We start from the raw sequence: 57,671 nt of genomic DNA on the forward strand, positions 1-57,671 counted from the left end.
TTCCGCAGTAGCTCAGTGGTAGAGCTATCGGCTGTTAACCGATCGGTCGTAGGTTCGAGTCCTACCTGCGGAGCCATATTATAGAGAAGTACCCAAGTGGCTCAAGGGGCTCCCCTGCTAAGGGAGTAGATCGCGAACGCGGTGCGAGGGTTCGAATCCCTTCTTCTCTGCCAGAATTGGCCCGTTGGTCAAGTGGTTAAGACACCGCCCTTTCACGGCGGTAACACGGGTTCGAATCCCGTACGGGTCATACTAAAAGAGATAGCATAATCTGCTATCTCTTTTTTGTTTTGTAAAAGCGGACTTTGGATAGTCTGCTTTTTTTTATGGATTTTTTGTATACTTTTTTCTATTTGAATGTCTAACTAATAGATAGGAGAGAGCGATGGAGTATGAAAAGGTTATTATAGAAACATCAAAAAGTATTTATAGATATTTGCTCAAAATTGGAGTAACACCAGCAGAAGCAGAGGATATCGTTCAAGATACGATACATAAAGCGTTAGTATCTATACCGAATATGAAAATTACGTATATCAAAACATGGCTATTTCAAGTAGCGATTAATAGGCATCGTGATCTAGCAAGAAGGCAACAGCGCATTGAACAAATACCGATTGAATCTGTTCAATTAATTGGAGCAAAAGGATTAGATGAACCGCTTTTAAGGAAAGAGCTTCAAGTAGAAATACAAAGCATACTTGGAAAGATGAATCCAATATATAAACATATTCTTTTATTAAAGTATGACTATGAACTCTCATATAAGGAAATAGCAACTGTATTAGAGATGAAAGAAGATACCGTGCGTGTTTCTTTATATAGAGCTCGAAACGAGTTTAAAAAGCTGTATAGGAGGTTGGAAGATGAGCAGAGATGATTTCGATTTTGATATAGATTCAAGTAAAGTATCAAAAATGTTGAAGAAGGCGAAGCGAAGACAGTTATTAAAAATTACAGTAATTTCGATTTCACTTTTTATTGTTCTATTCTTCGGTTTTATAATAGTAATTTCGCAATTAAACAATAGAGCTTACTCAGAGATGGATCGTGACTTAAATATGATAAGACAAATTACAAGACCCAATACAGAAAGAGGCGTGGCAATTACTCCTAATGGTATATTTAAAAGCACAGTAGAGTATAAAACGTATAAAGTTATTGAAGGGAAACCTGTTAAGTGGGAGGATGAAGTGTATGAGTATAAAGTTTGGAATACATTTCGCCTAGTATCGAATGTAAATCCATTAACAATATCAGATAATGTTGTAATAGGAAATGAACATATTAATAAAACAAGTGAATTGTATAATAATCAAACGATGGAAAGAGAGATGCAATTTTATCTCCCATTTGCTTCATATAATAGTTATATAAATGATTTAGAGAAAATAAAAGATGAAAAGAAAGTAGCTGAATTGGCTATATCTTTTGATAAACCGTATAAGGTCTCCGAACTAAAAGACATGTTACCAGAAGGAGTTCATCCTGTTTGGTATTGGGTGGACACATATTATGATAAAAATTCGTATTATATTGATGATATGACTGAAAGTGCTTATAATGTGTACGGTTTTAAAGCAAAACCAGGTGATATTGAATTTGGAAATGGAACGGAAAAAGATTTCCTTTTAGCAATTCAAAATGGGCTGGAGCAAAAGGGAAAGTATTATGAGGAATATAAGCGTATATATGACTACCTAAAAGGAAAGAAAACAAAACCAAGTGAGCAGGATGTAAAAGTCATTGGAGTAGTTGTGACAGGAACGGCTGCGGATTTACAGAAGTTAAATGGTCAAAATTTCGTAAAAGCTGCTGTATTAGGAGCTACTGCGGAAAATAAAGAAAGAAGCTGTCTCTAATAGATGATCTATTGGAGACAGCTTCTTTATGTTGTCATTATTGTCGGGTTTTGTCGGTAAGTCGATATTCCTTGTCGAATCGTTGATATATTTTGAGTTACGGTCGATATATTCTAAAAATCGTTGATATATTTAAAGAATCGTCGATATAATTTCACTTACCGGTAAAAACGGAACAATTTCACGTTCACAATCTAAAGAAAACGCCTCCATTGAGATTGATTTCATACTTGATTTAATAACTTTACACTCTATGTGAAAAAGTTCACAAATAGGTCATAATTTGTGAAGTAATTCACAATAATACGTGCTACAATATGAATGTAAAGAAGTTAAACAACATTAAATTAGTATTTTAATTAATTACTTAAACAATCATAAAAAAATAGATGTGAACAATAGAGAGGGGAAATTACCATGAAAAAAGGTATCAATCGTGTAGTATTAGTAGGAACAGGAGCTGTAGGTTGTAGTTACGCTTACTCAATGATCAACCAAGGTGTAGCTGAAGAATTCGTATTAGTAGATGTTAATGAAGCAAAAGCAGAAGGGGAAGCAATGGATTTAAGCCATGCGGTACCATTCTCTCCATCACCAACAAAAGTTTGGAGCGGTAGCTATGCAGATTGTAAAGATGCAGATCTAGTTGTTATCACTGCTGGATTACCACAAAAGCCAGGTGAAACTCGTTTAGACTTAGTTGAGAAAAATACAAAGATCTTTAAACAAATCGTTCGCGGCATTATGGATAGCGGGTTCGATGGAATTTTCTTAATCGCTACAAACCCAGTTGATATTTTAACTTACGTAACTTGGAAAGAATCTGGTTTACCAAAAGAGCGTGTAATCGGTTCTGGTACTACTTTAGACTCTGCTCGTTTCCGTTACATGTTAGGTGACTACTTAGATGTAGATCCACGTAACGTTCATGCTTACATCGTTGGTGAGCACGGTGACACTGAACTTCCAGTATGGAGCCACGCTACTGTAGGTGTACAAAAGTTAGAAACAATCTTAGCTAACAACGAGCAGTACAAACAAGAAGACTTAGATAAAATCTTCGAAAATGTACGCGATGCAGCTTATCATATCATCGAACGTAAAGGTGCAACTTACTACGGAATCGGTATGTCACTACTTCGTGTAACTAAAGCAATCTTAAGCAACGAGAACAGCGTATTAACTGTATCGGCATACCTTGAAGGTCAATATGGTGAGAAAGATGCTTTCGTAGGTGTTCCAGCTGTTATTAACCGCGAAGGTGTACGTGAAATCGTAGAACTTGAGCTAAATGAAGAAGAAAAAGCGAAATTCGCTCATTCTGTAAAAGTATTAAAAGAAACAATGGCACCAGTACTATAATAATTGCTAAATAATTCAGAGGCGGGAAACTGCTTCCTACCTCTGAGTTTTTATATAATTTAATATAAATTCCTTTTCCGGTTTCCCTTGTATATCCCCAATATACCCCTTTTGCTGGATAAGGGTCGTTTATAGAAAAGAGCACTCTACTTTATATAGAGTGCTCTTTATTATCCCGCTATTTGCCGGGCAGTAAGATCCCCACCTCAAAATGCAGCGAAAGCAACGAAGTTAGTTTGGTGATCAACTGCTCGTAAAAGCCCGATTGGTGAGGGCTAATAATCAGTGGGGGATGAACACCCCCCACTGATTAAAGTTTCACTTTATCATTTTTTAGGTGTTAATCCTAATTTCTTTAAAATATCTGCCAGTGTACCGCTTTTTGATTTTTCAACAGGTATTTGTGATTTAGATGCATCCGGTCCTTTTTTCAAGAAGTTCTTTTCAACGAAACGAATATCTTTTTCGTCGACAATGCCATCTTTGTTAAGGTCGCCGTCTTTTACAGATAGTCCTTTTTTACCATAGTTGCTAGCGATAATTTCAGCATCTTTTATATCAATTACTTTATCTCCATTTACATCACCGGCAAGATTTTCATCAGGTCGTGCATAATAATATTGGCCAAGCAGCTTACCATCTTTTTCAGTACCTAATTTCGTTGTTAGTCGGCTTGTTAAATGCCCTGGAACCTCCACGTATAAGTTATAATCACGTTTATTAACAGGAAGTCCATTTAGTTTAAAGTAACCGTATTTATCAAGTGAGCCTTCAAACTTATGACGGTAAGAATCCGTTGCATATACTTTTACACCAAGCTTTGTATAATCGAATTTCTCATCTAAATATCCACGTTCATTTAAGAATGCACCAGGTTTAATATTTCCTTCTACTTTTGAGTTTAAAGACATAACTGAGAATGTTTGATCTTGAAGGACACGCATTCTATTTGGCTCTGATTCACCTTGTTTCCAGTAAGCAAACACTGCTAAATCTAATTGAGCATTTGCTTCATAAAATTCATCATTTTCTACTTTGAAAGTTACATCAATGAACGGGAAATCACCATCTAATCCGCCGAAGTTTTTATCATCGATAGCCCCGCCTACTGTAACAGAACCTTCTTCTAGTTTCGGTTCATTTACTTTTGCTGTTACCCCTTTTTCGGAAAGGAGCTTTTCAAAAGCAGGATTCAATTTCGCATTTGCAAATTTGAAGTTTTTCTCTAGGAATTCTACGTTAAATTCTCCAGACACAAATTGTTTTACATGTTTGGCGTTTAGCGTCACAGTGAATTCATCATCTTTATATAATTCCTTTTTATCGTAACTAGCTTTTGCATATTGAGCGCCTTGCGGGATAAACCAATAGTTATTTACACCGCTCGGGTAGTCAGGACCTGCAGTTGCATAATCGAAAATATATACGCCTGTATTCATTGGGCCTTCCACCTTAAAGGATTCAGGAGTAATGCCAACTTTAAAGTCACCATTTGCATTAATAGGCAAAAACTTATGCAAGTATGGAGAATAATCATAGTACATAACACCGTTCGCTTCTTGCGTAATGTTAAATCCTTTTCCTTTTAAGTAGTCAACGTTAGAATCATATACATTTCCTTTAATCCATAGTGCTTTTTTACCGTCTTCTACTGTATAGTTTTCTTCATTTAATTCATAAATACCAGGCTGTAATCCAGTTAATTTCACTTCTGGCGGTGTATTATCAATTACGACATAATCGCCTTTCACACGTGCTTTTCCGGCTTTATCATAGCCAACAAATTCAATTGTGTAATCACCTTCTGGTAAGTCGATTTTCTCATCACCAATTGGTTTTGCAGGATCATTTGTAAAAGGATACACTCTGCCGTTAAAGAATGAATCTAAGTAGTAATACACGTCCGTTTTTAGTCCACTCGTGTTTAACGTTCCGATGAAGCCGAGAGCCTTATTTGTTTTCGAATCTTTCACGATAAGATCTAACGTCTCCAGTTCGCTATTTAATTGGAATGCCCCGTGCAAATACGATTCACGGTATGGATTGAATGTAGATGTATCAGTTGAGATTGTTTTTCTTGATAACAGTGCATTTTCAATACCAGGCTCTGATACACGAATAGAGAACGGAATTTGATACGTTTCTTCTTTATTTTTCGTGTTTGTAATATGGATGTATCCTTCATATCGGCCTTGCTTTGCACCAGCTGGAATATTAATTTTTGCTTCAATTTCATCTGATTTGCCGGCATCAATCGTAATTGTTTCAGCAGTAGAAACTTTTACACCGTTTGCGGCAGCATCGTTAATAGCAGAAGATGCTGGTGTATAAGAAATTTCTGTTTTAAATTCTTTCTTCTCTTGTTTATTGCGATTTTTAACTTTAATTTTTCGTTTTTGTTCAAGAGATTCCCCGTCTTTTTGATAGTACTTACCGAATGCAATGGATCCAGTTTCTTCAGGTACTTCAATCACTTCATCATTTACAATTGTTTTTGTCGTATCTAACACTTTAAAACTTGTTTCCGTATGAACAGAGTTATAAGCATCTACTCGTCCAGCTCCCACTTCATATACGGAATACTTTTCTTTTAAATCATCAGCTGTGTTCATAAGAGATGCTTTTACATCGAATGGAGAGTATTCTGGATGTTCTTGTAAAATAAGAGCAGCAACGCCAGCGATATGAGGAGATGCCATGGATGTTCCTTGCATACGTTCATAGGAAACATCGTAGTTTTCGCCCTCTTGTGGGTCGTTAATATATTCAGGTACTGTTGAAAGTACCGCAACACCAGGTGCTGTAATATCCGGTTTAATATCATCATTTGATGTAACAGGGCCGCGTGAGCTAAAGTCTGCAAGATGATCGCCTTCTGTTTGAATGTAATTGATTTCATCGAAAGTAAAGGATGTATTACCTTGTTCGATTTGAGCTTTTAGTTTTTCACCATCTTCTTTCGTTAGGCGGAATGCTGGAATGTATTTTGTGCTTTCGCCAACGTAGAAAGGGATTTCTCCGTCCACATTGTTATAAATAATAACTGCTTTTGCACCAGCTTGTTTCGCATTCGCGATTTTTTCATCAAATGAGAGTGTACCACGTGCAACGAGAGCAATTTTTCCTTTTACATCTTTTTTACTAAATTCGTCAGGCGTACCGATTCCGACAGATTCAATAGGTAAGGATTGTCCTTTGAAATCTTCTATTTTATCAGTGAAGTTTTTGCCGAATAAAATTAGGTTAGGGAATTGTAATTGTCCAGCATGACTTGATAATTTCGGTAAGGAAATAGAGCTATCACTTGCTCCAACTGTAATAGCAAATGGAGAAGCACCTGGTGATCCGAGTGTCGCTGGATTTGGACCAGAGTTCCCAGCAGCAACGACTGTAACAACACCAGAAAGCATCGCATTATTAACAGCGATAGACGTTGGATCAAGCGGATTGTTGTTATCGTCACCTAACGATAAGTTAATGACGTTCATACCGTCAGAAATAGATTTATCAATTGCAGCGATAATACCAGAACTATCTCCACTTCCGTATGGACCGAGTACACGATAGTTATACAGTTCAATGTCAGGTGCAACACCTTTTACTGCGGAATCTGATTTGTTTTTCTTTTGAGCAGAAACGATACCTGCTACGTGAGTACCATGCGCGGTGTAGAAGGAAGAGCCACGATCATCAAATTCAGGAGCACCAGATTGTTGCCACTCTGCATACGTAGTCTCCATCGGATCTGCATCGTTATTAATAAAGTCCCAACCTTTTACAGAGTTTGGGTCTATTTTGCTAGAGTCCTCGCCATTTTTTGCACGGTATCCTTTATAAACATCTTTTAAGTCAGGATGATTGTAATCAATACCTGTATCTAATACACCAACTTTAATTCCTTTTCCAGTAATGCCCTCGCTATGTAACTTATCTACTCCAATTTGTGGAATGCTATCTGTTAGTTTTTGAGGTGCTTTCTGCTCTGCTTGTTTCGGTAAATTTAATTTCACTTCGTAATCTTTCCAAATACGCTTTACAACGCCAATTCGTAACAATTCTTCCACTGTATTTGCAGGTAACGTTAGAGCAACCCCATTTATAGCATGCTTATAAGAACGTTTAATTTGTACAGACTGGAAATTCCCTGATTTTACTGATGGGCTGAATTGATAAAGACGTTTGAGTCCTTTTTGAAATTCTTCATGTTCTTGATCAATACGTGCTTTTATATTTTCAGGAGCAGCTTGTAATCCTTTTTCTTTTTGTTTTAATTCATTAATCTTTACTGGAGCCGTTTGAAATTCTACAATGATATTTACTGGTTCGGAACTACTCGTATTAATATCTGGGGAAATAGTAAAACCAGGATTGGCATCTAACGTTTGTAATGCTTGGCGCTGTTCTTTAGAAAGTTTTGATAGTAAAGACTGGGCGTTTGAAGAGTCAATTTGGTTAATAGGGTTTTCAGCAAGTACATTGAACGGAAGGGTAGTTGAAAATAGAACACCAGCCGTTACAATTCCGGTAACAAAACGATTTTTCTTTTTCATATATAGGCCTCCGATAATTTATATTTTAAAAATTATTTCTCCACGCCTGGTGTTTGCTCTGCATGGAATGTCCAGTTTAGCTGCAGGGAATCACCTTGGAATTTATTTTGATCTTGGTCGTTGTCTTCAAAGGAGAAGAGAACGTGTAAATAATCTGTTTCACCAGATTTAATACCATCTATTAAGTTATGACGTTCTAGAGAAGTAGCTACATCCTCCGGTTTCATAGTTTTTAATTCTGATAGTTTTGTTTCCCACAAAATTTCATGATCATCGTTTGGATTAGATGGCTTTCCATCATTCACTAAAAATTTGACGGTGATGTGATCACCTAAATCTTCACCAGCATTATTTTGCTTTGCATCTGTAACCTCATAGGATGTTTCAAGTGCTACTTTTGCAATATCTAATGTTCCTTTGTTTTCAAGCTTGAAATTTCTTTCAATCAAATCACCTGGTTTTAAATCTTTCACATTAACAATTACGCTTGGATTAATAGAAAGATCTAGTGTACCAGCTTGAAATGAGTTACTGGATGTTTCAGAATCACTGAAATAGGCGAATACACCGCCGAATGTAAGGGATAAGCCAAGCGTTGCTGTGACAACTCCCATTCCAACTTTTTGTTTTAATGACATAAGAAAGCCCCCTAATATAATTTTTTATCGAACTTTCGCCTGGAGCATGGATAGAGTAAACATAGTGTTTCAGTATGAATTATAGTTGCGAAGGTTCGAGGTTCTTTATTGAGAACAAGTATATGCTTATGAATTTTCCATTTCAATAAAATTGTGACGAAAAATGTTGAGAAACATTTTTTTATGACAGATTATTTTGTTACGATTTTAAGTGATAACTAGCGAGTAAAATAGGATAAATCTAATGAAATAAAGGTTGAGAAATAAATAATAGGATGAAAGACTAGTAGAGAATGAAGCGTTTGCAATGAATATTCGTCAAAATTCGATATTTTACACAATAAATTTGAATGTTTTAAGCGGAATTAAAGAAAAAAACGAATGTTTTTAAAAAAATAACAAGGATATTTCAGTTTTCCGCAGAAATGATAAAGAGTAAAAAATTTCTGTCATCTTAGTGAGGTGAACATATTGGATGTAATAAATTGTGAAGAAGTGAAACGAGATGAGTTTCATACAGAAAAGTACTATGACAGTTATAACATCTTTGGGGCACATATTGTGACGGAAGATGGGATGCGAGGTGTACGATTCACAGTATGGGCTCCTCATGCGAAAGCAATGAGTGTTGTTGGAGATTTTAATGAATGGGATTATGAGCAACATAAGATGCTACAAGTGACAGAAGAGGGGATTTGGTCCTTGTTTGTACCGCATATTGAAGAGAATGAGATATATAAGTATGCGATTGAAACGATGGATGGTGACGTTATTTTAAAAGCAGATCCTTACGCAGTATATGCAGAAGTAAGACCAAATACGGCATCTGTAGTTTTTGATATAGAGGGATATGAATGGAATGATAAAAACTGGATTCGTAAGAGAAAGAAAAAATCGATTTATAAAGAAGCGATGACAGTTTATGAATTACATTTCGGTTCTTGGAAAAAGAAAGAAGATGGCGCTCTGTATTCTTATAGAGAAATGGCCGAGGAGCTCATTCCGTATGTGGTGGAACATCAATTTACACATATTGAAATTATGCCGCTTGTTGAGCATCCATATGATCGTTCTTGGGGATATCAAGGGACGGGATATTATGCAGCGACAAGTAGATTCGGCACGCCACATGATTTGATGTATTTTGTCGATGAATGTCATAAATATGGAATCGGTGTCATTTTAGATTGGGTGCCGGGGCATTTTTGTAAAGATGCTCACGGTTTATATTTGTTTGATGGGACACCGACTTATGAATATAAAGATATAGATGTACAAGAAAATCTAGTATGGGGAACTGTTAATTTTGATTTAGGGAAGAGGGAAGTACGTAATTTTTTAATTTCAAATGCGTTATTTTGGATGAAGTACTTCCATATTGATGGTTTCAGGGTGGATGCAGTTGCGAATATGCTGTACTGGAATAAAGAAGGACAAGAGCAAAGTAATGAGTACGCTGTTTCATTTTTACGAGAGTTAAATGAAGCGGTGTTTGCAGAAGATGAAGATTTTCTTATGACAGCAGAAGATTCAACAGCTTGGCCACTTGTAACAGCTCCAACGTATGAAGGTGGGCTTGGGTTCAATTACAAATGGAATATGGGCTGGATGAATGATGTGCTGAAATATATGGAGTGTGCGCCTGAGTATAGGAAGTATATTCATGAGAAAATGACGTTCTCTTTAATATATGCTTACTCTGAAAAATTCATATTACCGCTTTCTCATGATGAAGTCGTTCATGGGAAAAAGTCGTTATTAAATAAAATGCCAGGAGATTACTGGGATAAGTTTGCTCAACTTCGTTTATTATATGGATATTTCTTTACTCATCCAGGTAAGAAATTACTCTTTATGGGTGGAGAATTCGGGCAGTTTGATGAGTGGAAAGACCTTGAAGATTTAGATTGGAATTTACATGATTTTGAAATGCATCGTTATATGCATGATTACTTTAAAGAGCTCATAGCATTGTATAAGCGCTCCAAACCACTTTGGCAGCTTGATCATTCACCTGAAGGATTTCAGTGGATAGATGCTAATAATCATGAGCAAAGTATTTTCTCGTTTATCCGTCAAGGGGATAAACAAGAAGATGCGTTAGTTGTCGTATGTAATTTTACGAAAGCTACATATGAAAACTATAAAGTAGGCTTGCCAGATTTCGAGTATTATAACGAGATTTTAAACAGTGACGCTGAGCAATATGGCGGATCGGGGCAAGTGAATAAGAAACGTCTCAAGACGATTCAAGAACCGTATCATAATCAAGCGGCACATGTAGAAATTACAATTCCACCATTTGGCGTATCCATATTACGACCAGTGAAGACGAGAAAGGGGAGTAAAAAACAAGATGGCTCAAAAGCAAAAGTGCGTAGCAATGTTACTAGCAGGGGGAAAAGGTAGTCGATTAAGTGCATTAACAAAAAATTTAGCCAAGCCAGCTGTTCCATTTGGTGGTAAATATCGCATTATTGACTTTACGCTAAGTAACTGTGCGAATTCTGGTATTGAAACGGTTGGGATTTTGACGCAATATCAACCACTCGAACTTCATAATTATATCGGAATCGGCAATGCTTGGGATTTAGACCGAGTAAGCGGTGGAGTCACAGTGTTACCTCCTTATGCGGAGTCTTCAGGTGTGAAGTGGTACACAGGTACAGCAAGTGCCATTTATCAAAACTTAAACTATTTAAGTCAGTATGAACCAGAGTATGTTCTGATTTTATCAGGCGATCATATTTATAAAATGGATTACAGTAAAATGCTAGATTACCATATTGAGAAAGAAGCGGACGTTTCGATTTCTGTTATTGAAGTGCCGTGGGATGAAGCGAGTCGCTTCGGTATTATGAATACGAACGAAGAGATGGAGATTGTTGAATTTGAAGAGAAACCGCAATTTCCAAGAAGTAATCTTGCATCAATGGGAATTTATATTTTTAACTGGGCAATTTTGAAAGAGTATTTAGAGATGGATGCAAGAAATCCTGAATCTAGTAATGATTTCGGAAAAGATGTACTTCCGCTTTTATTAGATGAAGGGAAAAAGCTTATGGCGTATCCGTTTGAAGGATATTGGAAAGATGTTGGAACGGTGAAAAGCTTATGGGAAGCGAATATGGATTTACTTCGCGATGAAACATCGCTGAATTTAAACGATCGTAATTGGCGTATTTATTCTGTGAATCCAAATGAGCCACCTCAATATATTGCAGAAAAGGCAAAAGTAGAAGAATCACTTATTAACGAAGGATGCGTCATTGAAGGGGATGTGAAGCATTCTGTATTATTCCAAGGGGTGACGGTGGAAGAAGGTAGTATGGTTATTGATTCTGTCGTTATGCCAGGAGCGAAGATTGGTAAAAATGTTGTGATTGAAAGAGCGATTGTTGGATCGGAAATGGTTATTGAAGATGGAACAATTATTCGTCCAGAAAAAAATGTCGACGATGTAGTACTCATTGCTGAAGGGAAATAGAAAAGGGGGATGAAATGAATGGGAGAAAAAATGTTAGGAATTATTAATGCAACGGGAAGTTTTCCTTCCTTAAAGAAAGTAACAGGGCATCGTTCATTAGCGGCGTTACCATTTGGGGGCCGTTATCGACTCATTGATTTCATGCTTTCAAATATGGTGAATTCTAATATTCATAGTGTAGCGGTTTTTACAAGTCATAAAAACCGTTCACTAATGGACCATGTTGGTTCAGGAAAACAGTGGGATTTAGATAGAAAAAGAGACGGACTGTTTTTATTCCCGCCAAATTGCCAATGTGACCAAGATGAATTTGGGTCTTTTGCACATTTTAGAAGACATATTGATTATTTTTTAAGAGCTAGAGAAGAATACGTTGTTATTACGAATAGCCATCTCGTAACAGCATTAAATTTTCAAGCGGTGTTAGAGCGACATATACATACGGCAGCTGATATTACTGAAGTTTGCCATGAAGGGGTTTCGCTTCAAACATACGTGTTAAAGAAACAATTATTGTTAGATTTATTTGAGACATATAAAGATGTGGAGCAATACAGTTTATTTGATGTAGTGAGAGAAAAGCGCGGAAAATCACTGCATATTGCTACGTATGAGCATACAGGATATGTAGCTATTATTGATTCAATTGAAAGTTACTATAAACATAGCTTAGAAATTTTGCAACCTGCTATTTGGAAGCAATTATTTAAGAAAGAAGCACCGATCTTTACGAAAGTAAAAGATGAACCACCAACTCGTTACCTGAAGGGTGCAGCCGTGAAAAATACAATGATTGCAAACGGCAGTATTATTGAAGGAGAAGTAGAAAATAGTGTTATCTCCCGTTCTGTTAAAATTGGAAAAGGCTCAATTGTTCGTAATAGCATTATTATGCAAAAGAGCAAAATTGGAGATAATTGTATAATAGACGGTGTTATTATTGATAAAGACGTGAAAATTGGTGACGGTGTTGTACTAAAAGGAAACGCCGATGAGCCATATGTTGTAGAAAAAGGAAGTATTCAAAGCAGCACGATTAATAGTTATTCTTAAAAGAATCAGTGGGGGTTTTTCCTCCACTGATTAAAGCATTCATTCAAATGAAAACTCGAAGGGAGGAAGCTGCAAGGGAAGTCGTATAAGCTTTTCGTGCAGTGGGACAACAAGTGAATATTTTATTTGCAGTATCAGAATGTGTACCATTTGTTAAATCGGGAGGATTAGCTGATGTAGCAGGTGCGCTCCCAAAAGAGCTGAAAAAATTAGGTGTGGACGTTCGCATTATACTTCCAAATTATAGTCTTATTCCGCAAAAATTAAGGGATGGATGTACGTTACATAAAGTAATTAACGTCCCGCTTGGGTGGAGAAATCAATATTGCGGAATTTTAAAAGGTGAGCAAGACGGGATTACGTATTACTTAATAGATAATGAATATTATTTTAAGAGAGATTCTTTATATGGTCATTATGATGACGGAGAGCGTTTTTCTTATTTTTCGAAAGCAGTTTTAGAGTGTATTCCGCATCTTGATTTCGAAGTGGATGTTCTTCATAGCCACGATTGGCATACAGCTATGGTGAATTTCTTACTGCGTGAAAAGTATCAAGATAATCCATTATATGAGCATATTAAAACGGTGTATACGATTCATAATTTGCAGTTCCAAGGTGTATTTCCTCCTGAAGTGATGTATGACTTGTTAGAACTTGGTGATGAATATTTTCATAGTGAGCAGCTAGAGTTTTATGGAAATGTGAACTTTATGAAGGGCGGAATTATTGCTTCTGATCAAATTACAGCGGTTAGCCCGACATACAAAGAGGAAATTCAATATGAGTTTTTCGGTGAGAAGTTAGATGGGTTGTTACGAAAAAATAATGGTAAGCTTAGCGGCATCGTAAATGGAATTGATACGAGCGTATATAATCCAGAAACAGATTCGTATATTACTGCTCAGTATGATGCAGAGTCATTAGAGGAAAAGAATGAAAATAAACGCGCCTTGCAGCGTTATTTTGGTTTGCCAGAAAAAGAAGATACACCAATTATTTCGATGGTAACGAGATTAACGAAGCAAAAAGGTCTTGATTTAGTACGTACTGTATTCCGCGAAATAATGGAGGAAGATGTGCAATGTATTATTTTAGGATCAGGTGATTCTGAATATGAACAATTCTTTGAGTGGATGGCATACGAGTATCCTGAGAAGGTAAAAGTGTATATCGGATTTAATGAAGAACTAGCCCATCAAGTGTATGCAGGAAGTGATTTATTCTTAATGCCATCACTATTTGAACCGTGTGGACTTGGACAACTTATCGCATTAGCGTACGGTACAATTCCGATTGTAAGAGAGACAGGCGGATTAAATGATACTGTACAATCTTATGACGAAGAAACTGGAGAAGGAAATGGTTTCAGTTTCACGAACTTTAATGCGCATGACATGTTGCACACGGTTCTTCGTGCGATTGAATTTTATCATGATAAACCGGTATGGGAGCAGCTTGTAAAACAAGCGATGACTGAAGATTATAGCTGGGAGAAATCAGCTCTTGCCTATAAGAAATTGTATAAAAGTCTCATGGAATAACATGTAGGTGGTGAAGAAATGTTTACTCATGTTGAAAGTTTCAAATCAGCTTTTCTAGAAAAGTTAGAGACGATGTATGGTAAAAGTTTTAAAGACTCTACAACTCGTGATCAATACAATACGCTTGGGTACATGGTACGTGAGTATATGAATAGTCAATGGATTGCAACGAACGAAAGTTATCGGTCTGGAGAGCAAAAGCAAATGTATTACTTATCCATTGAGTTTTTACTTGGGCGTTTGCTTGGAAGTAACATATTAAATTTAGGCATCAGGGATGTATGTGAGCAAGGACTTTCTGAGCTTGGGATTTCTTTGCAACAGTTAGAAGAGGTGGAAGCAGATGCAGGTCTTGGAAATGGTGGACTTGGACGATTAGCAGCCTGTTTCCTTGATTCACTTGCATCTTTAAACTTACCAGGTCATGGCTGTGGAATTCGTTACAAGCACGGCTTATTTGATCAAAAAATTGTTGATGGTTATCAAGTTGAATTTCCAGAACAGTGGCTTCTTCATGAAAACGTATGGGAAGTAAGAAGGCATGATCAAGCTGTAGAGGTAAGTTATTTCGGCAATGTTGAACCGCTATACATTGACGGGCGTTTAGAGTTCAGGCATACGAATGCAGAAGTGATTATGGCAGTACCATATGACGTTCCAGTAGTAGGTTATGAGACGAGTACTGTAAATACACTCAGACTTTGGAATGCTGAACCAGTTCCTTTCCCGCAAAATTGCAAAGATATTTTGAAATATAAGCGTGAAACAGAGGCGGTATCGGAGTTTTTATATCCAGATGATACGCATGATGAGGGGAAAATACTTCGTTTGAAGCAACAGTATTTCCTCGTATCGGCAAGTTTGCAAAATATCGTTCGTATGCATAGAGAAAGATATGGTGATCTTCGTCAATTACATGAGAAAATTGCGATTCATATTAATGATACACATCCAGTTTTGGCGATTCCAGAACTAATGCGTATTTTATTAGATGAAGAAAAACTAGCATGGGAAGAAGCTTGGCACATAACAACGCAAACGATTTCTTATACGAATCATACGACGTTATCAGAAGCGCTTGAGAAGTGGCCAATTCACATTTTTAAACCGTTATTACCGAGAATTTATATGATTATTGAAGAGATTAATGAACGTTTCTGTCATGAACTTTGGGAACGTTATCCATATGAATGGCATCGTATTGAAGAGATGGCGATTATTGCGCATGATCTTGTGAAAATGGCTCATTTAGCAATTGTCGGTAGCCATAGCATAAATGGTGTAGCAAAAATTCATACGGGAATTTTAAAGCAACGTGAAATGCGATTGTTTTATGAGTTTTATCCAGATAAGTTTAATAATAAAACGAATGGAATCGCTCATAGACGTTGGCTAATGAAGGCGAATCCACAGCTGACGAACCTTATTTCAGAGGCGATTGGAACAGAGTGGAAGAAAGAACCGATTAAGCTTCAAGCGCTGCAAACAGTTCAATACGATGCGAGTTTCCAAGAGAAATTTGCAGAGGTAAAACAAGAGCGTAAAGAGATTTTAGCGGAGCGTATTCATAATAAAATGGGGATTACAATTGATCCTAATTCTATTTTTGATGTGCAAGTAAAAAGACTACATGCTTACAAACGACAATTATTAAATGTTCTTCATATTTTATATTTGTATAACCGTTTGAAAGAGGATGCTAGTTTTACATTTTATCCGCGTACTTTTATCTTTGGAGCGAAAGCATCACCTGGCTATTACTATGCGAAAAAAATTATTAAATTAATCAATGAACTCGCTAGGAAAGTGAATAATGATCCGTACGTAAGCCAATATATGAAAGTTATCTTTCTAGAAAACTATCGAGTGTCTTTAGCGGAAGATATATTCCCAGCCGCGGATGTGAGTGAGCAAATTTCAACCGCGAGTAAAGAAGCATCAGGAACAGGGAATATGAAATTTATGATGAATGGTGCGATCACACTCGGAACGTTAGACGGAGCTAATGTTGAAATAAAAGACCGAGTCGGTGATGATAACTGTTTCATTTTTGGCTTAACAGCGGAAGAGGTTCTTCATTACTATCAAAATGGTGGATATCGTGCAAGTGATTATTATCACCACAATATGCATATTAAAAAAGTAGTAGATCAGTTAACGAATGGCTTCTTTGCACATTCGGGAGCTGAATTTGAAGCAATTTATGATTCTCTCGTAATTCAAAATGATGAATACTTCGTTCTGCGAGATTTTGGTCCATATGCGGAAAGGCAAGAAGCTGTTGGTAGAGCGTATGAAAACCGAACGAAGTGGCTAGAGATGTCGATTTTAAATATTGCACAGTCTGGTCATTTTGCGAGTGATCGAACGATTTTACAGTATAGTAATGAGATTTGGAGTATTGGTAATGCCGTTACACAGTATTAAGTGAAAGTCCCTTTTGAAGGGACTTTTATTCATGGAGACAAAGTATATTCACTTTTAAAAGAGGAATATAATTGCTAAAAACCGAGCTTAATCTCATTAAGCTCGGTTTTCTTTTTTTGCTTAAGAAAGAAATGGGATAGCGGTATATATGATACCTGTTCCACCATATTCTCCCGTCGCAAAGTATGAAAATGTAAAGAAACCTGTAAACGTAAAAATTACAATGAGAAAAAGTGCAAAGATAAATTTTAGCATGTAAGGTCCCCTCATCCAAAAATAACTTCATATATTATTATAGTATAAGGATATAGGGTTTCCAATCATTACCTGGTTAAAAATGAGAAGTCAGACATGTTTTGTATGTTGTCATGGCATGATTATTTGTAATAGATTTTGTGTTTTTTGTAAAAGTCATGTTGTGATGAACGTGTGCATATTCCCAGTCTTGGTCATTAAAATGGACATTGCGCGGAGGGAGAAGAGGAACGACATCAAATAGATTAACGAAGCGAAAGCTACTAGCTACTTGTAGTTTATAATAATTACGAAATGCAATATCGCCCACTTTGGGAGAGGCAAATGTATAAAGACCGTACTGTGCGAAGGCGGTGTTGATACGCGCATCGAGTATATGTAGTGTGGCGAGCGCCCCGCCTAAGCTATGACCTGTTGCAAGGAGTTTTTTATGGGCTGGTAGTGATACGAGCATATCCATAATAGAATCTCGGCAAGATTCATAAATGGAAAGAAAGCCGTTATGGACATTTCCGCTGTTTAAAGCATATGGGTATGGTTTTTGGTTAACGAGTGAATCGATAATCCAGTCTGTATCTGTTTGTGTTCCGCGAAAAGCTACAATAATCGTATCCTCAGATTCTAGTATGAATCCGAACCATTCTGTCGTTTGAATGGTTTTTCCTTGAAAGCCTTGTACATATTGAAAACCATCCGGTATTTCGAAAATCCCATTTTGTTTATATTGTTCATACGTTAACTCACAACAAGAAGCTAACAATATGGCGGTATCTTTATCGAAGGATAAAGGAGTACGCATTAAGGAAGCCCTCCTTAAGAAAAGGTATAGTTCAATATATGCAGTGAGGGACTTGATTCATTCTTTTGGAGGGGGCAAATAGTTTGTATCGCGTATATAAATTAGTGGATGAAATTATAGCGACTTATGGACGAATCATGCCAAAATAAAACAGCACCCCATAAGGGCACTGTTTTACTCTTTTCCATCTAATAAACGTCCAAGTCCGCCTAAAACGCTGCCTTCACCGCTGTTTTGAGCTGCTGGGCTTGTAAGGCGTGCTGCTAAACGGCTAAGTGTTAAGGACTGAATCCAAACCGTTCCAGGACCTTCTAACGTTGCGAAGAATAAACCTTCGCCGCCAAATAGAGCTGTTTTTACTTTTCCAACGAACTCGATATCGTAGTTAACGTCTTTTGTCATGGCAACGAGACAACCTGTATCGATGCGAAGTCTTTCGCCAGGTTTTAATTCACGCTTATATACAGTTCCTCCTGCATGCATGAAAGCGAGTCCATCACCTTCAAGTTTCTGCATGATGAAACCTTCACCACCGAAGAAACCAGTTCCAATTTTTTTCGTAAACTCAATTCCGATAGAAACGCCCTTTGCTGCACAAAGAAACGCGTCTTTTTGACAAACGACTTTTCCTTGATATTGTGTTAAATCAACAGGGATGATTTTTCCTGGATAAGGAGCGGCGAATGATACGTGGCGCTTGCCATGACCTGTATTTGTAAAGACAGTCATAAACATACTTTCACCTGTAACAAGACGCTTACCAGCGCCCATTAATTTACCGAATAGACCACTAGATGGGCCAGAACCATCACCGAAAATGGTTTCCATTTCGATATGATCTTCCATCATCATCATTGCGCCAGCCTCTGCGATAACGCTTTCTTCTGGATCTAATTCAATTTCAACAAACTGCATATCATCGCCATATAATTTATACTCGATTTCATGTGCTTGCATTTTTTCACCTCATTATATGTAGTAATTATATTGTACAGAAATCAAAGGAATTAGAATACTGTAGATTTGTTAATTTTTGAATAAAAATAGAATGAAAATTTAAGGTTATACTAGGATTATAAAAAACGATGGGTTGAAAGTGTTCTCATTTGACGTTTTTGACATAGCATGATATAGTGAAAATACTATTGAGCTACATAATGTGGTACGGAAATAAAGCACGTTGTATTAAAGGCTGTAAGCTTGTTATACATTCATGTCCTTTATATCCACCTTTTCATGTGGATTCATAGTTTCATTTTTATTTAGGAGGTACATGACATGCAAACAGGTAAAGTTAAATGGTTTAACGGCGAAAAAGGTTTTGGCTTCATCGAAGTTGAAGGCGGAGAAGACGTATTCGTACATTTCTCAGCTATCCAAGGCGACGGCTTCAAAACTTTAGAAGAAGGTCAAGAAGTTTCTTTCGAAATCGTTGAAGGAAACCGCGGACCACAAGCAGCTAACGTTACAAAAAACTAATTAGCTAGCGAAAAAAAGCATTCCGAATTTCGGAATGCTTTTTTTATTCTTTGGAGCTAGATTCATTTGAAGATAACTCGCCTTTGAAAGTACGCTCTTCAAAGTCATCAAGCATTTGTTCATACTCTTCATGTTCTTCTGTGGCGAAAACTTGAGGATTTTTGCCATACATGTCTGTTCCTATAAAATTTTCGAAATCCTCTACATACCCAATATTTTCTTCACTATTTACGTACATGCCATTATAGTTTTTGGAATCCTGTCTTTCTAAATCGGACGGTGTTTCTGATGTCCCATAATTTGCGACATCTTGCCATGCATCTTCAGCATCGTATTCTACAGAATGATCTTCGTCGTGCTTGTGAAAAGAAGGAGCCAACACCTCTTCTTCAACTGGTCGCGTGTTCAAATTTAATTTATTTGTAGTGTGCTGAATACATGTTGTAGCGGTTGGCATTGCCTCTAATCTTTCAAACGGAATTTCTTCGCCAGATACTTCGCAAATTCCATACGTACCTTCTTCAATTTTTTGCAGGGCATGTTTTGTATCTTCTAGCTGCTTATGCCAAAATTCGATGAGCCCGAAATCTTTCTCACGTTCGTACAATTCTGTAGCCATATCACCTGGATGATTGTCATAGCTAGATAATTCTCCAACAGAATCGCGTTCAGAAGCACGATCTGTATTCTCATGAGTTTGTATTGTTTGTTCAACTTCTTGCTGTTGTTTTTCTAAAATAGATTTAAATTGATTTATTTGTTGTGGAGTTAACATAGTCGTCCACCTTCCTACAATTCAGTTTCTTTACATAGTATGAGCGTCGAGAGGAGGAATTATGAGCTGAAATTGGTATATGAAAAAGGAGCCACGTTAGCAGCTCCTTTTTATCCCGCATTAACGGGCAGTTGATTAAAGTTTCACTTTATAGGAAATATCCAAGCAATAATCCGATTCCCATGAGGAGACCGAAGATTGTATTTGTTTTTGCTGTGGCAATCATTGCAGGTACCATTTCCATTGGAATGCTTTTGCCGATAAAGCCTTTCGTCGCTTTCAATGCTTTCGGTGCACTTAAAAATACGATAAGCATCCATGGTGATACGATGTTAACGATAATTAGAGCGATTGTCCAAATATAAGAAACGATGAACATAGAAGCGAGTACACCAACGGCTCTTTCGCGTCCAACGAGAATTGCTAACGTTTTACGACCGTTTTCTTTATCGCCATCTAAGTCACGAATGTTATTAGCTAATAATATGGCACCAATTAAAATGGAGCTTGGAATAGATAGTAAAATGACTTCTGATGTTACAGTTCCAGTTTGAATAAAGAATGAAATCCCAATAATAATGACACCCATAAATAGTCCGGCTGTTAACTCTCCAAATGGTGTATATGCAATTGGAAGTGGACCGCCTGTATAAAGGTAAGCAACAGCCATACAGACAAGACCGATTGCCGCAAGCCACCAGCTAGAATTCATACAGATATAAACACCTAATAGTATTGCGATGCCGAAAAATCCAAATGCTAAGTTAAGCACCGTTTTTGGCTGAATGCCATCGCGAACGATAGCGCCGCCGATACCAACTGACCCTTCGTGATCAAGTCCTCTTTTATAATCAAAGTATTCATTAAACATGTTTGTTGCTGCTTGAATGAGAAGACAAGCGAGAAGCATCATAAGGAAAAGAGGGAGATGTATTTGATTTATGCCTCCGACCTGCATTGCATATGCTGTTCCGATGAAAACAGGAACGAAAGCTGCTGTTAATGTATGGGGACGTAGTAAACTCCACCAAATGCGCCAGCCTGTTTGCTTAATTGGCTTTGGCGCCGTAGGAGAGGAATTCGTTTCGACGTTCATTTCCATGTTGAATCCTCCTTTGGTCACATATTGTACACAACTAAGTGTAGAAAAAGCATCATTTAGTGTCAACGTTTATTTTCTAGGAAGAGAAGGTGAATTTCTCAGAAATGCTAAACGTTGACAGGCCTTTCGTTTGAGGTGTATCTTAAAATCAAGCGTAATTATGACTATTTTTCGCCCATAGGGGGGAGACAATTGTGATTCAAACGAAACAAATAGGCTTGCAAGAAGTTCTTAGTGCAGCCATTAAGCGTGCAACTGATGAAAAAATATTGGTGAGCTTCGTAAAACAAATAGACTGGATAGATCCGCTTCTGTTTTATGCAGCAGGAAAAAGGATCTCATTCGAAAATAGATGTTATTTTGCAGACCCAGCTCAGCATGTAATATTTGCTGGAATTGGCTCTGTTTTCACTATAGCAACTTCTTCTCACAAACGCTTTCAAACGGCTCGTGACGAGTGGGATAAAGTAAAAGAGAAAGCATTTGTACAAAGAGAAAGATACGAATTTGGAACAGGTCCTCTTTTATTTGGTGGATTTTCATTTGACCAAGAAAAAGAGAAAACCGACTTATGGAAAGAATTTGATGATACGACATTTTCACTACCAGCATTTTTATTAACTGTAAAAAATGAAAAAGCATGGTTAACAATGAATACATTCGTTTCAGCAACTGATTGTGCAGAAACTCTTTATAACGAAATTGTTTCTTTAGAAGAGAAAATTTTTGGGGAGAGTAAATGTGCACTTGAAGGATCGAAATTAACAGTTACTTCTAAAGTAGAAGTAGATCCGAAAGGCTGGATGAAGGCCATTGAAACAGTGCAAGATGAGATGAAGCAGGGGAACGTGCAGAAGGTTGTATTAGCGAGGGAGCTAAAAGTAGAAATGGATCATCATATTGATTCTGCTCTTGTTTTAGAAGCACTTCGCATTGGGCAACCAGATTGTTACGTATTTTCTTTTGATTATAAAGGAGCATGCTTCTTAGGAGCCACGCCAGAGAGATTAATTCGCAAAGAAGATGAGAAGTTTACTTCGATGTGTCTTGCTGGTTCAACTGGTCATGGTCAATCTATAGAAGAAAGTAAACGAAATAGTAATGCGCTTCTTCATGATGAAAAGAATTTAGCTGAACACGGTTATGTTGTGAACATGATTCGAGGAGTACTAAATGAGCACTGCGAATCTGTTAATATTCCGGAAAGTCCGGGCTTATTAACAACGAAAAACTTAATTCATTTATATACGCCTGTAGAGGCAAAAGGCGATGCAAGTCTTTTAACAATGGTAGAAGAATTACACCCAACACCAGCTCTTGGCGGGACACCTCGTTTGGAAGCGATGAAACTGATTCGTGATGTTGAATTGTTAGACAGAGGGTTATATGGTGCACCGATTGGCTGGATAGATGATGAAGGAAATGGTGAATTTGCGGTTGCACTTCGCTGCGGATTATTAAATGGCGCGAAAGCATCCTTATTTGCTGGGTGCGGGATTGTAATTGATTCAGTACCGCAACTTGAATATGAAGAAACAAGCTTGAAGTTTAGACCGATGCTTGGTGCTTTGGAGGAATTAATGAAATGAACAATCATATAGAAGCATTATCATATTATTTAGGCGCGTTCGTGGATGAACTGACGCGTCTAAATGTATGTGATGTTGTCATTAGTCCAGGCTCACGGTCAACACCGATTGCTCTACTAATGGAACAACATGAAGGAATGAACACATATTTACATGTAGATGAAAGATCAGCGGGATTTTTTGCGCTCGGTATCGCAAAAGCAAAAAAACGCCCTGTTGCGTTATTATGTACGTCAGGGACGGCAGCAGCAAACTATTATCCAGCTGTATGTGAAGCTTTTCATTCACGAGTGCCGCTTATCGTCTTAACAGCAGATAGACCGCATGAATTAAGAGATGTTGGTGCGCCACAAGCGATGAATCAATTCAATTTATACGGTACATTTGTGAAGCAATTTACAGAGATGGCACTTCCAGAAGCGAGTGAAGCGATGTATCATTATGCTCGCATGACGACGCAGCGCACGATAGCAAGCGCACTTCTAGCGCCGCAAGGACCTGTTCATCTTAATTTTCCAGTTCGCGAGCCGCTTATCCCAAATTTCTCATTAGAAAGTTTATGGGATAAAGGACGCGGGGAATATACAGGAGTAGTTCAGCAAGGGAACGTGATGATGCCGAGTGAATATGTAGATTCTCTTGTAGGGCGCCTTTCACATATGGAAAAGGGGCTTATTATTTGTGGAGATGATAGTCATTCAGAAATCGCAGCGTTTGCGGCAGAACTAGCTGAGAAAACGGGATATCCAATATTAGCGGATCCACTTTCTAACATTCGTAGCGGACATCACGATAAAACGATGGTAATCGACTGTTACGATACATTTTTACGAAATGAGCTGTTAAAAGAAACGTGGAAGCCAGAAGTTATGATTCGTTTTGGTGGGATGCCTGTTTCGAAAGCATTAACGCAGTTCATCAAAAAACAGACGAAAGCTGTTCATATCGTTGTTGACGAATCTGGACAATGGAGAGATCCAGCTCTCGTTGCGACAGAGGTTGTCCAAGCAAGTGATATTGCGTTTTGCGGTGCATTAATAGAAAAACTGCCAGTTATGAAAAAGAATGATTGGTTCGGAATGTGGCAACATATAAACGAAAAAACGAAGGAAACGCTTCGTGAAATGGAAACATATGAAACTGCATTTGAAGGGAAAGTTATTACGGATATCGTCCGCGTACTACCAGAAGGGGCAACGTTATTTGCGAGTAATAGTATGCCAATTCGTGATACAGATTCATTCTTTTTCACATCGGATAAAAATATTCAAGTGATGGCAAACCGTGGTGTAAACGGGATTGATGGAATCATTTCGACAGCTTTAGGAGCGAGTATTATTTGCGATCCGCTCGTATTAGTTATTGGTGATTTATCATTTTATCACGATTTAAACGGATTATTAGCCGCAAAATTACATGAATTAAATATAACGATTGTCGTTGTAAACAATGATGGTGGCGGTATTTTCTCATTCTTACCACAATATGAGAAAAAGGAACATTTCGAATCATTATTTGGAACGCCAATTGGACTTGATTATGAGCATGTTGTCAAAATGTACGGCGGTTCATTTAGCCGTGTAAATGGTTGGGAGCAATTCCGAGAAGAGGTACAAAAAGGAACGACGACGGAAGGTTTACACGTTGTAGAAATTTGTACGAACCGTGATGAAAACTTAACATTGCACCGTAAATTATGGGCAAAAACGCAGGACGTAATTACTACATCGTTGCAAGGTGAATCAAAATGAACGTAACGCTGCAAGGTGTATCGTATGAATATGAAGTAGTCGGAAGCGGGGAACCACTTCTACTTCTTCATGGTTTTACGGGAAGCATGGAAACGTGGCGTTCCTTCGTCCCTTCTTGGAGTGAGCAGTTTCAAGTCATTTTAGTAGACATTGTGGGGCACGGAAAAACGGAAAGTCCTGAAGATGTAACTCACTATGATATTCGAAATGTAGCATTGCAAATGAAAGAACTATTAGATTACCTTCATATTGAAAGAGCGCACATACTTGGCTATTCAATGGGCGGTAGACTGGCGATTACGATGGCATGTCTATATCCAGAATATGTACATTCTCTTTTATTAGAAAATTGTACAGCTGGGCTCAAAAGTGAAAATGAGAGAGAAGAACGTCGTGAAAAAGATGAGCGACTTGCCGATAAAATTGAGCGAGAAGGCATCAATAGTTTTGTAACGATGTGGGAAAATATTCCGCTGTTTGAAACGCAAAAACTTTTAGCACAAAACGTACAAGAAGCAGTGCGAAAAGAAAGACTTGCTAACAATCCAAAAGGAATTGCAAATAGCTTGCGCGGCATGGGAACAGGGGCTCAGCCTTCATGGTGGAACGAGCTGCAAAACTTAAAAATACCTGTTCTTTTAATGAACGGGGAGCATGATGAAAAGTTCTTTCGCATATTAAAAAACATCGAAAAATGCGTCTCTGACGCGAAATTTGTGAAAATTGATGGTGCTGGCCATGCAATTCATGTGGAACAACCGGAAAAGTTTGATACAATAGTAAAGGGATTTCTAAAAACTATGCAGTGATGCTTGTTCATCTAAGAAGGAAGCTACACTTATAGAGGAGATCAGAAATATACAAGGAGGTAGTTGTAATGGCTATTGAATGGGTAAAAGAAGGCAATTACGAAGATATTATTTATTCAACATACAATGGTATCGCAAAGATTTCGATTAACCGTCCTGAAGTACATAACGCATTCCGTCCTAAAACGGTAATGGAGTTAATCAACGCTTTTGCACACGCTCGTGATGATGCAAATGTTGGCGTTATCATTTTAACAGGTGAAGGTGGACGTGCATTCTGTTCTGGCGGCGACCAAAAAGTTCGCGGTCATGGTGGATATGTAGGTGACGACCAAATCCCTCGTTTAAACGTATTAGACTTACAACGTCTAATTCGCGCAATTCCTAAACCAGTTATCGCAATGGTAGCAGGTTATGCAATCGGTGGTGGACACGTACTTCATATCGTATGTGACTTAACAATCGCTGCAGACAACGCTGTATTCGGACAAACAGGTCCTAAAGTAGGAAGCTTTGACGGTGGATACGGAGCTGGTTACTTAGCTCGTATGGTAGGCCACAAGAAAGCTCGCGAAATTTGGTACCTATGCCGTCAATACAGCGCACAGGAAGCGCTTGATATGGGCTTAGTAAACACAGTAGTACCATTAGAAGAACTTGAAGCAGAAACAGTACAATGGGCACAAGAAATCTTAGCAAACAGCCCAATGGCACTTCGTTTCCTAAAAGCTGCATTCAACGCAGACACAGACGGTCTAGCTGGTATTCAACAACTAGCTGGAGATGCAACGTTATTGTACTACACAACTGACGAAGCAAAAGAAGGTCGTGACGCGTTCAAAGAAAAACGCAGTCCGGACTTCGGTCAATTCCCTCGTTTCCCTTGATCAAACCAAAAGCGGAAGCGGCTCGCTTAGAATGTGAGGGGGATGGAGCTTCTGACGAAGAGGCGCTTTTTGCCTCGTAGGAAGAAGTGAAGCCACCGAACATTCTAGCCGCTGTAGCTGGATGAAACCAAAAGCGGAGCCGACTGTTTAGCCTCGTAGGCTAAGGTTCTTTCGCACAGAAAGTGTTTTTTACTTTCTCGTGCGGAAGGTTCTTAGACGGAAGGGGCTAGGAGGCGCAGCTAGATGAAACCAAAAGCGGAAGCGGCTCGTTTACAACAAGAGGGCGTTGGAACTCCTGACGAAGAGGCGTTTTTTGCCTCGTAGGAAGGCGTGAAACGACCGACTGTTCTAGCCGCTGTAGCTAGATGAGATCAACCGGAAATAAAACAACTAAGAGACTTGATGTCATATCAAGTCTCTTTCTTTCATGAAAGGAGAATGTATGATGGAGACGATGCCAAATTGGTTAAAGCAACGTGCATTTTTAACACCAGATCGCACTGCAATTGAAATAGAGGAAGAGAAAGTTACTTTTATGCAGCTGCATGAAAAAGTAGTATCTGTTTGTGAACACCTCACGCATGTAGGAGTGAAGCGTGGGCAAAAGGTGGCTGTTCTGATGAAAAATGGTATGGAGATGATTACAGTTATTCACGCCCTATCTTACGTAGGTGCAGTAGCTGTGCTTTTAAATACGCGTCTTTCAAGAGAAGAGCTACTTTGGCAAATCGATGATGCTGAAGTTATATGCTTAGTGACGGATCAAGATTTCGAGGCTAAGGATGTTCTTGTATATTCGTTCGCCGAAGTGATGAATGGATCGAAGGCGGAAGCCTCTATACAAGAAGAATTCTCTTTAGAAGAAGCGATGACAATCATTTATACGTCAGGGACGACAGGAAAACCGAAAGGCGTTATTTTAACGTACGGCAATCACTGGGCAAGCGCAGTCGGTTCTTCGCTTAATTTAGGACTTCGTGATGATGATTGCTGGTTAGCTTGTATGCCAATGTTCCACGTTGGCGGGCTATCTCTTTTAATGAAAAATGTTATGTACGGAATGCGTATTTTACTCGTTCCGAAATATGATGCTGATTTTATTCATAAAGCACTTCAAACGAGAGGTGTTACGATCATTTCTGTCGTTTCTAAAATGTTAACTGATTTATTAGAGAGACTTGGAGAAGAGACATATCCATCTTCTTTACGATGTATGTTACTTGGCGGAGGACCAGCGCCGAAACCGTTATTAGAAACTTGTGTAGATAAAGGAATTCCTGTGTATCAAACGTACGGTATGACAGAAACGTCGTCGCAAATTTGTACGTTATCAGCAGATTATATGTTAACGAAAGTAGGATCAGCTGGGAAACCACTATTTCAGTGCCAACTTCGTATTGAAAAAGATGGCGTAGTAGTACCGCCGTTTGTGGAAGGCGAGATCGTAGTAAAAGGACCAAACGTAACAGGCGGTTACTTTAACCGTGAAGATGCGACACGCGAAACAATTCAAAACGGATGGCTTCATACTGGTGACCTCGGTTATTTAGACGAAGAAGGATTTTTATACGTACTAGATCGCCGCAGTGATTTAATTATTTCTGGCGGAGAGAATATATATCCGGCTCAAATTGAAGAAGTGTTACTCTCTCATCCGATGGTAGCAGAAGCTGGTGTTGTCGGTATGGCTGACGATAAATGGGGACAAGTACCTGCTGCTTTTGTTGTAAAAAGTGGAGAGGTAACAGAAGAAGAAATTCTGCATTTTTGCGAGGAGAAATTAGCAAAATATAAAGTGCCTAAGAAAGCGTGTTTCTTAGAGGAATTACCACGAAATGCTTCGAAAAAATTGTTAAGACGAGAGTTAAGAGAATTAGTGGGGGAGAAAGAAACAGTAAACAAAAACATAGACAAAAGTAGGCATATATAATAAAAAGTAATTATGAAACAATATAAACCAAAAGAATTTTCAGAAATGCTTAATGTCTCTGTTAAGACATTGCAAAGGTGGGACAATCAAGGTGTTTTACCTGCTTAGCGAAACCAAAAAGGAAGAAGATACTATACAGAAGAACAGTATAAGGTATATATGAGTATTCAAGAAGAAAATAAAGTAGGCGAAGTAGTTATTCAAATCCAGGTCAGAAAGATGATTTAGAAAATCAGGTTGAGTTTCGCAAATGCACGAGGGATAATTGTAGATAAAGTTATCAAAGGTATTGGTAGCGGATTAAACTACAAAAGAAAACAGTGGAATAAACCTGATTGACAGTTGTATGGAAAGAAATATTTCGACTATCATCATTGCACACAAAGATAGATTTGTACGTTTTGGATATGATTGGTTTGAAGAGTTTCTTCGTAAAATGGGAGTGGAAATTATGATTGTTAACAATGAAAAACTATCTCCTCAAGAAGAACTTGTTCAGGATTTAATATCTATCATTCATGTATTTAGCTGTAGAATATATGGGTTGAGAAAATACAAAAAGAAAATGTCGGAGGATGAAGACTTATGAAAAGAGCATATTTAATAGAAATCAAACCGACAACTGAACAAGTTAGTAAAATCCATCAAACTATTGGGGTATGTCGATATGTATATAACCTGTATATCTCTAAAAATAAAGAGGCATATGAGTCGGAGGGGAAATTTCTTAGTGGCTATGACTTTTCTAAATGGTTAAACAACATTCATACAAAAGAGTGTGACCAGTGGATTAAAGAAGTGTCGAGCAAAGCGGTAAAACAAGCGATTATGAATGGAGATAAAGCTTTTAAGCGATTTTTTAAAGGTTTATCTCAGTTTCCAAGATATAAAAAAAAGAGGAAGCAAGATGTGAAGTGCTACTTTCCGAAAAACAACAAAACAGATTGGACAGTAGAAAGACATAGAGTCAAAGTTCCTACAATTGGTTGGATAAGGTTAAAAGAGTATGGATATATTTCAAAAAATACAACTGTAAAAAGTGGTACAGTCTATCAAAGAGCAGGAAGATACTATGTGTCTATACTCTGTGAAGTGAAAGAGGTAAAACCAAATGCAACACTCAATGCAGTAGGTCTAGGAATTGATTTGGGAATTAAAGACTTCGCTGTACGTAGCGATGGAAAAACTCACAAAAATATAAATAAAACAGTACAAGTAAAAAAGATAGAAAAACGGTTAAAACGTGAACAACGCTCTTTATCACGCAAATTTGAAAATATAAGAAAGAGAGGTGAACAACCTGTTACTAATAAAAGAGCGAATATAAACAAAAATATTCTTAGGGTGCAACAACTACATGCTAGGCTAGCAAATATTCGATTAGCGTATGTAAAGTCTATTGTAAATGATGTGGTGAAAACCAAGCCAATGTTTATTACAGTAGAAGATTTGAATGTGAAAGGTATGATGAAGAACAAACATCTATCTAAAGCTGTAGCGCAACAATGTTTTTATGCTTTTAAAACATGGTTATCAACGAAATGTAGGGAATATGGAATTGAACTACGGCAAGTGGACAAATTCTATCCATCTTCTAAAATATGTTCATGTTGCGGTCAAAAAAAGTCGGATTTAAAGCTGTCTGACCGAGTATATACATGTGATTGTGGAAATGTAATGGATAGAGATTTAAATGCATCTATCAACCTTTTACAAGCAAAAAAATATACAATACTAACGTAAATAGATTGTATATATGTACGGTGGGCTACATCGGAATTTACGCCTGTGGAGTGTCACAGCAAACTGTAGTAGCGAGTGATTAGCGAGGCAGGGCACTTAGAAGCAGGAATACTCTAAGAATATACATTTGTCTATATTTTTAGTAGCAGATGTAAGTGGAAATAAAAAAAGCGACACTTCATATAACGGAAATGCCACTCGTCATTCCGTTTGCTGCAAGCTACGGAACGTATGAAAAGCGTGAAAGTATCGTCATTGAATTAGAAAATACGGACGGATACATTGGATTTGGCGAAGTTGTTGCGTTCTCTGAACCGTGGTATACGGAAGAAACGGTGAAGACAGCGCTACATGTACTTCAAGATTTTTTAATACCGGATTTATTGAAAGCTGAAATTTCTCATCCGAATGAAATACCAGAGTTGTTCAAGCGTATAAAGAGAAACAGAATGGCAAAGGCCGGAATTGAAGGGGCTGTTTGGGATTTATATGCAAAGCGTCAAAAGAAGTCATTAGCGACATTGCTTGGCGGAACTAGGACTGAAATTGAAGTAGGCGTTGTGATTGGTATCAATACAATTCCGGTTATGTTAAAACAAATTGAGAAGTATGCAGAAGAAGGATATGAGCGTTTTAAAGTGAAAATAAAGCCAGAGCACGACTACGAGTTATTGAAAGAAATTCGTAAAGAGTTTCCAAGCATCCCGTTAATGGCTGATGCAAATTCAGCGTATACATTAGCGGATACGGAGAAACTGAAACGATTAGATGAATTTCAATTGATGATGATTGAACAACCGCTAGCGGATTACGATTTTCTTGATCATGCACAACTGCAAAAGAAAATGGAAACGCCGATTTGTTTAGACGAAAGCATCCATAGTTTAGAAGACACGCGCGTTGCGATTACGCTTGGCAGTTGCCGAATCGTTAATATTAAACCAGGGCGAGTGGGTGGATTAACAGAATCCATTCAAATTCATGATTACTGCATGGAGCATAACATATCAGTTTGGTGCGGTGGTATGGTAGAGATGGGGATTTCACGAGCACAAAATGTTGCGCTTGCTTCACTGCCAAACTTTACGATTCCAGGTGATATATCTGCCTCTAGTAGGCACTGGGAGAAGGATATTATTTCGCCGGAAGTGATGCTTGAGGGCGGAAAGGTGATTGTACCGCAAAGTGTTGACACTGAGTATGAAGTAAATCGAGGAAGGCTGGCGGAAATCACGAAGCAGCGGATTGTGTTTGAGCGGTAGGTTGAGTCTTTAAAATAGCGGGCGAATTTCGTCGGTAATTGTCGGTAAGTCGATATCCCTTGTCGAAACGTCGATATATTAAAAAAATCGTTGATATATTTCAAGTTGTGTTCGATATATTTGAAAAATCGTCGATATAATTTCATTTACTAAGGTTACTCTCATGAGTAACCTTTTCGTATTGTACAAATTGGATAGACTAGTTTACAATCGAGCGTATAAAGGGGGAGTAAAATGAAGCGCATTTCAATTTTAATAGCGGATGATGAGGCAGAAATTGCTGATTTAATTGAGATACATTTAGAAAAAGAAGGTTACCACGTCGTGAAAGCAGCTGATGGAGAAGAGGCAATTCAGGTTATTGAAACGCAGCCAATCGACTTAGTGGTTCTAGATATTATGATGCCGAAAATGGATGGTTATGAAGTGACACGCCAAATTCGCGCGAAGCATCATATGCCAATCATTTTCTTAAGTGCGAAAACGTCTGATTTTGATAAGGTGACAGGTCTTGTATTAGGCGCAGATGATTATATGACGAAACCTTTTACACCGATTGAATTAGTTGCGCGTGTAAATGCACAATTACGCCGATTTCTGACGTTAAATCAGCCGAAAGTAGCAGAGAATAAATCTGCTTTAGAGGTAGGTGGAGTCGTTATTGATCCTGAGCGAAGAACTGTAAATGTGTACGGAGAGCAAGTTGAATTAACACCGAAAGAGTTTGATATTTTGTATTTATTAGCGAGCCATCCGAAGAAAGTGTACAATGTGGAAAATATTTTTCAGCAAGTATGGGCCGATGATTATTTTGAAGGCGGAAATACAGTTATGGTACATATCCGTACGTTGCGGAAAAAACTTGGGGAAGATAAAAGAAAGAATAAGTTAATAAGAACAGTGTGGGGAGTAGGTTATACTTTCAATGGCTAAAAAGATGAAAAGTTTTCGCTCGAAGATGGTTATGCTATTTGCGTTAAGTATGATATTTGCTGGTGGCGTAACCTATATCATTTATGAAGGATTACGGATTTATTATAAATTAGTCGTTCGTTTTGAGGATCCATTAGCTCAATTTCGTTCCATGGTAAGACAAATTGGGGATGTTAATTTCTTTTTAATTATTTTCATCCCTCTATCCATTATGTTTTTCTTCTTCCTTACTAGACCGTATGTAAAATATTTTGATGAGATTTCGAGCGGGATTCATCATTTGGCGAACGGAGATTTTACAAATGAAGTGCGCGTGTCCTCAAATGATGAGTTTGGATATATCGCACGTGAAATAAATGTAGCGAGTGAAAAATTAAAGGAAGCAGTAGAACGAGGAGACTTTGCAGAAAGTAGTAAAGACCAACTCATTGTTAACTTAGCTCACGATTTAAGAACGCCGTTAACATCTGTTTTAGGATATTTAGATTTAATTCTTAAAGATGAGAATTTGACGAAGGAACAAATTAAACACTTTTCCACAATTGCTTTTACGAAGTCCGAAAGGCTGGAAAGTTTAATTGATGAATTATTTGAAATCACAAGAATGAATTATGGGATGCTGAAGCTGGACAAAAGACCAATTGATGTAGGTGAATTGCTTATTCAGTTAGATGAAGAATTATATCCGTTATTAGAAAAGAAGGAATTAGAAGCGAGATTGAATATCACGCCGCAGTTACCTATTAACGGTGACGGGAAATTATTAGCGAGGGTATTTGAAAATCTTTTAACGAATGCGATTCGCTACGGGTATGATGGAAAGTTTGTTGATGTGAACGGGTATATTGAAGGTGAAGAGGTAGTCGTACAAATTATTAATTACGGAGATAGCATTCCAGAAGGAGATTTACCGTATCTTTTTGATATGTTTTATACAGGTGATAAGGCAAGATCAGAGCAACAAGGTGGTACAGGCCTTGGGCTATTTATTGCGAAAAATATTGTTGAGCAGCATGACGGGACGATTTCTGCTGAAAGTAATGTGATTAGAACGATATTTGAAGTGAGATTGCCAAAAGAAGAGATCGAAGCAGTTTAATAAAAATTTAAACTTTATCCCACTTTTTATTTTAATAGTTTTTTCTATTCTATACGTAAGTTACGTTAAGGAGGAACTAGAGATGAAAAAGTGGGTATTTATTTCTCTTTTTATAGCATGCACAATCTGCGTAGGCTTTTATATATCACCATTATTTCAAAAAGAGATCGATGTTAAAGTTGCAGAAAAAGATAATACGGTAAGAGCTGCGAATACGGAAAATATAGAGGTTACAAAAGAAGACATTTATAAAGGGGATCTGTTATTAGTTAATAAAGATTACCCAGTTAAAAAAGACAGTATTAGGTCTGATATTATAAATGTAAATCACAATAGTGAATTAGTAAGAGGTTATGTGATATTTGATAGAAATCTTCGTTTATCAAAGGATGTTGTGAGCAAGTTTTTGAACGTTGTCGATGCAGCTGGGAAAGATGGCGTACAGCATTTCTTAATGAATAGCGGATATCGAGATTTTAAAGAGCAAGAAAAGTTATATGAAAAAATGGGCTCTGACTATGCACTCCCGGCAGGGTATAGTGAACATAATTTAGGATTATCACTGGACGTTGGATCAACGCAAAAGAAAATGGAAAAAGCGCCTGAAGGAAAGTGGATTGAAGAGAACGTATGGAAGCACGGCTTTGTTTTACGTTATCCGAAAAATAAAAGTCATATTACAGGCATTCAATATGAGCCGTGGCATATACGTTATGTCGGCTTACCTCATAGTGCCATTATGCAAAAAGAGAAAATTACATTAGAGGAATACTTAGACTTCTTAAAAGAGAAAAAAGAAATTTCAACGAATGTAGAAGGTAAGAAATATACGGTTTCTTATTATAAAGTTTCCGGGGACATGAAAGTGAATGTTCCGGTAAATAAGCAGTATGAAATTTCGGGGAACAATGTGGACGGGGTTATTGTGACGGTTCAGGAATAGATCATTTTGATTCTCCCATGTGGGAGAATCAAAATAGAGGAACAGGTACAAATTTTTATATGACTAGGATTGTAATTAACATATTTTCAATGAAGTTTAGTCAGAGTAAAAAAAGTCGGAGCCTCATCAACATTCTTTAGCCATATATACTCCTGACTATGTAAGCTATCCTTCACCCAGACATCGCCTTTATATGCATTTGTTTTCTTGCGAAGCCAAGTAAGATAAGGGCCAATAACTTGAGGGTCTTCATCACGTTCATTCTGTTTTGGGAACGAGATTTGTCGCTGTTCTTCTGTTTTTATATTGATCATATAAAGTGTTGTAAACATTGTCGGAACAGGACCGTCTTTCCATACCTTGTTTTCTTTTGCGCGAGCTACAACTACTTTGTTTGGTGAAAGCCATTCTAAATCAAGGTCTACATAACCTACAGGTGTATATTCCTTTTGTTGTTTTGCTGTTACCATGTCTGCAATTGTGAGTTTTTTATTTTCTACAAAAAACCTTCCTTCTCCTGAAATATAAGCCAGTTGATTGGCTGATGGAGCCCACTTCATCCAGTCTTTGAACCATAGCATGTTACCGATCTTTCGAAAGTGTTTCCCTTTTGATGAGATAACACATAATGTATTGCTATCCATTGCCAAGGAGGCAGTAGGACCGGCCAAAAAACTAATCCACTTTCCATCAGAACTCCACTTGAAATAGTTAGCGTTAATCGCAAATAAATCAGTTTCATTTGTTTGAATCGTATAAAAAAGTTTTATTTTATCTTTAGCAAGATTTGCATCGACTGGAATTTTATAAAGCGGAACCTTGCCCCATCCAGTCGGACGCAAGCAGGATTGTGAGGAGACGATAAATTCCTTTCCGTTCGGGAACCATTCGAAATCACTAACCCCAAGTGATACATTTTCAAAATCTTGTGGGCGACCGTTTTTAATTTTTGTAACGTTTAATAAACCTTGATCAGTGTAAGCCAATTGACTTTTGTTTGGTGACCACTTAAAATCAGATGTTACGACTCTTACATAAGGCTGATAGTTTATTTTCTCTTCCGTATCATAAATGAATAAGTTAGATTCTTTACCCGCTTCATCACTATCAATATAGCCAATAAACCTACCGTCATAAGACCATTTTGGAGAATACACATATCGATTTTTTGTGATTTGTATTTCTTGATTTCCTGTCTTTATCCATAGCTGATGGTCCCGGATAAATGCAGCCGTGAGTGATGGAGGGGCTGCGCTAACCGTTGTTGATATAGACAAAGTGATTAAAATTATAAATAATAAAATTCGAAATCCCATGAATATCCCTCCTGCTTATAGATTGTCCGAATATGTAATGGAAACTCTCATTTTAATATAAAATCAAACATTATAACGTTATATTTACTTCTCCATTTTTTTGTGTTACGCTAAACGTGTGAAAGATATATATAAAATGAAACTTTAATGTAAGCGTATTCTTATGGCTTCTTATAGAAAAGGGTGGAAATACAATGACAGAACGATTCGTACTACGTAATGTGAAACGTGTGAACGGGGAAGAGATTGACATTGTAATTGAAAATAATAAAATCGCACAGGTGACGAAAGCTGGTGCTGGCGAGGGTGGAAAGGTTCTTGATTACTCAGGTACTTACGTATCGAGTGGCTGGATTGATTTACACGTTCATGCTTTTCCAGAGTTTGATCCGTATGGCGATGAGGTGGATGAAATTGGCGTTAAGCAAGGGGTAACGACAATTGTTGATGCGGGTAGCTGCGGAGCTGATCGCATTGCAGATTTAGTACAAAGTAGAGAACAGGCGAAAACGAATTTATTTGCCTTTTTAAATATTTCTCGCATCGGTTTGAAACGAATTGATGAATTATCCAATATGGAATGGATAGATAAAAAGAAAGTAATAGAAGCAGTAGAAAAGTATAAAGATGTAATCGTTGGGTTAAAGGCGAGAATGAGTAAAAGTGTCGTTTGTGATAGCGGAATTGAACCGCTTCATGTTGCACGCTCGTTATCTCGTGAAACATCATTACCGATTATGGTACATATCGGTTCAGCGCCTCCTCGCATTGAGGAAGTTGTACCTCTTTTAGAAAAAGATGATGTGATTACACATTACTTAAACGGGAAAGAAAATAATTTATTTGATGAAGAAGGCAAACCGCTACCTGTATTAATAGATGCAGTGAAGCGCGGTGTTCATTTAGATGTTGGTCACGGTAATGCTAGTTTTTCTTTTAAAGTAGCAGAAGCGGCGAAGCGTCACGATATTGCCTTTCATACAATTAGTACAGACATTTACCGGAAGAATCGCGTGCACGGTCCAGTGTATAGTATGGCTCACGTTCTTTCGAAATTCCTTTACTTAGGGTATCCGCTAGAAGCAGTAATAAATGCGGTGACGAAAAATGCGGCAGAGTGGCTGAAAAAACCAGAGCTTGGCCGTATTCAAGAAGGCGATATTGCAAACTTAACTTTATTTACGGTGAAAGATGAACCGATTACGTTAATTGATTCAGAAGGGGATCAGCGCATTGCTGAAAGAAGAATTGATACGAAAGGGGTTGTAATCAATGGGTCATTCATTGAATGCTAAGTACGGATTAAAAAGAGTGATTAATGCGAGCGGTAGAATGAGTATTTTAGGTGTATCCGCTCCTACAGATACAGTTATGGGTGCGATGAAACATGGTGGACAAAATTATGTAGAAATTGCTGATTTAGTAGATAAAGCGGGAGACCATATTGCGAGAATTCTAGATTCAGAGGCAGCGGTTGTTGTAAATTCAGCATCGAGCGGAATTGCGCTTTCTATCGCTGGTATCGTTACAGAAGGAAATCGCCGTAAAAGTGAAAGACTTCATCAAGAGGTCATCGCGAAAAACGAAGTGATTATGTTAAAAGGTCATAACGTTCAATACGGTGCTCCTGTTGAAACGATGATTTACTTAGGCGGGGGTAAACTTGTAGAAGTTGGCTATGCAAATGAAGGGAAAGCAGAGCATATTGAAGATGCGATTGGTGAAAATACAGCAGCAATTCTGTATGTGAAGTCACATCACGCCGTGCAAAAAAATATGATTTCTGTTGAAGAAGCATGGGAAGTTGCGCAGCGAAATAACATCCCACTTATCGTCGATGCGGCAGCTGAAGAAGATATTCAAAAGTATGTGAAGTATTCAGACCTTGCCATTTATAGCGGTTCAAAGGCAATTGAAGGACCGACTTCTGGTATTATCGGCGGGAAACGAAAATATATCGAGTGGCTGAAAGTGCAATTACATTGCATCGGAAGAAGTATGAAAGTTGGTAAAGAAACAACTTTCGGCTTACTTCAAGCACTTGATGAGTACGGAGTAAAAGAAGATAAGAGTGAGCAAGAAAAAGAATTATTACAAGTACTTATGCCGCTAAAAGAATTAAATGGTGTAAATGTAACAATCGTTCAAGATGAAGCAGGAAGAGCAATCTTTAGAGCACGTATTCATATTAACGAGAACGAGTTAAATAAATCAGCAAAAGACGTTGTAGCAGCATTACGCGAAGGGGAAATCGCAATTTATACACGTGATTACGGAGTAAGACAAGGATTCTTTGATATCGATCCACGTCCACTTCAAGGTGATGACATACATGTAATTGAAGAAAAAATGAGAGAAATTGTAGGGGGAAACTAAAATGACAAACATTCAAAAACGTTTTTATAAAGGCCACGTAGCATTAAATGTATTAGCGAACAATATCGAAAATGCGAAAGACATTTTTGAGGCAGCAGAAGGTTATGTAGTAGTCGGAGTGTTATCAAAAGACTACCCAACAGTAGAAGAAGCCGTTACAGCGATGAAAGCATACGGAAAAGAAATTGATGACGCAGTATCAATCGGACTAGGAGCTGGAGATAATCGCCAAGCGGCAGTTGTGGCTGAAATTGCGAAACATTACCCTGGTAGCCATATTAACCAAGTGTTCCCTTCAGTTGGAGCGACACGTGCAAATCTTGGCGGAAAAGATAGCTGGATTAATAGTTTAGTATCTCCAACAGGAAAAGTAGGGTACGTAAATATTTCTACTGGTCCAATTAGTGCAGCTGGAGAAGAAAAGGCAATCGTTCCAATTAAAACAGCGATCGCACTTGTACGTGATATGGGCGGAAATTCATTGAAATACTTCCCAATGAAAGGGCTAGCTCACGAAGAAGAATATCGCGCAGTTGCGAAAGCATGTGCGGAAGAAGGATTTGCATTAGAACCAACAGGCGGAATTGATAAAGAAAACTTCGAAACAATTGTACGCATTGCGCTTGAAGCAAACGTAGAGCAAGTTATCCCGCACGTGTACTCTTCTATTATTGATAAAGAAACTGGTAATACGAAAGTAGAAGATGTTCGCGAATTATTAGCAGTCGTGAAGAAATTAGTTGATCAATATGCGTAAGAAAATTGCAGCATTCGGCGAAGTAATGATGCGCCTGCAAGTACCAGGATACGAATTGTTGTCGCAAGCAAATACGTTAAAATACTCATTTTCTGGTACAGGTGTGAACGTTGCAGCAGCACTTTCTCATCTCGGGCATGAAGGCTTTCTTATTTCAACTTTACCAGAGAACTCGGTTGGGGATGCTGCGATATCTCATATTCAAAAGTTAGGCATTCGGGCGCCGTTTATTTCAAGAGCTGGTAAATATGTCGGCATGTACTTTTTAGAAAATGGATTTGGTGCACGTGCAAGCCGCGTTACATATTCAAATCGATTAGAAAGTAGCTTCAATACGGCATGTGAAGACATGTACCAATTTGAAGAAATCGCAAAGGAAATTGATATCGTTCATTTTTGCGGCATTACACTTGCGATGAATGATACGGTGCGCCATCATATGAAATCTTTAGCGAAAGCAGTGAAAGAAAACGGAGGTACTGTCGTTTTTGATTGCAACTATCGTCCATCTCTTTGGGGAGAAGACGGATATGAGCAGGCGAAACCGCATTATGAAGAAATGCTAGCTCTTGCTGATATCGTTATGATGAACGAAAAAGATGCAATGTTCGTTCTTGGAATGAAAACAGAAGAGACGGAGCGAGAAGCACAACTTATTGATCTTATTCCAAAAGTGGCTGAAACATATCATATCGCTACAATTGCTGGCACACATCGCTCTATTAATAGCGATAATACACACTCGCTTCGCGGGTTTATATGTAAAGATGGAACGTTCACTTTTGCAAAAACACTTACGTTTTCTGTATATGATAGAATAGGTGCTGGAGATGCTTATACGAGCGGGATTATTCATGGCGAGATAGAAGAGTTTGCACCAGAGAAAGCTGTTTCATTTGCGTCAGCAGCTGGAATGCTTGCACATACAATCGTCGGTGATACGCCAATGTCATCAGAGAAGGATATACTTCGGGCAATGACGGCATCAGTAGGTGATGTAGAAAGGTAGTGGGTGTAACGGTGAACGTAACGAGGAAAAAAGGACCATTATATTTACAAATAAAAAATATTATTCGTGATCGAATATTGCATGGTGTATATGCGATTCATACGAATATTCCTTCCGAACCGCAATTAGAAGAAGAGTTCAAAGTGAGCAAAATTACAGTGCGTAATGCGATTAAAGAACTTGCTCAAGAAGGATATTTAGAAAAGAAAAGCGGTAAAGGAACGAAAGTTATCCGCAATACTTCTGCGACAAAGTTGTCAAAGGGTAAGAAATTTACTGAAGTGTTAGTGGAAGAAGGATATAAAGTACAGAAGAAATTGCTAAAAGCAGAAATCGTTCAGAATGAAGAAGGAACAGTGCCATTTCGATTATTCGGTAAAGAGAGTTTTCGTATCGAACGTTTATATACGTTAAATGATGCACCGTACATTCATTATACGCACTATTTCTCAGCTAAAATGGCAAGTACAGATTTATCGGACTTTGATCTACAATCGCTTTACGATTTAGTTGAAGACCGAGGTATACATTTAGAAAACTTCAGAGATGAATTCGCTGTTGGGCTTGCGCCTAGTTTTGTTGCAGAAGCGTTAGGTGAAAAAGAGGGGACAGCGCTATTAAAACGTATGCGCTATTCTTACGATGAAGTTGGAGAAGTAATTGAATATAGCGAGGGCTACTACAATACAGAAATGCAGCATTATGTAGTAAATTATGACGTATAAAAAAGAGGGATTTTCCCTCTTTTTTTATCCCGCGTTAACGGACAGTAAAACTCCCACCTCAAAATTCAGTTGGAGCAAAGAAGTTAGGTGGGAGATCGACTGTCCATAAACGTCCGATTGGTTCAACTAATAATCAGTGGGGGATGAACAAAACCCCCACTGATTAAAGTTTCACTTTATAAAGTAAGGGGAATGGGAGATGGATATATACTTATTAATCGTCACATTATTTGCAATCGCGATTGTTATTTTAGGGGTATCATGGTGGAAATGGCATGCATTTATTAGTTTAACAGTTGCGAGTTTATTTTTAGCTATCATGTCTGGATTGAATTTGACGAAAATAGTAACTGCCTATGAAACTGGTGTTGGTAGTGTACTAGGGCATTTAGTTGGTATTTTAGCTCTCGGAACAATTTTAGGAAAAATGATGTCCGATTCAGGGGCCGGCATGCAAGTGGCAGACTTCTTTATTCGATTTTTCGGTGTAAAGAAACTACCTTGGGCTATGTTATTTGCAGGATTTGTTATAGGGATTCCGGTATTTTTTGAAGTGGGGATCGTCATTTTATTACCACTTGTTATTTCCATTCGAAAAACGACGAAGCAAAATATATTATTAATTGCGTTACCTGTTATTGCTGGATTATCTATTGTTCACGGGCTCGTGCCACCACATCCAGGGGCGATGACAGCAATCGGTATTTATAACGCGAACTTAGGAAAGGTACTTTTATATTCATTAATTATCGCGTTACCAACAGCCATTATCGCAGGACCGATATTTGCAAAGTGGGTACATAAAAGGGTTATACCTGAAAATGAACCAGAGCTTATTCGAGTTACGACTGTCTCAACTGATTTACCGAGTCGTAAAGTTTCATTCTTTATTATTTTATTACCAGTTGTATTGATGATTTTATCAGTAGTCGCACCATATATTTCATTACCGAAAAAGATAACTGAATTTTTCGTCTTTGTAGGAAGCCCAGTAATCGCTTTACTCATTTCATGTTTTGCAGCGTTTTATTTACTTGGCATGAGACAAGGCATTAATAAAAAGATGATTAAAAAATTAACAGACGATAGTTTATTACCGGTCGGTTCTATTATTTTAATTATCGGTGCAGGCGGTGGATTTAAACAAATATTAATTGAAAGCGGCGTTGGAACAGCGATTGCGCAAATGGCAGAACATATATCGTTATCACCAATTGTATTAGCTTTCATGGTAGCTGGATTAATTCGAATTGCAACAGGTTCAGCGACAGTAGCATTAACGACAGCAGCAGGGATTGTTTCACCAGTTATTCAGCACATGTCAGGTGTAAATTTAGAATTGCTCGTTATAGCAACAGGTGCAGGATCATTAATGTTTTCTCACGTAAATGATGCAGGATTTTGGCTTGTAAAAGAGTATTTAGGGTTAACGGTGAAGGAAACGTTTAAAACGTGGACGGTGTTGGAGACATTGTTATCATTTATTGCATTTGGCTTTGCGCTTTTATTAAATATGTTTATTTAGAAGATACCTTAACTGGTATCTTTTTTTTGATGAAGCCCATTTCTAAAAACAAGCCCGTTTTTAGGTAAGCCAAGCTTCCTATTCGCCCTGAAAACATACTATAAATGGAATCCCCTCATTTAGAGCAAGGTGAACTTGTTATGAATGATACTAAAGGAGGAATAGAGTAATGAGCGAAAAGTGTGAACACAGACATGATGATTGTAACCGCAGAAACCATGGTTGCGGAGGCGGTTTTGCGCTTCTAATCGTATTGTTTATTTTATTAATTATCATCGGTGCTAGCTGCTTCGGCGGAGGCGGAGGCGGTTGTGGTTATGGTGGTTACGGCGGTTATGGCGGCGGCTATGGTGGATATTGCTGCTAATTAAAAACTATTGAAAATAGCCTTGTGCATTATGCACAAGGCTATTTTATTCATATTTTTATATGCTGTGATAATTTATTAATGTACAGAGAACGGATTAAGAAGAAGAAAATGATCTCAATAATCCCGAATAAAGTGAGTACGATTAATGTCTCTTTCAGTAATGAGAAAGAAAACATGCTTTGTAAAAACTTAATGGCGAATATTGTATGAATACCAGCAACAATATAAGGAACGAAAAATAATATTCCTAATTGAATCGTTGCAGAACGAAACATTTCTGATTCTGTTAAGCCAAGTTTTGTAATCGTAATATACTTTTGTCTTTCAGTTGTTAAGTCGTTATACATACGGAAATATAAAACACTAGCCGCACCGATAAAGAAGATAAAGCCAAGAAATGCCCAAATAAAGAATTGAGCAACTGCATTTCCTTTACCGTAAATGAGTTCATCCGTAGCTGTATATATGAAGAAAGGAACTTGAGCGTTCTCTTCTGTATGCTTTTCGTAGAACTTACGTGCATCACCACTAATAACACGTAACATATTTTTTGTTGGAACGATTGCATTTTCCCAGTTTTCTACGAAGTAGTTATAGATTACGGTTGTTTCAATATGAGGAATCATATTATCAAATACATAATCTTGTACGACAGCTAAATGTGGGAATGCAAAGGATGGTTCTATTCCCTTATTAATAAACCCTTTAATATGAAATTCTTTTTTATTAGATCCAAGTGTAATCGTATTATGCTTTGCAAATGGATTAGATACGAGATTGAGAAGTTCTGGTGAGTGGCGAGAAATAATATACACTTGTGTAGAATCAAGTGTTATTTCCGGTCTTTTCAATTGTTTAGCAATTGCGTTATAATCACTCATCTTCATAAGCATAATGTCTTCTTTTGAAGCTGTATCTTTTACTACTGTAAACTTATATTTTCTGTACTGAAAATTATTATTTGTAAGCTCAGTTTCAATTGTAGTAATATGCTTTTGTTCAAGGGAATTGTCACCTTCTGATGTATAAGTGAAGGGGACGGGATATCGTTCTAGTACCGATGCTGTTGTATTGTTATTAGCAGCGAATAAACCAATAATAATTGTAAATGCAAGTGCAGATAGCATAGAAACGATAAAGAGTACATTAATATTACTACGGGTACGAGAAACTAAATCTGAAATCCATAACATATTTATTTGTTTCAAATAAAACTTTCTTCGTTTCTTTAAAATATAGATGAAAAGAAGAAATGTTTGTGAAAAGAATAAATATGTCCCGACTACTACGAGTGGCAAAATAGATAATATAATAAAGAAGACAGATCCATTTTGGGCATTTTTATCTGTTACATATCCTTGTGGATAACCGGCGATATAATAGCATAGCCCTAAACAGATTAAAGCGAATAAAGAAATGAGTATAGATGGTCTTTTTTCAGCTTTCATTTTTTTGTTACCTTTAATGAGCTTCGCTGTTTTACGAGTACGAATAAACATCGGTGTAAATGTAGAAACGATTAAAAATAAAATGATAAACGTTACGGTTGTAACGATAATCGCTTCGGTTGGCCAATATAAATAGAGGCCTTTCGCACCTGTTAATTTCGAAGTGACTAATAAGAAGAAGTTAGAAAATACAAGGCCACCTTGAATACCGATAAAGATAGACAGTATCCCGATCATCATGTTTTCAGTAAATAACAGTCTTTTTAATTGTCTTTGTGAGATACCAAGAATAGTGAGTATCCCGAATTGTTGCTTTCGTACATTTAAAAATGATCCAACTGAATATAAGAGAAAGAAGAACGAGAACAAAACAATAATAAACTGTGCAGTACTAGCCGAATTCATAAGAGGATCTCGTTCTTGAAAACCTTGTACACTTTGTAAACGTGGATGGAACGCATATACAGTAAATGAAAAGAAAACCATGATAGAAAATGCGCTGCTTACAAAATAAGCGAAATATGCTTTCGAATTACGCGAGACATTTTTAAATGCAAATTGCCAAAATGTCATCCACGTCTTCCTCCTAATAAAGCTAAAACATCTAATATTTCTTGATAAAACTTCTCGCGATATAGTCCGCGGTGAAGTTCATTGTAAAGCTCTCCATCTTTAATGAAAATGACGCGGTTACAATAACTTGCTGCGAACGGATCGTGCGTAACCATTAAAATTGTTGCATCTTCTTCTTTATTTAATTTCGTAAATAACTCCATTACATCGATTGCTGCTTTTGAATCTAAGTTTCCCGTTGGTTCATCAGCAAGTAGAAGTGAAGGGTGATGAATAACAGCACGAGCTACTGCGGTACGCTGTGCTTGTCCCCCAGAAACTTCAAAAATACGTTTATCCAAAATATGATCAATTCCAAGTTTCTTGGAAATGTTATCAAGCTTTTCATCCATTTCCTTTAATGGAATATTATCTAATGTTAAAGGTAGTACGATATTTTCACCGATTGTTAGTGTATCTAGTAAGTTAAAGTTTTGGAAAACAAATCCTAACTCTTGGCGGCGGAAAATAGCTAACTTCTCTCTACGAAATGTGTGCGGTTTTTTTCCGTTAATCACGATATCACCAGAAGTAGGGGAATCAATTGTAGAGATAACGTTTAAAAATGTAGATTTACCACTACCAGATGGCCCCATGATAGCAACAAATTCCCCCTTATCTACATGTAAATTTATATTTTTCAAAGCAGTATGAGGGACTTTTCCTTCATACACTTTTGAGACGTTTTTTATGTGTAAAACTTCTTCCATAGTAATCACCTTTCTATCCTTTAAAACTTAATGTGTTGTGATAATTTTTGCATATAAAAGGAACGAATTAAAAGGAAAAATAAAATTTCAACCGTCCCAAAAATCATCAGTACGACTGTAATCTCAGCGAAGAACGAGAGATGTAAAACTTCTTGTAGCATCTTTGTCGCAAACATCGTATGGATCGATGCCATAATGTATGGAACAAAGAACAGAATCGCAAGTTGAATTGTAGCAGATCGTTTCATCTCGGCTTCTGTTAAACCGATTTTTGTAATCGTCACATACTTTTCTTGCTCACTTGTTAAATCTGTATACATCCGGAAGTAAAGAACACTGCCAGCACCGATAAAGAAAATAACACCTAAGAAAGTACCAATTAAGAAGAAGGAAGCGACATTGAGTTTAGTTGTGTATAGAGAATCACTTGCTTCACTTGCATGGAATGGTGGGTGCTCAGCCTTAATCGCTTCATTATCATTATCAATTTTTGTTATAAATTCCGAACCGATGTTATGTGCTTTTTCCCAATCGTTAACTTTAAAGTTATATACACTCATCTGTTTTGAAACCGATGATAATGCCTCTACATTTTCATCAGATAATACGAGTAATGTTGAGACTAAGCTGTTTGGGAAAGGATTATAATTTTTATATTCTTTTACTTGTAGCTGTAGGCTGTTTTGAGTAAGTGTAAGAATATCTTTCCTGTCTGTATCATAAATTGTGCCAATGAATTGATCATCTATGTCTTTCATAAGGATATAAGATTCATTATTTTTTACGTTGAGATGTTCCCAGTTTAACGCCTTAGCAAGTATATTGTAATCACTTTGTTTAATTGTATAATAGAGCTTTGGGTTCTCTTCCGCCGAAGATACTTCATATATATCCGTTTTAAATTGTTTATAAGTAAATTGTTCTTCGTTAAACTTTTGTTCTAACCAATTCAAATGTTCATCCGCTAACGTATTTTCAGTATGTGATAAATATGTAAAAGGAAAAGGATTTTCCCTTACTGCATCAAACTTTGTGAATTTCCCAAAACCGTATAAGAACGTAATCATAGTGAAAGCGAGTGTTGATAGCATCGCTACAATAAAGAGCATGTTAATATTTGTCCGAATGCGAGCTGCTAAATCAGAAATCCAAAGCATATTAATACGTTTCATATAAAATTTTCTTCTCGTTTTTAATATACGAATGAGTAAAAAACTAATTTGTGAAAAGAAAAAATATGTTCCAGCCGCAACGAGTGAAGGAATGACAAATATACTGGTGACGGCGTACAAAATTCCAATTACGTCGCCAAGCGATATGAAATATAGCGGATTTGCTGCTAGTACGTATCCAGATATTAAACATGTCGCACCAAATAGAGAGATGAGCACGGATGCTTTTCTTTCTTTTTGCTTTGTTCCTGCTTTTAAAAGACGTACAGCCTTTCTCGTCCGAATGAGCATCGGCGTAAAAGATGAAACGAGAATGAAGAGTCCAAGAAAGATGATCATAGTTAAAATAATAGCACTCGTTGGCCAATATAAATATAAACCAGGTACATGTGTAATTTTGGCGGTAACTAGTAGAAAGAACTGTGAAAAGACAAGTCCAAGTTGAATGCCGAAAAATATGGAAAGAACACCAATTAGCATGTTTTCTAGAAATACAAGTCTTTTTAATTGTTTTTGAGATATACCAAGTACTGTTAAAATCCCAAATTGTTTTTTTCGTACTTTTAAGAAAGTACCGATTGAATATAGTAAAAAGAAAAACGAAAAGAATACAATAACAACTTCTGAAATTGTCATTAATATGTTCAGAGCAGCATTCACGCCTGTCATATGCAATTTAGGATGAAGTAAATAAACCGCAAACGAGAAAAAAATTGCAATGGAAAATGCACTACTTACAAAATAGGCGAAATAAGCTCTGGCGTTCCGGGTTACGTTTTTGAATGCAAACTGCCAAAATGTCATTCACCTGAACCTCCTAATAAAGTGAAGATAAAAAGAGTATGAAAGATACTCTTTTTATCACGTTTGTCTTAAATAATTTGTCCATTCGTATATTGTGATAATTTTTGCATGTAAAGTGAACGAATGAATAAGAAAAATACAATTTCAACGACTCCAAAAATAATAAGAACGGCTGCAACTTCTTTGAACAAAGATAGATCAATTACATCTTGTAGCATTTTCGTTGCAAACATTGTATGAATGGATGCCATAATGTAAGGAACGAAAAATAAAATACTAAGCTGAATGGTTGCAGATCGTTTCATCTCTTTATCTGTCACACCGATCTTAGAGATTGTTATATACTTCTCTTGTTCATTCGTCAAATCTGTATACATTCTAAAGTAAAGAACGCTACCAGCTCCAATGAAGAAAATAACTCCTAAAAATGTCCCGATTAGGAAGAATGCGGCACTACCAGACGTTATTTTATATAACGTTCCTGCTGATTCAAAGGATCGAATAAGAGGTCCTTCATACTGGGAATTATTTCGATCTTTTTGCACCTTTTCTATAAAATCATCCGCAATTTTATATGTCTGTTCCCAGTTTTGAATTTTGTAATTGTATGCTGATATATGTTTTACCGTGTTGGGTAAGTTATTTACGAGAATATCAGGTAAAACTATCGTTTGATATGAAAAGCCAGATGGAATTGCATTAACATGCTCATAGCCTTTTACTTTTAATTTCGTATTTGTACTAGAGAGTGTAATGTAATCTCTTTTGTAGCTTTGCTCAAATTCATTAAATATAGTGATATAAGAGGTCCCCGTTAACACGTATGCTTCATTATCATCCATAAATAGTTGTTTCATTCGTAAAGAAGCAGCAAGTTTGTTATAGTCACTTTGCTTAATTGCGTATACGTCATTATAAATAGCTACATCTTTATCTTCTCTTAGTGGTGTTTCATATATATCAGTTTTGATTTTCTCATAAGGAAAATGCTCTTTTTGTAACTGTTGTTCAAGCCAATTTAAATGCTCAGTAACAAAAGGATTTGTATCATAAGAAAAATAAGAAATTGGGAAAGGAGAAGTTCTATTAACCTCTAGTTTAATAAACTTCCCAGATCCATATAGGAACGTAATCATCGTGAAAGCAATTGTAGAGAGCATCGCTACAATAAAAAGCATATTAATATTCGTTCGAATACGGTTTGCTAAATCAGAAATCCAAAGCATATTAACACGTTTCATATAAAACTTTCTTCTCGTTTTTAAAATGTAAATAAGTAAAAAACTAATTTGTGAAAAGAAAAAATATGTCCCGATTGTAACAAGCATTGGGATAACGAAAATACTCGAAACCATATATATAACACCTATTTGCGGGCTTACTGATACGAAATATTTAGGATTTCCAGCTAAAGCATAACCACCTAATAAACAAATCGCACCAAATAAAGAAATAAGTATGGATGGTTTTTTTTCTTTTTGTTTTCCGCCATTTGTTTTTAAAAGTTGTACCGTTTGTTTTGTACGGATAAGCATTGGTGTGAATGTAGATACAATGATAAAAAGACTAAGGAAAACGATAGTCGTTAAAATAAACGCGTTAATAGGCAAGTATAAATATATGCCTGGTACATGCGTAATTTTTGCTGTCACTAATAAGAAAAATTGTGAAAATACAAGTCCAAACTGCATACCGAAAAAGATAGATAAAATACCGATTAACATATTTTCCATAAAAACAAGACGATGTAATTGCTTTCTCGATATTCCTAAAACGGTCAAAACTCCAAATTGTTTTTTTCGAACTTTTAAAAACGTACCAATGGAATATAGTAAAAAGAAGAAAGAGAAAAATACAATTACAACTTCTGAAAATATCATTAATCCTGAAATTTCAGCGGTCATGCTAAAGTTTTGTAATTTCGGATGGAATAAGTAAACAGCAAACGAAAAGAAAACAGCAATGGAAAAGGAACTACTTACAAAGTAAGCAAAATAAGCTCTCGAGTTGCGCGTTACATTTTTAAATGCAAATTGCCAAAATGTCATAATATGTACCTCTCGCTAGAAGGCAAATATGTAGTTTTATTGCAAAAAATGTATGAGAGTAAGTTCTCATACATTTTGCTAGCATATGTTCCGATCATGCTTCGGCCACCTTCTCCGTAGTTTCTGCTTGATTATTTGCAGCGTTGTGGAAGATGATTTTAATCGTCGTTCCTTTACCAACTTCAGAATCTAGTTTGACAGAGTGACCTAAATAATCACAAATTTTACTTACAATATAAAGTCCCATACCAGTAGATTCTCCGAATGCGCGACCATTTTTCCCAGTGTAAAACGGTTCAAATACTCTTCGAATATCTTCTTGCGGAATACCAACACCTTCATCGCGAACTTCTAAAATAATATCTTTTCCGTTTCGGTAAGCAGATAGGAATACTTTCTTTCCGCGCTCACCAGAGTAACGCACTGCATTTGTCATTAACTGATAAATGATGAACTTTAGCCATTTCGCATCAGAAGCAACTTTTAAATCGGAATGAACTTCTAAAACAGGGAAGACGCCGTTTCGAATGAATAGTTCTTTTAATCCGTTAATATTTTTTGTTACCGCATCTTTTAATGAAATCGTCTCAACATGGAAATCTTCATGGAAGTTATTTAACCTTGCCATATATAAAGCCATATCGAGCCCTTGATTTAATCGTTCTAATTCTTTTTTGAATTTCGGAATCAAATGTTCATCTTCCATTTCGAGCACCATAAGCTGCATAACAGAAACAGGTGTCTTCATTTGATGCACCCAGTGGTTAATGAATAATTGATGTTCTTGTTGTTTTACTTCATACGATTGTAGTTCTTTTTGGAATAGACGATATTGCGTGCGCACGAGTTCATTTACACCGTGAGGCATCGGAGCAGTCGCTCTTTCAATAAACGCATCTTCCATTTTCTCTGGTTGTTCACTTAATCTATGGTACATTCTACGATTGCGAACGTAACGATAAGCGAGGAAACAAATGAATAAGTATAAGCTTAAAACGATGAAGTAAAACTTATTATTTTGGAATCCATCTACTGCATCATAAAGAACGAAAATGATACCGAAGTTTAATACATATAGTAGAAAAAATGCAAAATGATCACGTAAAAATAGCTTCATGCTTATTCACTCCAAGTTGCGTTAAAACGATACCCAAGCCCGCGCACTGTTTCAATAGCATTTTCAATACCAAGCTCATTGAACTTTTTACGAAGACGCGTAATGTTTACGTTTAATGTATTTTCCTCAACGAAGCTTTCGTCATCCCATAGGGCAGCTAATAAATCTTCACGGCTCGCTGTACGAGGGAATTTAGATAATAACATTTCTGCTAAAATTGCCTCTTTCTTCGTTAAAAGAACTTGCTCAGCACCGAAATGAATTTCTGGGCGTTCTGGGAATAGTTTTAAACCTTCTACTTCAACGATACGTTCAGAAATATTTGGCGCATAATCACCGTAAATACGGCGTAATTGACCTTTAATTTTCGCCATTACAACGTCGTAGTGGAACGGTTTTGTAATGTAATCATCCGCACCGCTTTCAATTGCCATAATTTGTTCCATCTCACCAGCCCGCGCTGAAATGAAAATAATTGGACAAGTAGATTCATGACGAATTTGACGGCACCAGTAGAAACCATCGAATTTCGGTAAGTTTACATCAAGTAAAACAAGATGCGGTTTCACTGCATTAAACGATTCCATAATATCATCAAAGTTTTCAGTAACAACAGCTTCATAGCCATATTTTTGAATGTGAGATTGTAGTAATGATGAAATATTTGGATCGTCTTCAACGATTAAAATTTTATACATATGTATATTCCTCCTAAAAAAACAATTGTAGCTATAGTGTATCATGTGTTTCAAGTCTTTTCATTATGTTGAAAGATAAGCTAGTAAACAGTATAGGTCAAAAGCGTGAAAAGTAAAAAGGGCGTATGTATAATTGACAATTAACTGAAAACATTTTAACATTTAGATAAATATCTAAATGTCTAATTAGTGAAAGGAAGAAAGACATTGAATCAAGCATTCAAAGCATTAGCAGATCCAACAAGGCGAAAAATTTTAGATTTATTAAAAGAAGGCGATCTAACCGCTGGTGAGATTGCTGAACAATTTAATATGACAAAACCAAGTATTTCACACCACTTAAACGCACTGAAAAATGCTGAACTTATTCAAGATGAAAAGAAAGGTCAATTTGTTGTGTACTCTTTAAACACAACTGTCTTTCAAGATTTATTAACGTGGGTGTTTACATTTACGAATAAGGGGGAAGAGGGGAAATGAGGAAGCATATATTTCCGTTACTATTAATTGCTTTAACGATTATTGCATGGTGTGTCGCGTGGCCGCATTTACCAGGTGAAGTTCCGAGCCATTGGAATGTTGCTGGGGAGGTAGATGGACATATGTCTAAAATGGGAGGGATGATTTTTGATGTAGCAATTATGATTTTTATATATTCTTTATTAACCGTATTGCCTAAGATAGATCCGAAGCATAAAAACTATGATAAGTTTTCTAAAGGATATAATGTAATAAATTATAGCGTATTAATCTTATTATTTTTAGTAAATATCATTGGAATTGGGGCTGGATTAGGTTATGACATTCCAATGAATAGTACACCGCATATTCTTGTTGGTCTTTTATTTATAGTCATCGGCAACTATTTACCACAATGTAAACCAAACTACTTTGTAGGTATAAAAACACCGTGGACATTAAGTAATGAGGAAGTGTGGAGAAAAACGCACCGTTTTAGTGGGAAGGTGTTTGTTGTATTAGGAGTTATTATGATTTTAAGTATTTTTGCTCCGGTAGCGTGGAAAACTTTCCTAATCATTGGCATTATTGTTGGTGCAGTAGGATTAACAATGGGATATTCCTACGTCGCTTATAAAAAAGAACTAAAAATATAAATAAAAGCTGCTTTTCCTTTTAAGGAGGAGCAGCTTTATTTTTTATTTCTTCAAAACCGGTATCCAAATTTCACTTTTAAAGTTTGGAGAGGATGTATCTTTCTGTTCATTCCACAATATTTCTGGTCCTTCTGCTAGTTCATAGTTTGAGGAAGGAAACCATTCGGAATAAATGCGTCCCCATACATTTTGTAATGTTTCAGGAAATGGACCGACAGCTTCAAATACGGCCCACGTTGAAGCTGCGACTTCAAGTTGTGCGAATTGCTCTGGACAATCTTTCATTGAGGCTACTCCAATGTAGTGGTCGAGTTCTCCATTTTCCTCCATTCTTCCTTCAGAAAAGTTAGTAGAAGCACTAATAATTCCAGTAGGTTCCATGTTTGAAAGGGACTTTAATGTTTGAATGGTCCCCGGATCTAAGCTTTTCCACATAGAAGCAATTTCTTCATTTACACCGTTAAATACAATCGGTACGCGTTTTGTAATACCAATGATTTGAAATGGCTCTTTTTCTTCAATTCGATAGTTCATTTCATTTCCTCCTTGAATCGATAACTGGAAGGTCATTGGTGAATAAGCTTTCAAAGAATGACTACTATTTCGGGCCTCTGAAGGTGTTATGCCGTGCAAGTTTTGAAAAGCACGTGTAAAAGAATCTGGCGAGTTGTACCCATATTTTATAGCAACATCAATGACTTTTGCAGCGCTATCTTTTAGTTCAAAAGCAGCAAGAGTAAGACGTCTACAGCGAATATATTCTGATAGTGATACGCCAGCTAGGAAAGAAAACATTCTTTTGAAATGATATTCGGAGCAGAAAGCTATTTTTGCGACTTCTTTAAAATCAATTTCATCTGTTAGGTTGTTTTCAATATATTGCATTGCCGCATTCATGTTTTTAAGTGAATCCATATCATGACCTCCTTGTTAAATAGAATAGCAGGAACAAAATAGCTCCATCCGACATTTCATGCACAACTTTGTAGGGGACATTTTTAACCTTACAAAATTGTAATGTTCCTGTAAGGAGAATGAATGGATGGCATGATATCCCAATGTTATAGTAACAAAGTACTTTCGTTCAGTAGGTTAAATTTTGATTTCTCTACTTACCGGCCTTACATAACTGTCATGTTTGTGTAAGAAACATCGATAGTGGCAAGAGTAGAGAGTGTATATAGTTGAAAATAGAGAATAGAAGAAATGAGGGATGTCGAGATGAAAACAGTGTTAGAAGCAAAAAATATTGAAAAAGTGTATGACACGGGTGGTAATAAATTTGCAGCGTTAAAAGGTATTAACTTACAAGTAAAAGAAGGTGAGTTCGTTGGAATTATGGGACCTTCTGGTTCGGGTAAGACGACTTTGCTAAACGTTCTTTCTACAATTGATAATGCGACGAACGGTGAAATTTTAATTGATGGAAAAGATATCGTGAAGATGAACGATGATAAGTTAGCGTTATTCCGCCGCGATCATTTAGGATTCATTTTCCAAGATTATAATTTATTAGATACGTTAACGGTAAAAGAGAACATTGCGTTACCTCTTGCGTTATCAAAGGTGAAAGCAAGTGAGATTGATCGCCGCGTTCTTGAAATCTCAAAGAAATTCGGTATTGATCATATTTTAAGTCAGTTCCCATATCAAGTGTCGGGCGGACAGAAGCAGCGCTGCGCAGCATCGCGTGCGATCGTTACAAGTCCTAGTATGATTTTCGGGGACGAGCCGACTGGAGCGCTTGATTCTAAATCAGCGACAGATTTACTTGAAAGTATGAAGTCGTTAAATGAATATGATAATTCTACAATTTTAATGGTAACGCACGATGCGTTTGCGGCGAGTTACTGTAAACGAGTTATTTTTATTAAAGATGGTGAGTTATATAAAGAATTGCACCGCGGTGAATCAACACGTAAACAGTTCTTCCAAAAAGTCGTTGACGTAATGTCTTCTATTTCTGGAGGTATGGCTGATGACCTTATCTAGCATTGCCCTCCGCAACATACAGCGGAATTTTAAAGACTACTTTGTATATTTTGCATCTATGATCTTTAGTATCGTCATTTATTTTACATTTAAGGCGTTGCAGTATAATTCACAAATGGAAAAAGCTGCGGAAGCTTCTAAAAAAATTAGCGGTGCATTTCAAGTTTCAAGTGTCATGCTAATTATTTTCGTAGCGGTGTTCATTATATATTCGAACGGTTTCTTTACACGAAAACGTAAAAAAGAAGTTGGGCTATATTCCTTATTAGGCATTCGTAAAAGACAAATTGGTAAAATGCTGTTTTATGAAAATATGTTAATGGGATTAATGTCTTTAATTATCGGAATAGCGATCGGTAGCGTTCTTTCAAAACTATTCCTTGAACTACTAATAAGTATGATGGGAATAAACTTAAACGTTCATTTTGAAATACCGATGGCCGCAGTTATTGATACAGCACTTATTTTCTTTGTGATTATTTTGTATACATCACTTCAAGGATATCGTTTAATTTATCGCTTTAAGCTAATTGAACTTTTTCGAGCGGAACGCGAAGGAGAAGCAATGCCAAAAGGATCTGTCATTATGGCGTTAATTTCAGTTTTCTTAATCGGCTCAGGTTATTTCTTAGCGTTAATGTTTATGAAGGCAGTTATGTATGCAAACTTTATGGTAGTTGCACTTTATATATTACTTGCAACAGTATTAGGTACGTATTTACTATTTATGTTCTTTACAGTATTCGTATTGAAACGTGCAAGAAATAATAAGTCAGCGTTTTATAATGGTATGAATATGATAACGACGTCACAGTTACTATACCGTATTAAAGGAAATGCAAAGTCACTTGCGACAATATCTATTTTAAGTGCAGTGACATTAACAGCGGTTGGTACGTCAGTTACGATGTATTACAACACATTTACGCAATCAAAAACATCCATGCCATACAGTTACTCTTATGAGAAAAAAGATGCAGAATTGGATAAGAAAGTAAATGCAATTCTTGTGGAGGAGAAGCAGGATCACCCTGTTAAAGATCAATTTGAAATTGAAACGGTTCCTGTCAAAGGGAAGTTCGAAGGAGATAAAGTTGATTTCATTCTTAATATGAATTACACGATTTCAGAGAAATATCAGTTTATATCTCAATCTGAATTCAACAAAATTGCGAAAAAAATCGATGCGGAAACAGTGAATGTAGCTACTGGCGAAGCATTTATATATGATAGTTCTTATATGGAAGGGTATGAGTTTAGCCCTGAATATAAAGGAAATAAAGCGGTATTCCAAATTGGAAATGAAACGAAGACATTGACGATCCAAGGTGTAAATAATACTGCAATTACGAACTTAGGTGAATTAGTTGTTGTCGTTCCAGATGAAATGTATGCACAAGCGAAGCAAGCATTTGGAACACGTGTTGTAAAAAATATTGATGTAAAAGATGAAAGAAACAGTAAAGTATTAACAGAAAAATTAACAAAAGTGATGCCAGCTGGTGAATCAGAAATGGCACCACCATTTAGAGACTTCTACACTGGTTTCCATATGGGACTTGAAGCAACTGGACTAATGATGTTCATCGGACTATTCTTAGGCTTAGTCTTCCTATTAGCGACAGGCTCCATTATTTACTTCAAGCAGCTTACAGAAGCAAGTGCTGACCGTGATCGTTACATTGTCCTTCATAAAGTTGGTGTAACGAAACAAGAGATGAAGAAAGCTATTGCAAAACAAGTGAGCTTTATCTTTGCAATTCCACTAGTAATCGGAATTCTACACAGTTTGTTTGCATTAAAAGGTTTAGGAAACATACTACCATTTGAAATTATGGTTCCGCTTCTAATTAGTATCGGAGTATATAGCATTATTTATATCGGATATTACTTCTTAACAGTTCGTTCTTATTATAAGATTGTGAGTGCGAAGTAATGCAAGAGTTGTTTTTATCTTAGTAAAAAAGCATCCGACTAACATGTTAGTCGGATGCTTTTTTTGTCTATACGTGAGCTTTATTTTCGTCCGAACTATCAAACATGTCCATTACTTTAAAAATACCTTCCAATAGCAAGGTACATAAAATAGCGAAAATTAATACGGCATGAGGTGATAATTCAACTGATGTGAAGTTAAGGTCTGCCAACCAAAAGTAACCTACATAAAAACTTAGAAATGTGCTAACAGCCGAAAGTGTAAATCCTAAAAATCCTAATTCCTTTAATTTTTCCTCAGATAATTTACATAAACGTAAAACAATAGAGAAGAGAATTCCTACTATGAAAAATCCCATACATAATGCGAACAATGATATTATGCTTGGATATTTAACTTCATCAGGTATCCACTTTTTCATTCCCACTATTAAAAAGGTAGGGACAAGAATAGGCAATAAAAGTGGTAGCACTATTTGTATAGCTGCAAATAATGCATTTGATTTATTATCGTTTTGATTATTCATAAAGCCTCCAAAAATGATTTCTATACTAATTCCAAATATCTTAGAGGATTCTAACATAAAAATAGTAACTTCGCTATACAAAATCGGAGTAGGATCATAATCATTCATGGTAAATAAACAAGCTGACTTATTTGTATATGTTCGATTCGCTTATCTTTGGAATTCAATTTTTTATGTTTGCTTATAGTAAATATGAAGCTTTCCTTCATCTTCATAAAATCTTAAGAATTCCCCTCAATATTTGTTAAGAAACGATAGTTATACTTAAACACAAGTTAAAAACTATTGAACGAATGGAGAGGGAGTATATGCAGCTCATAACATTCTTAACTGAATTCATAAAACATCCGAAACATATTGGTGCGGTTGTACCGAGCTCAAAAATATTAGCAAGGAAAATGGTAGATGTAATTGATTTTAATAGAGCAAAATGCATTGTAGAGCTAGGGCCGGGTACAGGAGCTTTTACGAAAGAGATTATGAAGAGAAAGAAGAAGGAGACAATATTTCTTCTTGTTGAAATTAATGAAGTATTTTTTAAAGAGTTAAAGAGAAAATTTAAAGATGAGCAGAACGTGATTGTTATACACGGCTCAGCTGAAAATATAAAGAAGTATATGGAACAATTAAATATAGAATGTATTGATTACGTCTTATCAGGATTGCCTTTCACTTCTTTACGAGAAGAGGTTTCAAAGCGCATTTTAAACAGTGTAATGGAAACGATACATGAGAATGGGGAATTTATTACATTTCAATATTCACTTGTAAAAAAGGGATTTATACAGCATTTCTTTCCTGAAATTACACTAGAAAAGGTGTGGCTTAATTTCCCACCAGCTTACGTCTTTAGTTGTAGAAAAGAGCTAAGGAGAGCATATGCATAATGGAGTTACATGAATTAATGTCATACATTGAGCAGTATGGTTATTGGGCACTATTTTTTTGTTTATGGCTTGGTATTATCGGTATGCCGATTCCAGATGAAATGATTGTCATGAGCGGTGGATTTGTATCATCAATGGGGATATTAAGTATGATTCCAGCCTTTTTATTAACGTATTTAGGTGTTGTATCAGGTCTTTCTTTAGGGTATATACTAGGGAAAATATTTGGCATAAAAGTGCTTAATAAAT

The 57,671-nt window shown here is 36.9% G+C and carries 48 protein-coding genes, 3 tRNA genes and 1 pseudogene (1 of these 52 running past the window's edge); 36 read left to right on the forward strand and 16 right to left on the reverse strand.

Features of this window, described 5'->3' with window-relative positions; all coding sequences use genetic code 11:
* Position 1 precedes the first annotated feature (1 nt).
* The 6 genes from AC1Q8N_RS06915 (at position 2) to AC1Q8N_RS06940 (ending at position 3,224) form a co-directional block, all read left to right on the forward strand.
* Positions 2-76, forward strand: a tRNA-Asn gene (locus AC1Q8N_RS06915).
* Positions 77-82: 6 nt separating this feature from the next.
* Positions 83-173, forward strand: a tRNA-Ser gene (locus AC1Q8N_RS06920).
* A gap of 5 nt (positions 174-178) precedes the next feature.
* A tRNA-Glu gene (locus tag AC1Q8N_RS06925) sits at positions 179-250 on the forward strand.
* A gap of 135 nt (positions 251-385) precedes the next feature.
* Entirely contained in the window at positions 386-880 is a 495-nt protein-coding gene (locus tag AC1Q8N_RS06930; protein ID WP_087958373.1) for an RNA polymerase sigma factor, read from the forward strand.
* Positions 867-1,862 carry an anti sigma factor C-terminal domain-containing protein gene (locus tag AC1Q8N_RS06935; protein WP_098079240.1) on the forward strand — a complete coding sequence of 332 codons (996 nt, stop codon included), beginning with the start codon at positions 867-869 and terminating at the stop codon, positions 1,860-1,862. The genes AC1Q8N_RS06930 and AC1Q8N_RS06935 overlap by 14 nt, the downstream gene beginning before the upstream one ends.
* A gap of 417 nt (positions 1,863-2,279) precedes the next feature.
* The gene (locus AC1Q8N_RS06940; RefSeq protein ID WP_048541166.1) at positions 2,280-3,224 is read left to right on the forward strand and encodes an L-lactate dehydrogenase; all 945 of its coding nucleotides are present in this window, start codon (positions 2,280-2,282) and stop codon (positions 3,222-3,224) included.
* Positions 3,225-3,550: 326 nt separating this feature from the next.
* Here the strand turns inward: AC1Q8N_RS06940 and AC1Q8N_RS06945 are convergent, their stop codons facing one another.
* Entirely contained in the window at positions 3,551-7,774 is a 4,224-nt protein-coding gene (locus tag AC1Q8N_RS06945) for a S8 family serine peptidase (protein WP_098079237.1), read from the reverse strand.
* A 32-nt stretch (positions 7,775-7,806) separates the two neighbouring features.
* Positions 7,807-8,412 carry a CalY family protein gene (locus AC1Q8N_RS06950; protein ID WP_098047218.1) on the reverse strand — a complete coding sequence of 202 codons (606 nt, stop codon included), beginning with the start codon at positions 8,410-8,412 and terminating at the stop codon, positions 7,807-7,809.
* 471 nt (positions 8,413-8,883) lie between these two features.
* On the opposite strand from AC1Q8N_RS06950, the gene glgB reads away from it, so the two are divergent.
* From glgB to glgP, 5 genes are all read left to right on the forward strand, one after another.
* Positions 8,884-10,821, forward strand: coding sequence for a 1,4-alpha-glucan branching protein GlgB (gene glgB, locus AC1Q8N_RS06955; protein ID WP_098079235.1), 1,938 nt, complete (start codon positions 8,884-8,886; stop codon positions 10,819-10,821).
* On the forward strand, positions 10,769-11,899 hold the full coding sequence (gene glgC / locus AC1Q8N_RS06960; RefSeq protein WP_000057613.1) for a glucose-1-phosphate adenylyltransferase: 1,131 nt from the start codon (positions 10,769-10,771) through the stop codon (positions 11,897-11,899). Before glgB ends, glgC begins: the two co-directional genes overlap by 53 nt.
* A gap of 18 nt (positions 11,900-11,917) precedes the next feature.
* Positions 11,918-12,952, forward strand: a complete 1,035-nt coding sequence (glgD, locus tag AC1Q8N_RS06965; protein WP_000504143.1) for a glucose-1-phosphate adenylyltransferase subunit GlgD — start codon at positions 11,918-11,920, stop codon at positions 12,950-12,952.
* A 113-nt stretch (positions 12,953-13,065) separates the two neighbouring features.
* Complete coding sequence (glgA, locus tag AC1Q8N_RS06970; protein ID WP_002203738.1) at positions 13,066-14,496, forward strand: glycogen synthase GlgA; 1,431 nt, start codon at positions 13,066-13,068, stop codon at positions 14,494-14,496.
* Positions 14,497-14,514: 18 nt separating this feature from the next.
* Positions 14,515-16,923: a glycogen phosphorylase gene (gene glgP / locus AC1Q8N_RS06975; RefSeq protein ID WP_098124474.1), complete on the forward strand. Its 2,409-nt coding sequence runs from the start codon at positions 14,515-14,517 to the stop codon at positions 16,921-16,923.
* 120 nt (positions 16,924-17,043) lie between these two features.
* Here glgP and AC1Q8N_RS06980 read toward each other — a convergent pair whose 3' ends face one another.
* From AC1Q8N_RS06980 to AC1Q8N_RS06990, 3 genes are all read right to left on the reverse strand, one after another.
* The gene (locus AC1Q8N_RS06980; RefSeq protein ID WP_000911073.1) at positions 17,044-17,178 is read right to left on the reverse strand and encodes a hypothetical protein; all 135 of its coding nucleotides are present in this window, start codon (positions 17,176-17,178) and stop codon (positions 17,044-17,046) included.
* Positions 17,179-17,254: 76 nt separating this feature from the next.
* On the reverse strand, positions 17,255-17,977 hold the full coding sequence (locus AC1Q8N_RS06985) for a lipase family protein (RefSeq protein WP_001260119.1): 723 nt from the start codon (positions 17,975-17,977) through the stop codon (positions 17,255-17,257).
* Between the two features lie 174 nt (positions 17,978-18,151).
* Positions 18,152-18,934, reverse strand: a complete 783-nt coding sequence (locus tag AC1Q8N_RS06990; protein ID WP_001147830.1) for a TIGR00266 family protein — start codon at positions 18,932-18,934, stop codon at positions 18,152-18,154.
* A gap of 321 nt (positions 18,935-19,255) precedes the next feature.
* Between AC1Q8N_RS06990 and cspD the strand changes: the two genes are divergently transcribed.
* Positions 19,256-19,456 (forward strand): cold-shock protein CspD, encoded by a 201-nt coding sequence (gene cspD, locus AC1Q8N_RS06995; protein WP_001193052.1) that lies wholly within the window; start codon positions 19,256-19,258, stop codon positions 19,454-19,456.
* Between the two features lie 43 nt (positions 19,457-19,499).
* Here cspD and AC1Q8N_RS07000 read toward each other — a convergent pair whose 3' ends face one another.
* Complete coding sequence (locus AC1Q8N_RS07000) at positions 19,500-20,231, reverse strand: yteA family sporulation protein (protein WP_098079229.1); 732 nt, start codon at positions 20,229-20,231, stop codon at positions 19,500-19,502.
* Between the two features lie 148 nt (positions 20,232-20,379).
* On the reverse strand, positions 20,380-21,333 hold the full coding sequence (locus AC1Q8N_RS07005) for a 1,4-dihydroxy-2-naphthoate polyprenyltransferase (RefSeq protein WP_098643175.1): 954 nt from the start codon (positions 21,331-21,333) through the stop codon (positions 20,380-20,382).
* 194 nt (positions 21,334-21,527) lie between these two features.
* Here AC1Q8N_RS07005 and AC1Q8N_RS07010 point away from each other — a divergent pair, with 194 nt between their 5' ends.
* The 11 genes and pseudogenes from AC1Q8N_RS07010 (at position 21,528) to AC1Q8N_RS07060 (ending at position 34,279) form a co-directional block, all read left to right on the forward strand.
* Entirely contained in the window at positions 21,528-22,922 is a 1,395-nt protein-coding gene (locus AC1Q8N_RS07010) for an isochorismate synthase (RefSeq protein ID WP_098079224.1), read from the forward strand.
* The gene (gene menD, locus AC1Q8N_RS07015; protein ID WP_048541145.1) at positions 22,919-24,673 is read left to right on the forward strand and encodes a 2-succinyl-5-enolpyruvyl-6-hydroxy-3-cyclohexene-1-carboxylic-acid synthase; all 1,755 of its coding nucleotides are present in this window, start codon (positions 22,919-22,921) and stop codon (positions 24,671-24,673) included. The genes AC1Q8N_RS07010 and menD overlap by 4 nt, the downstream gene beginning before the upstream one ends.
* Positions 24,670-25,482, forward strand: a complete 813-nt coding sequence (gene menH, locus AC1Q8N_RS07020; RefSeq protein WP_098047222.1) for a 2-succinyl-6-hydroxy-2,4-cyclohexadiene-1-carboxylate synthase — start codon at positions 24,670-24,672, stop codon at positions 25,480-25,482. The genes menD and menH overlap by 4 nt, the downstream gene beginning before the upstream one ends.
* Before the next feature lie 68 nt (positions 25,483-25,550).
* Positions 25,551-26,369: a 1,4-dihydroxy-2-naphthoyl-CoA synthase gene (gene menB / locus AC1Q8N_RS07025; RefSeq protein ID WP_000963888.1), complete on the forward strand. Its 819-nt coding sequence runs from the start codon at positions 25,551-25,553 to the stop codon at positions 26,367-26,369.
* 445 nt (positions 26,370-26,814) lie between these two features.
* Positions 26,815-28,299, forward strand: a complete 1,485-nt coding sequence (locus tag AC1Q8N_RS07030) for an o-succinylbenzoate--CoA ligase (protein WP_176519578.1) — start codon at positions 26,815-26,817, stop codon at positions 28,297-28,299.
* A gap of 12 nt (positions 28,300-28,311) precedes the next feature.
* Positions 28,312-28,888: pseudogene (locus AC1Q8N_RS07035) on the forward strand (IS607 family transposase).
* On the forward strand, positions 28,885-30,042 hold the full coding sequence (locus AC1Q8N_RS07040) for an RNA-guided endonuclease InsQ/TnpB family protein (protein ID WP_262753616.1): 1,158 nt from the start codon (positions 28,885-28,887) through the stop codon (positions 30,040-30,042). Before AC1Q8N_RS07035 ends, AC1Q8N_RS07040 begins: the two are co-directional and overlap by 4 nt.
* Positions 30,043-30,197: 155 nt before the next feature.
* Positions 30,198-31,304 (forward strand): o-succinylbenzoate synthase, encoded by a 1,107-nt coding sequence (menC, locus tag AC1Q8N_RS07045; RefSeq protein WP_098847776.1) that lies wholly within the window; start codon positions 30,198-30,200, stop codon positions 31,302-31,304.
* 234 nt (positions 31,305-31,538) lie between these two features.
* Positions 31,539-32,237 (forward strand): response regulator transcription factor, encoded by a 699-nt coding sequence (locus AC1Q8N_RS07050; protein ID WP_098847778.1) that lies wholly within the window; start codon positions 31,539-31,541, stop codon positions 32,235-32,237.
* The gene (locus AC1Q8N_RS07055) at positions 32,230-33,336 is read left to right on the forward strand and encodes a HAMP domain-containing sensor histidine kinase (RefSeq protein ID WP_098847780.1); all 1,107 of its coding nucleotides are present in this window, start codon (positions 32,230-32,232) and stop codon (positions 33,334-33,336) included. Before AC1Q8N_RS07050 ends, AC1Q8N_RS07055 begins: the two co-directional genes overlap by 8 nt.
* A gap of 82 nt (positions 33,337-33,418) precedes the next feature.
* Positions 33,419-34,279 (forward strand): M15 family metallopeptidase, encoded by an 861-nt coding sequence (locus AC1Q8N_RS07060; protein WP_098847781.1) that lies wholly within the window; start codon positions 33,419-33,421, stop codon positions 34,277-34,279.
* An 86-nt stretch (positions 34,280-34,365) separates the two neighbouring features.
* On the opposite strand, the gene AC1Q8N_RS07065 is transcribed toward AC1Q8N_RS07060, so the two are convergent.
* The gene (locus AC1Q8N_RS07065) at positions 34,366-35,595 is read right to left on the reverse strand and encodes a translocation protein TolB (RefSeq protein ID WP_098076075.1); all 1,230 of its coding nucleotides are present in this window, start codon (positions 35,593-35,595) and stop codon (positions 34,366-34,368) included.
* A gap of 194 nt (positions 35,596-35,789) precedes the next feature.
* On the opposite strand from AC1Q8N_RS07065, the gene AC1Q8N_RS07070 reads away from it, so the two are divergent.
* The 7 genes from AC1Q8N_RS07070 (at position 35,790) to AC1Q8N_RS07100 (ending at position 42,354) form a co-directional block, all read left to right on the forward strand.
* A complete protein-coding gene (locus tag AC1Q8N_RS07070; RefSeq protein WP_493521142.1) occupies positions 35,790-36,890 on the forward strand; it encodes an amidohydrolase/deacetylase family metallohydrolase in 1,101 nt (366 codons plus the stop codon).
* Positions 36,868-37,971 carry a DgaE family pyridoxal phosphate-dependent ammonia lyase gene (locus AC1Q8N_RS07075; protein ID WP_098642331.1) on the forward strand — a complete coding sequence of 368 codons (1,104 nt, stop codon included), beginning with the start codon at positions 36,868-36,870 and terminating at the stop codon, positions 37,969-37,971. The genes AC1Q8N_RS07070 and AC1Q8N_RS07075 overlap by 23 nt, the downstream gene beginning before the upstream one ends.
* A gap of 1 nt (position 37,972) precedes the next feature.
* Entirely contained in the window at positions 37,973-38,728 is a 756-nt protein-coding gene (dagF, locus tag AC1Q8N_RS07080) for a 2-dehydro-3-deoxy-phosphogluconate aldolase (protein WP_098076071.1), read from the forward strand.
* The gene (locus AC1Q8N_RS07085) at positions 38,721-39,737 is read left to right on the forward strand and encodes a sugar kinase (protein ID WP_098076100.1); all 1,017 of its coding nucleotides are present in this window, start codon (positions 38,721-38,723) and stop codon (positions 39,735-39,737) included. Before dagF ends, AC1Q8N_RS07085 begins: the two co-directional genes overlap by 8 nt.
* Positions 39,737-40,462 carry a GntR family transcriptional regulator gene (locus AC1Q8N_RS07090; protein WP_000539282.1) on the forward strand — a complete coding sequence of 242 codons (726 nt, stop codon included), beginning with the start codon at positions 39,737-39,739 and terminating at the stop codon, positions 40,460-40,462. The genes AC1Q8N_RS07085 and AC1Q8N_RS07090 overlap by 1 nt, the downstream gene beginning before the upstream one ends.
* Positions 40,463-40,661: 199 nt before the next feature.
* Complete coding sequence (gntP, locus tag AC1Q8N_RS07095; RefSeq protein WP_098076069.1) at positions 40,662-41,987, forward strand: gluconate permease GntP; 1,326 nt, start codon at positions 40,662-40,664, stop codon at positions 41,985-41,987.
* Positions 41,988-42,156: 169 nt separating this feature from the next.
* On the forward strand, positions 42,157-42,354 hold the full coding sequence (locus AC1Q8N_RS07100) for a YjcZ family sporulation protein (RefSeq protein WP_001290407.1): 198 nt from the start codon (positions 42,157-42,159) through the stop codon (positions 42,352-42,354).
* Between the two features lie 50 nt (positions 42,355-42,404).
* Here the strand turns inward: AC1Q8N_RS07100 and AC1Q8N_RS07105 are convergent, their stop codons facing one another.
* The 6 genes from AC1Q8N_RS07105 to AC1Q8N_RS07130 form a co-directional block, all read right to left on the reverse strand.
* The gene (locus AC1Q8N_RS07105; RefSeq protein ID WP_000144903.1) at positions 42,405-44,378 is read right to left on the reverse strand and encodes an FtsX-like permease family protein; all 1,974 of its coding nucleotides are present in this window, start codon (positions 44,376-44,378) and stop codon (positions 42,405-42,407) included.
* The gene (locus AC1Q8N_RS07110) at positions 44,375-45,127 is read right to left on the reverse strand and encodes an ABC transporter ATP-binding protein (RefSeq protein ID WP_098076067.1); all 753 of its coding nucleotides are present in this window, start codon (positions 45,125-45,127) and stop codon (positions 44,375-44,377) included. The genes AC1Q8N_RS07105 and AC1Q8N_RS07110 overlap by 4 nt, the downstream gene beginning before the upstream one ends.
* Before the next feature lie 20 nt (positions 45,128-45,147).
* The gene (locus AC1Q8N_RS07115; RefSeq protein ID WP_098076065.1) at positions 45,148-47,103 is read right to left on the reverse strand and encodes an FtsX-like permease family protein; all 1,956 of its coding nucleotides are present in this window, start codon (positions 47,101-47,103) and stop codon (positions 45,148-45,150) included.
* Positions 47,104-47,171: 68 nt separating this feature from the next.
* Positions 47,172-49,151 (reverse strand): FtsX-like permease family protein, encoded by a 1,980-nt coding sequence (locus AC1Q8N_RS07120; protein ID WP_098076063.1) that lies wholly within the window; start codon positions 49,149-49,151, stop codon positions 47,172-47,174.
* Between the two features lie 94 nt (positions 49,152-49,245).
* Positions 49,246-50,268: a sensor histidine kinase gene (locus AC1Q8N_RS07125; RefSeq protein ID WP_048541114.1), complete on the reverse strand. Its 1,023-nt coding sequence runs from the start codon at positions 50,266-50,268 to the stop codon at positions 49,246-49,248.
* 2 nt (positions 50,269-50,270) lie between these two features.
* Positions 50,271-50,966, reverse strand: a complete 696-nt coding sequence (locus AC1Q8N_RS07130; RefSeq protein ID WP_098076061.1) for a response regulator transcription factor — start codon at positions 50,964-50,966, stop codon at positions 50,271-50,273.
* 207 nt (positions 50,967-51,173) lie between these two features.
* On the opposite strand from AC1Q8N_RS07130, the gene AC1Q8N_RS07135 reads away from it, so the two are divergent.
* Together AC1Q8N_RS07135 and AC1Q8N_RS07140 are read left to right on the forward strand one after the other, a co-directional pair.
* Positions 51,174-51,446: an autorepressor SdpR family transcription factor gene (locus AC1Q8N_RS07135; RefSeq protein WP_001070536.1), complete on the forward strand. Its 273-nt coding sequence runs from the start codon at positions 51,174-51,176 to the stop codon at positions 51,444-51,446.
* Positions 51,443-52,081: an SdpI family protein gene (locus tag AC1Q8N_RS07140; protein WP_098076059.1), complete on the forward strand. Its 639-nt coding sequence runs from the start codon at positions 51,443-51,445 to the stop codon at positions 52,079-52,081. The genes AC1Q8N_RS07135 and AC1Q8N_RS07140 overlap by 4 nt, the downstream gene beginning before the upstream one ends.
* 42 nt (positions 52,082-52,123) lie before the next feature.
* On the opposite strand, the gene AC1Q8N_RS07145 is transcribed toward AC1Q8N_RS07140, so the two are convergent.
* On the reverse strand, positions 52,124-52,996 hold the full coding sequence (locus AC1Q8N_RS07145) for an AraC family transcriptional regulator (protein ID WP_000377706.1): 873 nt from the start codon (positions 52,994-52,996) through the stop codon (positions 52,124-52,126).
* A 306-nt stretch (positions 52,997-53,302) separates the two neighbouring features.
* On the opposite strand from AC1Q8N_RS07145, the gene AC1Q8N_RS07150 reads away from it, so the two are divergent.
* Both AC1Q8N_RS07150 and AC1Q8N_RS07155 read left to right on the forward strand, forming a co-directional pair.
* On the forward strand, positions 53,303-54,073 hold the full coding sequence (locus AC1Q8N_RS07150; protein ID WP_000859659.1) for an ABC transporter ATP-binding protein: 771 nt from the start codon (positions 53,303-53,305) through the stop codon (positions 54,071-54,073).
* Positions 54,060-56,009 (forward strand): ABC transporter permease, encoded by a 1,950-nt coding sequence (locus tag AC1Q8N_RS07155; protein ID WP_098076055.1) that lies wholly within the window; start codon positions 54,060-54,062, stop codon positions 56,007-56,009. The genes AC1Q8N_RS07150 and AC1Q8N_RS07155 overlap by 14 nt, the downstream gene beginning before the upstream one ends.
* Positions 56,010-56,076: 67 nt before the next feature.
* On the opposite strand, the gene AC1Q8N_RS07160 is transcribed toward AC1Q8N_RS07155, so the two are convergent.
* Complete coding sequence (locus tag AC1Q8N_RS07160; RefSeq protein WP_098076053.1) at positions 56,077-56,643, reverse strand: epimerase; 567 nt, start codon at positions 56,641-56,643, stop codon at positions 56,077-56,079.
* A 200-nt stretch (positions 56,644-56,843) separates the two neighbouring features.
* Here AC1Q8N_RS07160 and AC1Q8N_RS07165 point away from each other — a divergent pair, with 200 nt between their 5' ends.
* The gene (locus tag AC1Q8N_RS07165; protein ID WP_098076051.1) at positions 56,844-57,422 is read left to right on the forward strand and encodes a class I SAM-dependent methyltransferase; all 579 of its coding nucleotides are present in this window, start codon (positions 56,844-56,846) and stop codon (positions 57,420-57,422) included.
* Positions 57,422-57,671, forward strand: partial view of a DedA family protein gene (locus AC1Q8N_RS07170; protein WP_098076049.1) — the 5' portion only. Its footprint extends 365 nt past the window's final position; 250 of the gene's 615 nt are visible here — the first part of the coding sequence; its start codon is at positions 57,422-57,424; its stop codon lies beyond the right edge, outside the window. The genes AC1Q8N_RS07165 and AC1Q8N_RS07170 overlap by 1 nt, the downstream gene beginning before the upstream one ends.

The sequence above is a fragment of the Bacillus sp. GW823-FHT06B01 genome (assembly GCF_058952315.1).

Coding starts and splice junctions, on each gene's coding strand:
- AC1Q8N_RS06930 (WP_087958373.1), top strand. CDS start 386: ATGGAGTATGAAAAGGTTATTATAGAAACATCAAAAAGTATTTATAGA.
- AC1Q8N_RS06935 (WP_098079240.1), top strand. CDS start 867: ATGAGCAGAGATGATTTCGATTTTGATATAGATTCAAGTAAAGTATCA.
- AC1Q8N_RS06940 (WP_048541166.1), top strand. CDS start 2,280: ATGAAAAAAGGTATCAATCGTGTAGTATTAGTAGGAACAGGAGCTGTA.
- AC1Q8N_RS06945 (WP_098079237.1), bottom strand. CDS start 7,774: ATGAAAAAGAAAAATCGTTTTGTTACCGGAATTGTAACGGCTGGTGTT.
- AC1Q8N_RS06950 (WP_098047218.1), bottom strand. CDS start 8,412: ATGTCATTAAAACAAAAAGTTGGAATGGGAGTTGTCACAGCAACGCTT.
- glgC (WP_000057613.1), top strand. CDS start 10,769: ATGGCTCAAAAGCAAAAGTGCGTAGCAATGTTACTAGCAGGGGGAAAA.
- glgD (WP_000504143.1), top strand. CDS start 11,918: ATGGGAGAAAAAATGTTAGGAATTATTAATGCAACGGGAAGTTTTCCT.
- glgP (WP_098124474.1), top strand. CDS start 14,515: ATGTTTACTCATGTTGAAAGTTTCAAATCAGCTTTTCTAGAAAAGTTA.
- AC1Q8N_RS06980 (WP_000911073.1), bottom strand. CDS start 17,178: ATGCTAAAATTTATCTTTGCACTTTTTCTCATTGTAATTTTTACGTTT.
- AC1Q8N_RS06985 (WP_001260119.1), bottom strand. CDS start 17,977: ATGCGTACTCCTTTATCCTTCGATAAAGATACCGCCATATTGTTAGCT.
- AC1Q8N_RS06990 (WP_001147830.1), bottom strand. CDS start 18,934: ATGCAAGCACATGAAATCGAGTATAAATTATATGGCGATGATATGCAG.
- cspD (WP_001193052.1), top strand. CDS start 19,256: ATGCAAACAGGTAAAGTTAAATGGTTTAACGGCGAAAAAGGTTTTGGC.
- AC1Q8N_RS07000 (WP_098079229.1), bottom strand. CDS start 20,231: ATGTTAACTCCACAACAAATAAATCAATTTAAATCTATTTTAGAAAAA.
- AC1Q8N_RS07005 (WP_098643175.1), bottom strand. CDS start 21,333: ATGGAAATGAACGTCGAAACGAATTCCTCTCCTACGGCGCCAAAGCCA.
- menD (WP_048541145.1), top strand. CDS start 22,919: ATGAACAATCATATAGAAGCATTATCATATTATTTAGGCGCGTTCGTG.
- menH (WP_098047222.1), top strand. CDS start 24,670: ATGAACGTAACGCTGCAAGGTGTATCGTATGAATATGAAGTAGTCGGA.
- menB (WP_000963888.1), top strand. CDS start 25,551: ATGGCTATTGAATGGGTAAAAGAAGGCAATTACGAAGATATTATTTAT.
- AC1Q8N_RS07030 (WP_176519578.1), top strand. CDS start 26,815: ATGGAGACGATGCCAAATTGGTTAAAGCAACGTGCATTTTTAACACCA.
- AC1Q8N_RS07040 (WP_262753616.1), top strand. CDS start 28,885: ATGAAAAGAGCATATTTAATAGAAATCAAACCGACAACTGAACAAGTT.
- AC1Q8N_RS07050 (WP_098847778.1), top strand. CDS start 31,539: ATGAAGCGCATTTCAATTTTAATAGCGGATGATGAGGCAGAAATTGCT.
- AC1Q8N_RS07055 (WP_098847780.1), top strand. CDS start 32,230: ATGGCTAAAAAGATGAAAAGTTTTCGCTCGAAGATGGTTATGCTATTT.
- AC1Q8N_RS07060 (WP_098847781.1), top strand. CDS start 33,419: ATGAAAAAGTGGGTATTTATTTCTCTTTTTATAGCATGCACAATCTGC.
- AC1Q8N_RS07065 (WP_098076075.1), bottom strand. CDS start 35,595: ATGGGATTTCGAATTTTATTATTTATAATTTTAATCACTTTGTCTATA.
- AC1Q8N_RS07070 (WP_493521142.1), top strand. CDS start 35,790: ATGACAGAACGATTCGTACTACGTAATGTGAAACGTGTGAACGGGGAA.
- AC1Q8N_RS07075 (WP_098642331.1), top strand. CDS start 36,868: ATGGGTCATTCATTGAATGCTAAGTACGGATTAAAAAGAGTGATTAAT.
- dagF (WP_098076071.1), top strand. CDS start 37,973: ATGACAAACATTCAAAAACGTTTTTATAAAGGCCACGTAGCATTAAAT.
- AC1Q8N_RS07085 (WP_098076100.1), top strand. CDS start 38,721: ATGCGTAAGAAAATTGCAGCATTCGGCGAAGTAATGATGCGCCTGCAA.
- gntP (WP_098076069.1), top strand. CDS start 40,662: ATGGATATATACTTATTAATCGTCACATTATTTGCAATCGCGATTGTT.
- AC1Q8N_RS07100 (WP_001290407.1), top strand. CDS start 42,157: ATGAGCGAAAAGTGTGAACACAGACATGATGATTGTAACCGCAGAAAC.
- AC1Q8N_RS07105 (WP_000144903.1), bottom strand. CDS start 44,378: ATGACATTTTGGCAATTTGCATTTAAAAATGTCTCGCGTAATTCGAAA.
- AC1Q8N_RS07110 (WP_098076067.1), bottom strand. CDS start 45,127: ATGGAAGAAGTTTTACACATAAAAAACGTCTCAAAAGTGTATGAAGGA.
- AC1Q8N_RS07115 (WP_098076065.1), bottom strand. CDS start 47,103: ATGACATTTTGGCAGTTTGCATTCAAAAACGTAACCCGGAACGCCAGA.
- AC1Q8N_RS07120 (WP_098076063.1), bottom strand. CDS start 49,151: ATGACATTTTGGCAATTTGCATTTAAAAATGTAACGCGCAACTCGAGA.
- AC1Q8N_RS07125 (WP_048541114.1), bottom strand. CDS start 50,268: ATGAAGCTATTTTTACGTGATCATTTTGCATTTTTTCTACTATATGTA.
- AC1Q8N_RS07130 (WP_098076061.1), bottom strand. CDS start 50,966: ATGTATAAAATTTTAATCGTTGAAGACGATCCAAATATTTCATCATTA.
- AC1Q8N_RS07140 (WP_098076059.1), top strand. CDS start 51,443: ATGAGGAAGCATATATTTCCGTTACTATTAATTGCTTTAACGATTATT.
- AC1Q8N_RS07145 (WP_000377706.1), bottom strand. CDS start 52,996: ATGGATTCACTTAAAAACATGAATGCGGCAATGCAATATATTGAAAAC.
- AC1Q8N_RS07150 (WP_000859659.1), top strand. CDS start 53,303: ATGAAAACAGTGTTAGAAGCAAAAAATATTGAAAAAGTGTATGACACG.
- AC1Q8N_RS07155 (WP_098076055.1), top strand. CDS start 54,060: ATGACCTTATCTAGCATTGCCCTCCGCAACATACAGCGGAATTTTAAA.
- AC1Q8N_RS07160 (WP_098076053.1), bottom strand. CDS start 56,643: ATGAATGATTATGATCCTACTCCGATTTTGTATAGCGAAGTTACTATT.
- AC1Q8N_RS07165 (WP_098076051.1), top strand. CDS start 56,844: ATGCAGCTCATAACATTCTTAACTGAATTCATAAAACATCCGAAACAT.